This window comes from Kitasatospora sp. NPDC001261 (assembly GCF_042896795.1).
GTDB lineage: Bacteria > Actinomycetota > Actinomycetes > Streptomycetales > Streptomycetaceae > Kitasatospora.
The window spans coordinates 1-55,063 of record NZ_JBIAXP010000019.1 but is presented as its reverse complement, the minus strand read 5'-3'; the positions used below and the strand labels follow the sequence as shown (position 1 = coordinate 55,063).

The 55,063-nt window shown below is 74.3% G+C and carries 55 protein-coding genes and 1 pseudogene (1 of these 56 cut by a window edge); 28 read left to right on the top strand and 28 right to left on the bottom strand.

All coding sequences use genetic code 11. From position 1 onward, the window contains the following. Positions 1-325 carry the 3' portion of a YchJ family protein gene (locus tag ACFY4B_RS25025; protein WP_387971107.1) on the top strand. It extends 107 nt beyond the left edge of the window, so the window shows 325 of its 432 coding nt (coding positions 108-432); the start codon falls outside the window, past its left edge; the stop codon is at positions 323-325. A gap of 49 nt (positions 326-374) precedes the next feature. Here ACFY4B_RS25025 and ACFY4B_RS25020 read toward each other — a convergent pair whose 3' ends face one another. Then, positions 375-1,316: a polysaccharide deacetylase family protein gene (locus tag ACFY4B_RS25020; RefSeq protein ID WP_387971104.1), complete on the bottom strand. Its 942-nt coding sequence runs from the start codon at positions 1,314-1,316 to the stop codon at positions 375-377. 241 nt (positions 1,317-1,557) lie between these two features. On the opposite strand from ACFY4B_RS25020, the gene ACFY4B_RS25015 reads away from it, so the two are divergent. Then, a complete protein-coding gene (locus tag ACFY4B_RS25015; protein WP_117486546.1) occupies positions 1,558-2,085 on the top strand; it encodes a GNAT family N-acetyltransferase in 528 nt (175 codons plus the stop codon). Between the two features lie 63 nt (positions 2,086-2,148). Here ACFY4B_RS25015 and ACFY4B_RS25010 read toward each other — a convergent pair whose 3' ends face one another. Beyond that, positions 2,149-3,033: a carbohydrate kinase gene (locus ACFY4B_RS25010; protein ID WP_387971101.1), complete on the bottom strand. Its 885-nt coding sequence runs from the start codon at positions 3,031-3,033 to the stop codon at positions 2,149-2,151. 374 nt (positions 3,034-3,407) lie between these two features. Here ACFY4B_RS25010 and ACFY4B_RS25005 point away from each other — a divergent pair, with 374 nt between their 5' ends. The 3 genes from ACFY4B_RS25005 (at position 3,408) to ACFY4B_RS24995 (ending at position 5,994) form a co-directional block, all read left to right on the top strand. Continuing rightward, entirely contained in the window at positions 3,408-5,006 is a 1,599-nt protein-coding gene (locus ACFY4B_RS25005; RefSeq protein ID WP_387971098.1) for a M1 family metallopeptidase, read from the top strand. A gap of 171 nt (positions 5,007-5,177) precedes the next feature. After that, entirely contained in the window at positions 5,178-5,684 is a 507-nt protein-coding gene (locus ACFY4B_RS25000; RefSeq protein WP_074003825.1) for an NUDIX hydrolase, read from the top strand. A gap of 73 nt (positions 5,685-5,757) precedes the next feature. Continuing rightward, positions 5,758-5,994, top strand: coding sequence for a hypothetical protein (locus tag ACFY4B_RS24995; RefSeq protein WP_049659354.1), 237 nt, complete (start codon positions 5,758-5,760; stop codon positions 5,992-5,994). A gap of 14 nt (positions 5,995-6,008) precedes the next feature. On the opposite strand, the gene ACFY4B_RS24990 is transcribed toward ACFY4B_RS24995, so the two are convergent. From ACFY4B_RS24990 to ACFY4B_RS24980, 3 genes are all read right to left on the bottom strand, one after another. Continuing rightward, on the bottom strand, positions 6,009-7,589 hold the full coding sequence (locus ACFY4B_RS24990) for a sigma-70 family RNA polymerase sigma factor (RefSeq protein ID WP_387971095.1): 1,581 nt from the start codon (positions 7,587-7,589) through the stop codon (positions 6,009-6,011). A 243-nt stretch (positions 7,590-7,832) separates the two neighbouring features. Further along, positions 7,833-8,870: a CAP domain-containing protein gene (locus tag ACFY4B_RS24985; protein WP_387971092.1), complete on the bottom strand. Its 1,038-nt coding sequence runs from the start codon at positions 8,868-8,870 to the stop codon at positions 7,833-7,835. Positions 8,871-8,985: 115 nt separating this feature from the next. Beyond that, a complete protein-coding gene (locus ACFY4B_RS24980; protein WP_387971089.1) occupies positions 8,986-9,465 on the bottom strand; it encodes a GNAT family N-acetyltransferase in 480 nt (159 codons plus the stop codon). 316 nt (positions 9,466-9,781) lie between these two features. On the opposite strand from ACFY4B_RS24980, the gene ACFY4B_RS24975 reads away from it, so the two are divergent. From ACFY4B_RS24975 to ACFY4B_RS24955, 5 genes are all read left to right on the top strand, one after another. Beyond that, positions 9,782-11,326 carry an ATP-dependent DNA ligase gene (locus ACFY4B_RS24975; RefSeq protein ID WP_387971085.1) on the top strand — a complete coding sequence of 515 codons (1,545 nt, stop codon included), beginning with the start codon at positions 9,782-9,784 and terminating at the stop codon, positions 11,324-11,326. Between the two features lie 247 nt (positions 11,327-11,573). Then, positions 11,574-11,807 carry a ferredoxin gene (locus ACFY4B_RS24970; protein WP_387971082.1) on the top strand — a complete coding sequence of 78 codons (234 nt, stop codon included), beginning with the start codon at positions 11,574-11,576 and terminating at the stop codon, positions 11,805-11,807. Between the two features lie 110 nt (positions 11,808-11,917). Next, positions 11,918-13,132 carry a cytochrome P450 gene (locus tag ACFY4B_RS24965; RefSeq protein ID WP_387971079.1) on the top strand — a complete coding sequence of 405 codons (1,215 nt, stop codon included), beginning with the start codon at positions 11,918-11,920 and terminating at the stop codon, positions 13,130-13,132. 170 nt (positions 13,133-13,302) lie between these two features. Continuing rightward, on the top strand, positions 13,303-13,467 hold the full coding sequence (locus tag ACFY4B_RS24960; RefSeq protein ID WP_387971076.1) for a hypothetical protein: 165 nt from the start codon (positions 13,303-13,305) through the stop codon (positions 13,465-13,467). Positions 13,468-13,570: 103 nt separating this feature from the next. Continuing rightward, entirely contained in the window at positions 13,571-13,909 is a 339-nt protein-coding gene (locus ACFY4B_RS24955) for a hypothetical protein (RefSeq protein ID WP_117486557.1), read from the top strand. A 94-nt stretch (positions 13,910-14,003) separates the two neighbouring features. Here ACFY4B_RS24955 and ACFY4B_RS24950 read toward each other — a convergent pair whose 3' ends face one another. From ACFY4B_RS24950 to ACFY4B_RS24935, 4 genes are all read right to left on the bottom strand, one after another. Further along, positions 14,004-14,945, bottom strand: coding sequence for a hypothetical protein (locus ACFY4B_RS24950; RefSeq protein ID WP_387971073.1), 942 nt, complete (start codon positions 14,943-14,945; stop codon positions 14,004-14,006). A gap of 45 nt (positions 14,946-14,990) precedes the next feature. Next, on the bottom strand, positions 14,991-15,275 hold the full coding sequence (locus ACFY4B_RS24945) for a DUF427 domain-containing protein (RefSeq protein WP_049659097.1): 285 nt from the start codon (positions 15,273-15,275) through the stop codon (positions 14,991-14,993). Positions 15,276-15,343: 68 nt separating this feature from the next. Next, positions 15,344-15,580, bottom strand: coding sequence for a DUF6296 family protein (locus ACFY4B_RS24940; RefSeq protein ID WP_049659098.1), 237 nt, complete (start codon positions 15,578-15,580; stop codon positions 15,344-15,346). A gap of 15 nt (positions 15,581-15,595) precedes the next feature. After that, positions 15,596-15,841 carry a DUF2277 domain-containing protein gene (locus tag ACFY4B_RS24935; protein WP_387971070.1) on the bottom strand — a complete coding sequence of 82 codons (246 nt, stop codon included), beginning with the start codon at positions 15,839-15,841 and terminating at the stop codon, positions 15,596-15,598. 199 nt (positions 15,842-16,040) lie between these two features. Between ACFY4B_RS24935 and ACFY4B_RS24930 the strand changes: the two genes are divergently transcribed. After that, positions 16,041-17,237 (top strand): MFS transporter, encoded by a 1,197-nt coding sequence (locus tag ACFY4B_RS24930; protein ID WP_049659100.1) that lies wholly within the window; start codon positions 16,041-16,043, stop codon positions 17,235-17,237. Positions 17,238-17,248: 11 nt separating this feature from the next. Here ACFY4B_RS24930 and ACFY4B_RS24925 read toward each other — a convergent pair whose 3' ends face one another. The 3 genes from ACFY4B_RS24925 to ACFY4B_RS24915 form a co-directional block, all read right to left on the bottom strand. After that, entirely contained in the window at positions 17,249-17,767 is a 519-nt protein-coding gene (locus tag ACFY4B_RS24925; RefSeq protein ID WP_387971067.1) for a gamma carbonic anhydrase family protein, read from the bottom strand. A gap of 56 nt (positions 17,768-17,823) precedes the next feature. Next, positions 17,824-19,122, bottom strand: coding sequence for a serine hydrolase domain-containing protein (locus ACFY4B_RS24920; protein ID WP_387971064.1), 1,299 nt, complete (start codon positions 19,120-19,122; stop codon positions 17,824-17,826). A 174-nt stretch (positions 19,123-19,296) separates the two neighbouring features. Continuing rightward, positions 19,297-19,863: a DJ-1/PfpI family protein gene (locus ACFY4B_RS24915; RefSeq protein WP_049660089.1), complete on the bottom strand. Its 567-nt coding sequence runs from the start codon at positions 19,861-19,863 to the stop codon at positions 19,297-19,299. 257 nt (positions 19,864-20,120) lie between these two features. Here ACFY4B_RS24915 and ACFY4B_RS24910 point away from each other — a divergent pair, with 257 nt between their 5' ends. Next, a complete protein-coding gene (locus ACFY4B_RS24910) occupies positions 20,121-20,669 on the top strand; it encodes an alpha/beta hydrolase (protein ID WP_049660091.1) in 549 nt (182 codons plus the stop codon). 49 nt (positions 20,670-20,718) lie between these two features. Beyond that, positions 20,719-21,315 carry a hypothetical protein gene (locus ACFY4B_RS24905; protein ID WP_049660092.1) on the top strand — a complete coding sequence of 199 codons (597 nt, stop codon included), beginning with the start codon at positions 20,719-20,721 and terminating at the stop codon, positions 21,313-21,315. A gap of 59 nt (positions 21,316-21,374) precedes the next feature. Here the strand turns inward: ACFY4B_RS24905 and ACFY4B_RS24900 are convergent, their stop codons facing one another. The 5 genes from ACFY4B_RS24900 to map all read right to left on the bottom strand — a co-directional run bounded on the left by ACFY4B_RS24900 (position 21,375) and on the right by map (position 27,604). Beyond that, positions 21,375-23,684, bottom strand: coding sequence for a transglycosylase domain-containing protein (locus tag ACFY4B_RS24900; protein WP_387971061.1), 2,310 nt, complete (start codon positions 23,682-23,684; stop codon positions 21,375-21,377). 199 nt (positions 23,685-23,883) lie between these two features. Continuing rightward, entirely contained in the window at positions 23,884-25,446 is a 1,563-nt protein-coding gene (locus ACFY4B_RS24895; RefSeq protein ID WP_387971058.1) for an alpha/beta hydrolase, read from the bottom strand. 169 nt (positions 25,447-25,615) lie between these two features. Continuing rightward, positions 25,616-26,041 carry an acyl-CoA thioesterase gene (locus ACFY4B_RS24890; RefSeq protein ID WP_387971055.1) on the bottom strand — a complete coding sequence of 142 codons (426 nt, stop codon included), beginning with the start codon at positions 26,039-26,041 and terminating at the stop codon, positions 25,616-25,618. 75 nt (positions 26,042-26,116) lie between these two features. Then, positions 26,117-26,812, bottom strand: coding sequence for an HAD-IA family hydrolase (locus ACFY4B_RS24885; protein ID WP_387971052.1), 696 nt, complete (start codon positions 26,810-26,812; stop codon positions 26,117-26,119). 24 nt (positions 26,813-26,836) lie between these two features. Then, a complete protein-coding gene (gene map / locus ACFY4B_RS24880; protein ID WP_380744860.1) occupies positions 26,837-27,604 on the bottom strand; it encodes a type I methionyl aminopeptidase in 768 nt (255 codons plus the stop codon). Between the two features lie 270 nt (positions 27,605-27,874). On the opposite strand from map, the gene ACFY4B_RS24875 reads away from it, so the two are divergent. After that, a complete protein-coding gene (locus tag ACFY4B_RS24875) occupies positions 27,875-28,144 on the top strand; it encodes a helix-turn-helix domain-containing protein (RefSeq protein ID WP_049655616.1) in 270 nt (89 codons plus the stop codon). Positions 28,145-28,238: 94 nt separating this feature from the next. Here the strand turns inward: ACFY4B_RS24875 and ACFY4B_RS24870 are convergent, their stop codons facing one another. From ACFY4B_RS24870 to ACFY4B_RS24860, 3 genes are all read right to left on the bottom strand, one after another. Beyond that, complete coding sequence (locus ACFY4B_RS24870) at positions 28,239-29,633, bottom strand: ABC transporter substrate-binding protein (protein ID WP_053112245.1); 1,395 nt, start codon at positions 29,631-29,633, stop codon at positions 28,239-28,241. Positions 29,634-29,694: 61 nt separating this feature from the next. Next, the gene (locus ACFY4B_RS24865) at positions 29,695-30,597 is read right to left on the bottom strand and encodes a carbohydrate ABC transporter permease (RefSeq protein ID WP_082345967.1); all 903 of its coding nucleotides are present in this window, start codon (positions 30,595-30,597) and stop codon (positions 29,695-29,697) included. After that, positions 30,594-31,514 carry a carbohydrate ABC transporter permease gene (locus tag ACFY4B_RS24860; protein ID WP_049655615.1) on the bottom strand — a complete coding sequence of 307 codons (921 nt, stop codon included), beginning with the start codon at positions 31,512-31,514 and terminating at the stop codon, positions 30,594-30,596. The genes ACFY4B_RS24865 and ACFY4B_RS24860 overlap by 4 nt, the downstream gene beginning before the upstream one ends. Before the next feature lie 215 nt (positions 31,515-31,729). Between ACFY4B_RS24860 and ACFY4B_RS24855 the strand changes: the two genes are divergently transcribed. Beyond that, positions 31,730-32,416 carry an SMI1/KNR4 family protein gene (locus tag ACFY4B_RS24855; protein WP_387971047.1) on the top strand — a complete coding sequence of 229 codons (687 nt, stop codon included), beginning with the start codon at positions 31,730-31,732 and terminating at the stop codon, positions 32,414-32,416. 67 nt (positions 32,417-32,483) lie between these two features. Here ACFY4B_RS24855 and ACFY4B_RS24850 read toward each other — a convergent pair whose 3' ends face one another. The 3 genes from ACFY4B_RS24850 to ACFY4B_RS24840 form a co-directional block, all read right to left on the bottom strand. Continuing rightward, positions 32,484-33,245 (bottom strand): SDR family NAD(P)-dependent oxidoreductase, encoded by a 762-nt coding sequence (locus ACFY4B_RS24850; RefSeq protein ID WP_049655613.1) that lies wholly within the window; start codon positions 33,243-33,245, stop codon positions 32,484-32,486. Further along, entirely contained in the window at positions 33,242-34,660 is a 1,419-nt protein-coding gene (locus ACFY4B_RS24845; RefSeq protein ID WP_387971044.1) for an MFS transporter, read from the bottom strand. Before ACFY4B_RS24845 ends, ACFY4B_RS24850 begins: the two co-directional genes overlap by 4 nt. Before the next feature lie 77 nt (positions 34,661-34,737). Next, the gene (locus ACFY4B_RS24840) at positions 34,738-35,316 is read right to left on the bottom strand and encodes a TetR/AcrR family transcriptional regulator (protein WP_375875014.1); all 579 of its coding nucleotides are present in this window, start codon (positions 35,314-35,316) and stop codon (positions 34,738-34,740) included. A 154-nt stretch (positions 35,317-35,470) separates the two neighbouring features. Here ACFY4B_RS24840 and ACFY4B_RS24835 point away from each other — a divergent pair, with 154 nt between their 5' ends. Next, positions 35,471-35,944 (top strand): DoxX family protein, encoded by a 474-nt coding sequence (locus ACFY4B_RS24835; RefSeq protein WP_049652696.1) that lies wholly within the window; start codon positions 35,471-35,473, stop codon positions 35,942-35,944. A gap of 18 nt (positions 35,945-35,962) precedes the next feature. Here ACFY4B_RS24835 and ACFY4B_RS24830 read toward each other — a convergent pair whose 3' ends face one another. After that, on the bottom strand, positions 35,963-36,274 hold the full coding sequence (locus ACFY4B_RS24830) for an MTH1187 family thiamine-binding protein (RefSeq protein ID WP_375875015.1): 312 nt from the start codon (positions 36,272-36,274) through the stop codon (positions 35,963-35,965). 114 nt (positions 36,275-36,388) lie between these two features. Continuing rightward, the gene (locus ACFY4B_RS24825) at positions 36,389-37,870 is read right to left on the bottom strand and encodes a SulP family inorganic anion transporter (RefSeq protein WP_387971363.1); all 1,482 of its coding nucleotides are present in this window, start codon (positions 37,868-37,870) and stop codon (positions 36,389-36,391) included. Positions 37,871-38,619: 749 nt separating this feature from the next. On the opposite strand from ACFY4B_RS24825, the gene gcl reads away from it, so the two are divergent. The 4 genes from gcl to ACFY4B_RS24805 all read left to right on the top strand — a co-directional run bounded on the left by gcl (position 38,620) and on the right by ACFY4B_RS24805 (position 43,892). Continuing rightward, positions 38,620-40,401: a glyoxylate carboligase gene (gene gcl / locus ACFY4B_RS24820; RefSeq protein ID WP_387971039.1), complete on the top strand. Its 1,782-nt coding sequence runs from the start codon at positions 38,620-38,622 to the stop codon at positions 40,399-40,401. Positions 40,402-40,619: 218 nt separating this feature from the next. After that, positions 40,620-41,108, top strand: coding sequence for a glutathione peroxidase (locus ACFY4B_RS24815; protein ID WP_387971036.1), 489 nt, complete (start codon positions 40,620-40,622; stop codon positions 41,106-41,108). Positions 41,109-41,254: 146 nt separating this feature from the next. Beyond that, positions 41,255-42,460, top strand: coding sequence for a hypothetical protein (locus ACFY4B_RS24810; RefSeq protein ID WP_387971033.1), 1,206 nt, complete (start codon positions 41,255-41,257; stop codon positions 42,458-42,460). A 163-nt stretch (positions 42,461-42,623) separates the two neighbouring features. Then, positions 42,624-43,892 carry a metallophosphoesterase gene (locus tag ACFY4B_RS24805; protein ID WP_387971360.1) on the top strand — a complete coding sequence of 423 codons (1,269 nt, stop codon included), beginning with the start codon at positions 42,624-42,626 and terminating at the stop codon, positions 43,890-43,892. A gap of 28 nt (positions 43,893-43,920) precedes the next feature. On the opposite strand, the gene ACFY4B_RS24800 is transcribed toward ACFY4B_RS24805, so the two are convergent. Beyond that, positions 43,921-44,844, bottom strand: coding sequence for a LysR family transcriptional regulator (locus tag ACFY4B_RS24800; RefSeq protein WP_375875018.1), 924 nt, complete (start codon positions 44,842-44,844; stop codon positions 43,921-43,923). Positions 44,845-44,940: 96 nt separating this feature from the next. Here ACFY4B_RS24800 and ACFY4B_RS24795 point away from each other — a divergent pair, with 96 nt between their 5' ends. The 6 genes from ACFY4B_RS24795 (at position 44,941) to ACFY4B_RS24770 (ending at position 50,222) form a co-directional block, all read left to right on the top strand. Then, on the top strand, positions 44,941-45,645 hold the full coding sequence (locus tag ACFY4B_RS24795; protein ID WP_049652714.1) for a succinate dehydrogenase cytochrome b subunit: 705 nt from the start codon (positions 44,941-44,943) through the stop codon (positions 45,643-45,645). Positions 45,646-45,683: 38 nt separating this feature from the next. Beyond that, complete coding sequence (locus tag ACFY4B_RS24790) at positions 45,684-47,627, top strand: fumarate reductase/succinate dehydrogenase flavoprotein subunit (protein ID WP_380742607.1); 1,944 nt, start codon at positions 45,684-45,686, stop codon at positions 47,625-47,627. Beyond that, positions 47,624-48,361, top strand: coding sequence for a succinate dehydrogenase/fumarate reductase iron-sulfur subunit (locus tag ACFY4B_RS24785; RefSeq protein WP_049652719.1), 738 nt, complete (start codon positions 47,624-47,626; stop codon positions 48,359-48,361). Before ACFY4B_RS24790 ends, ACFY4B_RS24785 begins: the two co-directional genes overlap by 4 nt. A 338-nt stretch (positions 48,362-48,699) precedes the next feature. After that, on the top strand, positions 48,700-49,005 hold the full coding sequence (locus ACFY4B_RS24780) for a hypothetical protein (RefSeq protein ID WP_074003642.1): 306 nt from the start codon (positions 48,700-48,702) through the stop codon (positions 49,003-49,005). Between the two features lie 144 nt (positions 49,006-49,149). After that, positions 49,150-49,857, top strand: coding sequence for a DUF6232 family protein (locus ACFY4B_RS24775; RefSeq protein WP_387971028.1), 708 nt, complete (start codon positions 49,150-49,152; stop codon positions 49,855-49,857). Beyond that, positions 49,854-50,222 (top strand): hypothetical protein, encoded by a 369-nt coding sequence (locus ACFY4B_RS24770; protein WP_387971026.1) that lies wholly within the window; start codon positions 49,854-49,856, stop codon positions 50,220-50,222. Before ACFY4B_RS24775 ends, ACFY4B_RS24770 begins: the two co-directional genes overlap by 4 nt. Before the next feature lie 37 nt (positions 50,223-50,259). Here the strand turns inward: ACFY4B_RS24770 and ACFY4B_RS24765 are convergent, their stop codons facing one another. Then, entirely contained in the window at positions 50,260-51,204 is a 945-nt protein-coding gene (locus ACFY4B_RS24765; RefSeq protein WP_387971023.1) for an alpha/beta fold hydrolase, read from the bottom strand. Between the two features lie 105 nt (positions 51,205-51,309). Continuing rightward, positions 51,310-52,263, bottom strand: coding sequence for a DUF2797 domain-containing protein (locus ACFY4B_RS24760; protein ID WP_387971020.1), 954 nt, complete (start codon positions 52,261-52,263; stop codon positions 51,310-51,312). A gap of 307 nt (positions 52,264-52,570) precedes the next feature. On the opposite strand from ACFY4B_RS24760, the gene ACFY4B_RS24755 reads away from it, so the two are divergent. After that, positions 52,571-54,700 carry a restriction endonuclease gene (locus tag ACFY4B_RS24755; RefSeq protein ID WP_387971017.1) on the top strand — a complete coding sequence of 710 codons (2,130 nt, stop codon included), beginning with the start codon at positions 52,571-52,573 and terminating at the stop codon, positions 54,698-54,700. Positions 54,701-54,913: 213 nt separating this feature from the next. Further along, positions 54,914-55,063 (top strand): annotated as a pseudogene (locus ACFY4B_RS24750) (ABC transporter ATP-binding protein); the annotation flags it as partial.

The window sequence follows — 55,063 nt, the reverse complement described above, 5'->3', positions numbered from 1 at the left end:
GCACCGGGGCCAGTCGGCGGCCACCACCGCCGAGTCGCTGATGCGCTCCCGGTTCAGCGCCTTCGCCGCGCAGGACGAGGCGTACCTGCTGCGCACCTGGCACCCGGACACCCGGCCGGCCGAGGTCGACTTCGACCCGGGGCTGCGCTGGACCGGGCTGGAGGTGGTCGACACCACCGAGGGCGGCGCCTTCCACGCGCAGGGCACCGTCGCCTTCCGGGCGCACTGGACGGAGGGCGGCGAGGAGGGCGTGCTCAGCGAGAACAGCCGCTTCGTGCGGCACGAGGGCGCCTGGGTGTACCTGGACGCCCTCTCGCTCGGCTGAGCCACCCGACCCGCGGCGGCCGCGGTCGGGTGGCCGCTCCGGGCCGCCGCTACAGGTAGTCGTCCAGCCGGGCCAGCGCGAAGCCCTGCGCGGTGACGTCGTTGACGACCTTGCGCAGCAGGTCCGGCATCGAGGCCTTCCAGATGTCGGTGCCCCGGAAGTGGGTCAGGATGATGTCGCCCGGGTGCAGCTTCCGGTCGTCGTAGCGCCACTCCATGTGGTCCGGGAAGGCCTCCTCGTTCCACATCGGCACCGCCTGCACCCCGCAGGAGGCCGCCGCGCGCAGGGTGTCGTCGTTGTACTCGCCGTACGGCGGCCGGAACAGCCGGGGGCGGACGCCGATCTGCTTCTCCAGCTGGTCCTGCTGGGTGCAGATCTCCTCGCGCTGGGTGTCGTAGTCCAGCACCTTCAGGTTGCGGTGGTTGATCGTGTGGTTGTTGATCTCCACGCCCTGGGCGTGCAGGTCGCGGAAGTAGCCGTAGTTCTCGCGGGCGAGGTAGTCGGAGACGTAGGTGCTGAGCGGGATGCCCAGGTCCGCGGCCATCCGGGAGAACTCGGGGTCCTTCTCGTCACCGTCGTCGACGGTCAGGAAGACCACCTTGTCGTCGGTCGGCACCCGGAAGACGACGGGCGGGCGACCGTCAGCGAGCTTGACGCCCTGCACCGGGGTGAGCTCGGGCTTGGTCGCCGGACGCGGCGGGGCCTTCAGCGGCGGGCGCTCCAGGCCCCAGTGCTGGGCGGCCGCCTCCTGACGGGCCACGGCCTCGGCGCTGTTCGCCTCCTCCGCCAGGGGCGGGGTGCCGGCGTGGTCGGCGTCCGGGGCGGCGGGCGCCGCGTTCGCCTCGGGCGCCCCGTTCGCCTCGGGCGCCGGGGCGGCCTTCGGCCCGGCGGGAGCGGCCGGAGCGGCGCAGCCGGCGAGGACGGCGGAGAGGCAGACGGCGGCCAGCAGGCCGGTCCGTACACCGCCCCGGTGGTGCTGGCTTCCCCTCAAACCCCCATTATTACGACAAACTGATGGTCTGTTCATGGGTGCACTGCTCCCCTGCCGTGCACCACCGCCAATCCCCGCGTCACCCGTGCGGGGCAGCGACGCACCGGGTCCTTGCCGTTCCTTTGCCCGGGTGGCGGGGCGACCGGGTGACCGTCGGCCCGACGGCCGGGGCGGAGCGGGCCGGGCGGGGCCGCCGGGAAAACCGATTGCGGCGACGGCCCCCGAATTGGATCATGCGCGCATGACGAACACCGCGCCCCGCCGCTCCGACCTCTGGACCGTCACCACGGCCGACGTGACCGCCCCCGAGGCCCTGGACCTGCTGCGCGAGTACTACTACGACGTGGCCAACCGCTACTACCGCCTGCACTTCGACCGGGAGGGCACCCCCGAGGAGCTGGAGTCCGGCCTGGCCGACTCCCCCAGCGACGACCTCGCCGCCCCGGACGGCCACTTCCTGATCGGCCGCCACGACGGCGCCGCCCACTCCTGCGCCGGCCTGCGGCGACTCGACGCCGCCACCGTCGAACTCACCCGGGTCTTCGTCCGCCCCGGCCTGCGCGGCACCGGCGGCGGCGCCGTGCTGCTGGCCGCCGTCGACCGGGCCGCCCGCTCCCTGGGCGCCGAGCGGATCGTCCTCGACACCCGCCTCGACCTGGTCGAGGCCCGCGCGCTCTACCTGCGCAACGGGTACCGGGAGATCCCCGCCTACAGCAGCGGGCCGTACGCCCAGGTCTGGTACGGCAAGGACCTCGCGCCCGTCGAGTAGCGGCATCGCCGCTGAGGGAACGGACCGGGTTCACACCGCGCCGACGTGCCGGCAGGGCTCCGGTCAGTCCGTCAGGGCGGCGGCGAGTTCGGCCGCCGAGGGCGGGTTGGCGCCCGGGCGCGCGACGGTCAGCGCCGCCGCCGTCACCGCCTGGGTGAGGCAGGCCGCGAGATCGGCGGCCGCCGCGTGGGCATGCAGGAAGGCGGCCATGAAGGCGTCGCCGGCGCCGACCGTGTCCGCGACCGGCACCGGAAGGGCCGCGGCCTCGGCGCGTCCGCCCCCGGCGGTGCGGGCGAACGCGCCCTCGGCGCCGAGGGTGACCGCGACCACGGCCGGGCCGAGGGCCAGCCAGCGCTCGGCGACCGCCTCGGGCCGCTCGCCCGGGTAGAGCCAGTCCAGGTCCTCGTCGCTGACCTTGACCAGGTCGCTCAGCGCCACCCAGCGCTCGACCCGGCGGACGGCCCCGGCCCGGTCGCCCATCAGCGCCGGGCGCACGTTCGGGTCGTAGCTGATCCGCGCGTGCCCGCGCCAGCGCTCCACCAGTGCCAGCACCGAACCCGCGCCGGGCTCGGTCACCGCGGCGATCGAACCGAGGTGGATCGCGGCGGGCGGCTCGGCGAGTTCGGTGGGCGGGAGCGTCCAGTGGATGTCGAAGGTGTAGCGGGCCCGCCCCTGCCCGTCCAGCTCCACCACCGCCGAGGGCGTCCGGGCGACCTCGGCGGCCCGGACCCGCACCCCCGCCGACTCCAGGTGCCGCCGGATCAGCCGGCCGTTGGCGTCCGGCCCCAGCTCGGTGAGCAGGGTGGCCGGGCGGCCCAGCCGGGCGAGGCCGTACGCGACGTTCGCGGGGCTGCCGCCGGGGTGCACCCGGTCCGGGACGTCACTCGTTCGGACGATGTCGGCGACGCACTCGCCGATCACCAGAACGGGCGAGGCTGGGCTGGTCACGGCGGCTCCTGGCATCCGGTACGCGGGCGTCGTCTCGACCGCCAAGCCTACGGGGTGCCTCCGGGCGCACGGCGCCCGGGCAGGAAAGTACGGCCGCCGGACCTGGCCAGGTTTTCCGACGGCCGTGGCTCGTCCGTCAGGGGACGATGCACTCCTGACGTTAGACCGCGTACGGGCGCCGCGCCATCACCGTGGGCCGTCCGGGGGACACGGTGTGTCGCCGGACCGAGCTCCGCCGTCGCACCACGCCGCGCCGTCGGACCGCACCTATCGCGCCCGCGCCGGCCCGACGGTCCACTAGCATCCGTGGGCCAGGCTCTCCCCGCCCCGGGGGCTCCGCCTCCGCTCCCGCTCGTGAAGTGCGGTGATCACCCTTGTCCAGGCCCCTCGGCCTCCTCAGGCCCTTCAGGCTTCTCAGGCCCCGCGCCCGGCTCGTCCCGTCACTCGCGCTCAGCGCGGTGCTGCTGTCCGCGAGCGTGCCGACGGCCGGCGCCGCCGACGGGCTGGGCGATCCGGTCTTCCCCTCGCTCGGGAACACCGGGTACCGGGTGCTCGGGTACGACCTGGCCTTCGACTACCGGGACGGGCCCCGGACGGTGGACGGCACGGCCGTGCTCACCGTCCGGCCCGACCGCACGCTCGCCCGGCTGGACCTGGACGCGCTCGGCCTGGCCGTGCGCGCCGTCCGGGTCGACGGGCAGCCGGCGGGCTTCACCGCCCACGACGAGAAGCTGACGGTCACTCCGGCCAGGCCGTTCCGCCCGGGCGCCGTCGCCCGGCTGACCGTCGAGTACACCGCCGACCCGCGCGCCGCGCTGCCGCACACCGGCTGGGTCCCCACCCCGGACGGCTTCGCGGTGGCCGGCCAGCCGAACAGCGCGCACACCGTCTTCCCGTGCAACGACCACCCCAGCGACAAGGCCCGGTTCACCATCTCCGTGACCGCCCCGGACGCTCTCCTCGGCGTCGCCAACGGCGAGTTGACGGCCACCGAACGGCGCGGCGACGGCCGCACCACCCGCCGGTACGTGTCCCGCGAGCCGATGGCCACCGAGCTGGTCCAGGTCTCGGTCGGCGACTACATCGTGCGCGAGCGCACCGGCCCGCACGGCCTGCCGCTGCGCGACGTCGTACCGACCGCGCGCGCCGCCGAACTGGAACCCGCGCTCGCCCTCACCCCCGGCCAGCTCGCCTGGGCCGAAGCGCACCTGGGGCCCTTCCCGTTCGAGACGTACGGGCTCCTGCCGGCCAACACGGACGATCCGGCCGCGTTCGCCTTCACCGGCCTGGAGACCCAGACGCTCACCCTCTACAAGCCGAACTTCCTGCGGCAGGCGGAGCCGGCGATCGGCTCGCACATGATGCACGAGCTGGTCCATTCCTGGTTCGGCAACAGCGTCTCCCCCGCCAGGTGGTCCGACCTCTGGCTCAACGAGGGCCACGCCGACTTCTACGGACTGGTGTACCGCTACGAGCGCGGATGGCCGGACGCCTGGGGCCACACCACGCTGACCGACCGGATGCGCTACCTCTACGGGCTGGGCGACCAGTGGCGGCACGACTCCGGGCCGGTCGCCTCCCCCACCGCCGCCGACCTCTTCGACAGCCAGCGGTACACGGGCGGCGCGCTGGTGCTGTTCGCGCTCCGGGAGAAGGTCGGGGCGGCCGCCTTCGACCGGATCGAGCGGGCGTTCCTGCGCACCTACCGGTCCGGGAACGCCACCACCGAGGACTACGTGCGGACGGCCTCGGCGGTGTCCGGCCAGGACCTGCGGGGCTTCCTCGACGACTGGCTGTACGGGCTGCGGACGCCGCCGATGCCCGGTCACCCGGACTGGGTGGTGGGCCCGGTGGGCCTGGCGGGGGCGGCTCCAGGGGCTCCCGGGGCGCCGGTTCCCGGGGCGTCGCTCTGGGAGGGTGGGGCCGCGGTGGCGGGCGGGCCCGCGGTGGCGCGGGGCTCCGGAACGCTCTGACGGCGCGGCTGGGACTGCTGGTGCACGCCCGGCGCGCCGCCGTGCGTCCGGTCGCGGCTCGCACGCCCCTGACCGGCAGGGGCGGGTGGGGCCATGGTGGTTCCCACGGCCCGCCCGCCGCCCGGCAGAGTCCCGGTCGGCTCGCGGGCCGTCCAGGGTTACGCTGCCGGCATGTCCGATCAGGGAAGCTACCGCCGCGAATCCGCCCGTGTCCTGTTGATCGACGAGCTGGACCGCCTGCTCCTGCTGAAGTTCCATGTCGACCCGGACGCTCCCGAGAGCGGTCACGGATGGTGCACGCCCGGCGGTGGTGTCGAGGACGGGGAGACCCTGGCAGAGGCGGCAGCCCGCGAGCTTCGCGAGGAGACCGGCCTGTCCGTGGAGCCGGAGGCCTTGCGGTCAGCCGTCGCGGAGACCTCCGGATACGCGGATGTCGGCTGGGCCGAAGGGATCTTCCGGGACGTCTTCTTCCGGCTTCGCGTCACGGGCCACCAGGTCGACGTCAGCGGCCAGGAGGCGAACGAGCGCACGTACCACGCCGGCCATCGCTGGTGGTCCGTCACCGACCTCGCGGCCACCGGCGAGACGGTCTACCCGCTCGGCCTGGCCGGGTTGGCGGCCGAGCTGGTGGCCGGGCGTGTCCCCACTGATCCGGTCCAGCTGCCCTGGCACCACTGAGGACCGCCGGTGGGGCACGCCGCTCGGGCACGCCTGGCCGTAACCCTTCCGGCGCAGCGTCGTTGGACCGGCCATGAAGAAGCGCAGCATGCTTGCCGTCGCCTCGATCGCCGTCGGTGTCGTGGCCTCCCTCACCGCGCCGAGCGCGCACGCCAGTGCCGTGGGCGGGCAGGAGGGACTGCCCGGGCCGCTGAGCAGCGCTCCGGACCTGGTGCCCGGGCAGGTCGGTGACGCGGGCGGCGTCCTCGGGGATGCCACGGGCTACGTGACCGGGTCGGCGAACGGCCTGGTGGCGGCCACTCCGGCGTAGTCCCCGCCCATGGCTCAGGACATCGGGGCTCCGAGGTCCTGGGTCCAGTAGGGGGTGCCGGCCGCGTTGGTGGCGAAGCCGACGCCGATGTCCTTGAATCCGCAGTCGAGCATGTTGGACTGGTGGATTCCGCCGTCCATCCAGCGGGCGAAGACGGCGGCCGGGGTGGTCGGGCCCCGGTCGAGGTTCTCGCCCCACTGGGACCAGCGGTAGCCGGCGGCGGTGATCCGGGCCTCGGTCCGGACACCGTCCGGGTTGACGTGGTCGAAGAAGCCGCGGATGGCCATGTCGTCCGCGTGCTTCTGGGCCGAGCCGTGCAGCCGGGGGTCGATCCGCAGCGGGGCGCAGCCGGCCCTGGCGCGTTCGGCGTTGACCAGGTCCACCAGCTGGCGCTCCGGGTTGGGCTGCGGTGTCGCGGTGGCGGTGCGGGTCGCGGTCGGTGTGGCCGTCGCCGTGGGCGTCGGGCTCTCCGCGGGCAGCGGGGTCGGCACCGGTGTCGGGGCGGTGGCGGCGGGTGCGGCGGCGGCCGTCGGGACGTCCTGGGCCGCGGCCGGGGCGGTGGGCTCGGGTGCCGTCGGCTGCGGCGGCTCGCCGGCCTGCGGCCAGACCAGGGCGAGGGTGGTCACGGCGACCGCCGCGGCCGCGCCGCTCACCAGGACGGCCTTGCGGGCCGCGGTGCCGGCCCAGCCGCCGTGCCCTCCCGCCGCCGCGTGCGCGCCGGTACCGGTAGAGGCCCCGGCTCCCGCGCCCGAGCCCGCTCCGGTGGCGGCCGAGGAGGCGACGGCGGCTGCCGTGTGCTGGAAGTGGAGCAGCACGGGCGAGCCGAGCGGGATCGGCACCAGGGCGAGGCCGGCCAGGAGTCCTTCGGCCGGGAACAGGTCCCGGCCGAGGCCGCCGCAGTCCGCGCAGTCCCGGATGTGACGGGCGATGCGCTTGCGCCAGACCGAGTTCGGGGTGCCGTCGAAGCCCGCGGTGAGCTCGGTCAGTCCGGGGCAGCGGGGGTAGGCGCAGAGCGCGCGGACGACGATGCGGCCCGCTTCGAGCTGCTTCTTCATCCGCTGGACGCGCACGGCGGTGTGCTGCGGGCTCAGGTCGAGGGCCTCGGCGAGTTCGGCGCGGGTCAGATCGCCGGCGGCCTCCAGCCACCAGAGGGCGAGCAGCTCGCGGTCGTCGGGGTCCAGCCAGCGGGTGGCCTCGGCCACCTCGCGGCGCTGGCCGGACAGGCCGAGGCGCAGGATGGTGAGGTCGGTGAAGTCGGCCCGGGGGTCGGCGACCTCCCAGGTCTCGTCCAGGCCGCCGACGGTCGGCTGCTGCTGACCGGCGGCGTGCCGACGGCGCACCTGGTTCATGGTGATGGCGACCAGCCAGGACCGGAAGGACTCCGGGTCGCGGAGCCCGTCCAGGCCGTCCAGGGCCCGGATCATGGTCTCCTGCGCGACGTCGTCCACGTCGGCGTGGCCGCCGAGGGCGCGGCCGGCCACGTTGTAGACGAGCGGCAGCCAGGCGGCGACCAGCGCCTCCCGGGCCTGCCGGTCACCTGCCTGCGCCGCGAGCACCAGGGTGGTCCCGGTCCTGTTCTGCACCTCAGCGTTCATGGTCCGCACTCCGTGTTGCCGTGTATCCGTCCGCCGCTGCCTCCTCGGAGACCCGTGGGGAGTGATCAGATAACAACAATGTGCACGGAATCGGAAAATCGGCCCGGATCGGCGGGCCCGGTCTGAGGGTCAGACCGGGCCTGGGCAGGAGCGGAAGCCGGGACGATCAGGCGTGGACCACGGTCGGAGCGGGGCCGAACGGAGGCCGGACCAGGGTCGGTTCAGGGACGGTTCAGGGACGGTTCACGCCGGGGAGGCGAACACCTGGGTCCACCACGGGCCGTTGTTGCCGGTCCGCACGCCCACGCCGAGCTGCTTGAACGCGCAGTTCAGGATGTTGGCCCGGTGGCCGGGGCTGTTCATCCAGGAGTCCATCACGGCGGCCGGGTCCTTCTGGCCGCGGGCGATGTTCTCGCCCCAGGTGCTCCAGCTGTACCCGGCGGCCTCGATCCGGTAGTCGGCGTGCTTGCCCTCGGGGCTGGCGTGGTCGAAGTAGTTGCGGTCGGCCATGTCGTCGCTGTGCGACTGGGCCGCACTCGTCAGCCGGGGCTCGGCGCTGACCGGCCCGCAGCCGGCCTTACCGCGCTCGACGTTGACCAGGTCGACGACCTGCTGGGCGTACGACGGGGCCGCGCCTCCGCCGGCCGGCACGCCCCCTCCCCCAGGCATGCCCCCGCTCCCCGGGAAGCTGCCGCCCCCCGGCATCCCCGGGATGCCCCGCTTGGCGGTGCCCTGGCCGGCGGTGGAGGCACCGGCGGCGGTCGGGGTCGCCTTGACGGCGGAGGCCGTGGGAGTGGGGACGGCCGTCGGGGAGGCGGCGGCCGAAGCCGTCGGGGAGGCCGGAGCGGTCGGCGTGGCGGAGGCGCCCTGGGTGGCCGCCGGGTCGGCGGCGGTGGGGGTGGCCGGCAGCGGAACGTCCGGGTTCGTCCCCCCGGCGCCGGGCACCTGGATGCCGTCGTGCGTGCCCAGCTCCGCGGAGATCAGCATGTCGGCGGCCAGCGACTGGCCCGCCATGTCGCGGTCGGTCTGCTTGCCGCCGTACGCCGCGTAGCCCGCGCCGGCCAGCGCGGCGAACAGCCCCGTCCCGGCCACGGCGACGACGACCGCGGTCACCGGCACGATCCCGCCGCCCCGCCGCGCCCGGCGGCCCCGGCCGGTGTGCCGCTCGGCAGCCCGCCGCGCCGCCCGGCCACCGGAGCGGCCGCGGTCCCCGTGCCCGCTGTCGCTGCCGGCGCCGCCCCCGCTCGCCGGGAGGATGGTCGTCCTGTCGTCGCTGTTCACGTGGCCACGCTTTCTGTTCCGGGTCGACTGGTCGGGTGTCGACACATGGGAGACCTCCCGGCGGGGCGCCGATAACAGAAATTCCGAACGAATGTCCGGAGGCCAGGCCGCGGTCTCAGCCGGCCGGTGCCTCCGGAGCCATGTCGTAGGTGATGAACCTGGTCTGATTGGCGACCTTGTCATATTTTCCACGGGCCCGGTAATTGTCTTCAGAGGTGATCCAGCGGACGGTGTTCCACCCGCGTTCCGCCGCGATTTCCCGCAGCCGGCCCAACAACGCGTCCACCGCCCCGCCGCCGCGGACCTCCGGCGCCACGAACAGATCGTCCAGGAAGCACCCGACCGCCCCGTGCAGCGGCCGCGAGAACGGCCGATAGTGCGCCAGCCCGACCGGCCGGCCCTCCCCGTCCCGCACCAGCAGCCCCGCCACCTCGTGCCCCGGATCCATCAGCCAGGACCACACCAGCTCGGCCTTCTCCTCCGGAATCGGCACCCGGTAGAACTCGCAGTACCCACGGAAGAGTTCACGCCAGGCCGGGTAGTCACCGGCCTCGGGCACGCCGACGCTCCAACGGGCCGTGGAGGTGTCGTTCATCTCGGTCTCCATCACTCAGGGGGCGGTACGAGCCACCCAGCATGACGCCCCGTCGCCCCGCCGCGGATCACCGCCCCGGCCAAGAGCACGTACCCGCTACGCCACTCCGGCGCCTTGCCTCCCCGGCCAGGACCCCCGGACGCAGCACCGCCCCGATCAGCCCAACCCGCCCGGGGCGGGGGCAGGGGCGGCCTCGGACACCGGCCCGATCGGCACGCGAGCGGGTGAACACGGGGGCCGGGCCCGGCTGGGCGACGGCTGCTCGGGTGCAGGGGTGGGGGTGGGGGCGGATGCTGAGGAGGGTGGAGGTGGTGGTGTGGCGGGGTTGTCGAGCTTGGCGTCGGTGTCGCGGGAGGTGGCGGCGGAGGCGGGGCGGCGGGCGAAGACGGGGCTGTTGGCCGGGTGTCTGCGGGGGCTGGGGCCGGTGGAGGGGGCGGCGGCGGTGGCGTTGCTGTCCGGGGAGTCGCAGCGGTTGCGGACCGGGATCGGGCCGGCGGCGTTGCGGGGTTTGCCCGGGCCCGCGGCGGAGGCCTCGCTCGGGGTGCGGGAGGTGGAGCGGGAGCTGGAGCGGATCGCGGGGGTGCACGGGGCCGGGGCGCAGGCGGAGCGGCGGCGGCTGCTGCACGGGCTGTTCGCGCGGGCGACGGCGGAGGAGCAGGGGTTCCTGCGGGCGGTGCTGGTCGGGGACCTGCGGCAGGGGGCGCTGGACGCGGTGGTCGGGGACGCGGTGGCGCGGGCGGCGGGGGTGCCGTCGGCGGCGGTGCGGCGGGCGCTGATGTTCCGGGGGTCGGCGCGCGCGGTGGCGGAGGCGGCGCTGACCGGCGGGGAGGCGGCGCTGGCGGCGTTCCGGCTGGAGGTGGGGCGGGCGGTGCGGCCGATGCTGGCCGCCTCGGCTCCGGACGTGGCGACGGCGCTGGAGCGCACCGGTCCGGCCGCGCTGGAGTGGAAGCTGGACGGCGTCCGGGTGCAGGTGCACCGGGAGGGCGGGGAGGTCGCGGTGTTCACCCGCGGTCTGGAGGACATCGCCGCCCGCGTCCCCGAGGTGGTCGAGGCCGCGCTGGCGCTGCCGCTGCGTTCGGCGGTGCTGGACGGCGAGGCGATCGCGCTCGGTCCGGGCGGCCGGCCGCGCCCGTTCCAGGAGACCGCCGCGCGCACCGCCTCCCGGCGGGACCCGGACCGGCTGCGCGCCGAGGTCCCGCTCGACGCCTACTTCTTCGACCTGCTGCACCGGGACGGCGAGGACCTGGTGGACCGTCCCGGCCGGGAGCGCTGGGCGGCGCTGGCCGGGGCGGTGCCGGACGGCCTGCGGGTGGCCCGCACCGAGACCGGGGACCGCGACCGGGCGCTGGCCTTCTTCCGCGACACACTGGCGCTCGGCCACGAGGGCGTGCTGGTGAAGGACCCGTCGGCCCCGTACGCGGCGGGGCGGCGCGGCGCGGGCTGGATCAAGGTGAAGCCCCGGCACACCCTGGACCTGGTGGTGCTGGCCGCCGAGTGGGGCAGCGGGCGGCGGCGCGGCTTCCTCAGCAACCTGCACCTGGGTGCCCGGGCGGCGGGCGAGCCGGGGCTGGGCCCGTGGGTGATGCTCGGCAAGACCTTCAAGGGCCTGACCGACGAGACGCTCGCCCGGCAGACCGTCGAACTGCTGGCCCGGGAGACCGGACGGGACGCCTGGACGGTGCGGGTCCGGCCGGAACTGGTCGTCGAGATCGCCTTCGACGGGGTGCAGCGCAGCTCCCGCTATCCGGCCGGACTCGCCCTGCGGTTCGCCCGGGTGGTGCGCTACCGGCCGGACAAGGACGCCGCCGAGGCGGACACCGTCGCGACCGTGCGGGAGATCGCCGCCGCCGAGGGGCTCTGAGCCGGGAGCGGGCGGCTACGGGCAGCGCCCGGAGGCCGTGAACCACCGTACGGTACAGCCTTGTTGGGGTGATGCCGGTTCAAACCTCCTGCGCCGCTCCGGCGGTTCCGACGGGAGCCGAATCGGCCATTCTCGGCGATCCCGCCACCGCGCCCTCCGTGGACGGAGTAGCGGCGGTTAGGTTGGCAATGACAACGAGAGGCGGCCGCCGGGCAGCCGGCGGCGCACTGGCGAGAGGTGCCCGACCATGCGGGTGAGTGTCGACCGGGACCGCTGTTGCAGCTCCGGGATGTGCGTCACGAACGTTCCCGAGGTCTTCGACCAGGACGACGACGACAGTCTGGTGAGGCTCCGTCAGACCGCCTTCAGGCCCGACCAGTTCGAGGATCTCAGACTGGCCGCCCAGCTCTGCCCGGGCGGCGCCATCACCGTGGTCGAGGACGGGTCGGCGGAGGCCGGGGCCGCCTCGGTCGACGGCTGACCGTACGCCGGTCCGGGCCGGCCGCGGACCGGAACCGCACCCGGGACCGGCGAGCGTCCGGCAACCCCACCCCCCACCGGAGAACCATCGCGACGCAAGGAGACCCCGCCTTGACGAGCACACCCACCGTGCCCGCCGTCCCGCTGCCGGCCCGGCACTCCGCCGGCTGCCCGTTCGGCCCGCCGCCCGCCTACACCGAGGCCGCCGCCACCGCGAACCTGAGCCGCGCCGAGCTGCCCGGGGGCGAGTCCTGCTGGCTGGCCACCGGCTACGCCGAGGTCCGCGCCATCCTGTCCGACCGCCGGTTCAGCGCGGACCTGCGCCACCCGACCTTCCCGCTGCTGATCGCCGGCAGCCGGGAGCGGATCGGCGAGAACCCGAACTTCCTGAACCTCGACGACCCCGAGCACGCCCGGCTGCGCCGGATGGTCACCGGGGACTTCCTGGTCAAACGGGTCGAGGCGATGCGCCCGGACATCCAGCGGATCGTGGACGAGGCGCTGGACGGGATGACCGCGGGCCGCGCCGAGGCCGACCTGGTCGCCGACTTCGCGCTGCCCGTCCCCTCGCTGGTGATCTGCCTGCTGCTCGGAGTCCCGTACGAGGACCACGAGTTCTTCCAGGGCATCAGCCGGACGCTGCTCAGCAACACCAGGCCCTTCGAGGAGCTCCTGGCGGCCCGGGACGAGATGCTGGAGTACCTGGAGGCGCTGACCGCCCGCAAGCGGGCGGAGCCGCGGGACGACATCCTCAGCCGGCTCGCCGTCCGGGACGACCTCACCCCGCGCGAGGTCGCCAGCACCGGCTTCCTGCTGCTGGTCGCCGGGCACGAGACGACCGCGAACATGATCTCGCTCTCCACCGCCCTGCTGCTGGACCGGCCCGAGCAGATCGCCAGGCTGGCCGACCGGGCCGCGGTGCCCGGCGCGGTGGAGGAGCTGCTGCGCCTCCTCACCATCATCCACACCGGGGTGCTCCGGGTGGCGCTGGAGGACGTGGAGCTGGGCGGTACGACCGTCCGGGCCGGGGAGGGCGTGGTCGCGATGCTCTCCACCGCCAACCGGGACGAGGCGGTGTTCGGCGGCGCCGACCGGCTGCCGGCCGACGAACTGGACCTGGACCGGGACGCCCGGCGGCACATGGCCTTCGGCTTCGGCGTGCACCAGTGCCTCGGCCAGCCGCTGGCCCGCGCCGAGCTCCAGATCGCGCTGGCCACGCTGTTCCGGCGGCTGCCCGGGCTGCGGCTGACCGTCCCGCGCGACGAGCTGGCGTTCCGCACCGACGCGTTCATCTACGGCATGCGGTCGCTGCCCGTCGCCTGGTGACGCCCGGGGGTCTCCTGACGCCCGGGTGGGGTCCGCGGGGCGCTTCCCGGGTCACCCGGCTGGCCCTCGCGCCGGGGCGGAGGCAGGCTGGAGGGGCGAAGAGCCACCACCGGTCCCGCCGCGCCTCCGGCCCGGGCGCGCCAGGACCGGCCGAGGAGACGGAGCCCGCGATGACCGACATGAGTGAGCGGTCCAAGGTGAGTACCGAGGACGACGAGGACATCCGCGCCGCGGACCCCGAGGAGGGCATCCCCTCGATGCAGAACCTGCACGCACAGGACACCTCCCAGGCGGAGGGCGCCCCCATGCTGGACGAGCCCGGCCAGCCCGGCTGACCGTCCGCCGTACCGACTCGACCGCCCGGTGCCGCCGGGCGGTCGCCGCGACCGCAGGTGTCGCTGCTCCGGCGGCGGGCCACCCGCGGGGGAGGATAGGCGCATGACCGAACACGACCAAGGAAACCGCCAGGCCCAGCCGCCCGCGGACCCGCGCACGTCGTGGGCGACCTGGACCACCCAATCGATCATCAGCGGCCCCGGCGGGGTGACCACCACCGAGATCGGCCCGATCTCCGGCGACCTCACCGTGCACACCACCTGGGTGGACGGCGAGGCGAGGCTGACCGTCCAGTACACCGGCGCGCTGGACTGGTACACGGTCACCGGCAGCCCGGTGCCGGCGCAGGACGAGACCACCGCTCGGGCGATCCACCAGGCGATGGTGAACGGCGTCAAGGCCGGCCGGGGCGCGGGTGCCCCGGCGCCGCCGAAACCCTAGGAACACCAGGAACCCCAGGCCCCTCGACGCCCGGGGTTCCCGAGCCTCCGGCGACAGGCGCGCCCGGGACCGTCACCGGTCCCGGGCGCGCCTGTCACTCCTCCCCCGGTGGCCGCGGAGCCGTCTCCCCCTTCGGCGGCGGTGCGGCCGCGGCCCAGTAGGCGCCGTCCGCCGGGCGTCGCCCGCGCAGGTCCTCGCGCACCTCGCCGGCCAGCCGGCGGGTGTCGCGGCGGTTCATGGTGGCGCCTATGCCGGCGCCGACCAGCAGCGGCGTCACCGCCGGCAGGTGGCGCAGCGAGCTGCGGGTCAGCCGGCGGCGGACCTGCTGGCGCACCTCCGAGCCGATCGCCAGCGCGGCGAAGCCGGCCGGGCGCACCAGCAGGCCCGCGTCGATCCCGCGGCGGTTGGCCCAGGCACCGAGGTAGGCGCCGGCCCGCTGGGTGGCGGTGCCCTGCGCCGGGGTGCCGTAGACCTCGTGCAGCTCGGCGATCAGCTTGATCTCCACGGCCGCGACCGCGAGCGTCTCGGCCGCGATCTCCAGCGGCATCGCGGGCGGCACCGGCAGCATCGCCGCCGCGCCGACGCCCGCGCCGAGCGCGCCGGAGGCCCGGACGGCGCCGGTGACCAGCAGGTCGGCCAGCTGCTCCGGGAAGGCCGCGTCGGGGTGCTGCGCCCGCAGGGTGGCGAGGTCGCGCACCGGGATCCGCGGCGCGGTCCGCACCAGCTGGTCGGTCAGCGCCTTGCCGCCGAACGCGGCGCCCTTGGCCGCTCCCCTGGCCGCCCCCTTGGCGGCGACCCGGCCGCCGTGGCCGAGCAGCCGGGCGGTGTGCAGGACCACGGCCCGGCCGCGGCCGCGCTGCCTCGCCGCGTACGCGGCGACCGGGCCCCGGCCGACGGGCTGCTCGGACTCCTCGACCAGTTCGGCGAGCCGCTCGCCCAGGCCGGGCTCGGCCGGGGCGGGCCCGCTCGGGTCGGGCTCGGCCGGGGCGGATCCGGGACGCGGCCGGAAGCGGTCCGGCCTGCGGAAGACTGCCATGGGCTCCGGTACCCCTTTCGCGAGGACGGCACGGCCCGGGGCCGCCTACTCGGCGACCACCACCCCGCGCCAGAAGGCCACCCGGCCGCGCACGTGCTCGGCCTCGGGCTTCGGGTCGGTGTAGTACCAGACGGCGTCCGGGTTGGTCCGCCCGTCCACCTCCAGGCTGTAGTAGCCGGCGGTGCCCTTCCAACCGCACACCGTGGTGGTCTCCGAGGGGCGCAGGTACTCGGTGCGCACCGCCTCGGCCGGGAAGTAGTGGTTGCCCTCGACGACGACGGTGTCGTCGCTCTCGGCGATGACGACGCCCTGCCAACTCGCTGTGGTCATACCGCGATTGTGCCCGACGGACGGAATCCGCGCCGGGGTTCCGAGTGCCCGCCCAGGGTTCCGGGCGGTCAGGGCAGCGGGTGGGCGTGCACCGGCAGGTGCGGGCTCTGGTGGCCGCCGCTGGCGAGGATCCGGACCTCGCCGGCGTCGCTGATCTCCGCCCGGACGATGCCGCTCTCGTCCTCGTACACCGGGTGGCCGCCCGGACCGGTCGCGTCGGTGCGGGTGACCACCACGACGTCCTGCGGGGCCTGGGTGCCCGGGGTGCCGGGGAAGGTGAGGGCGTAACGCTCGGCGTGGCTCATCACAGCTGCTCCTGCCTACCCGGCGACCTCGGCCGGCACGGCGGCCCGGGCGTGCGGGCCGCGGACCTCCAGTTCGGCGAGCAGCCGGGCGGTGGCCTCCGCGACGGCGTCCACCGCCCGGTCGAAGGCCTCCCGGTTGTGCGCCGCGGGGGCGCGGAACCCGGACACCTTGCGGACGTACTGGAGGGCTGCGGCGTGGAAGTCCTCCTCGTCGGCGTCGGGCGTGACGGGAGGTCGCAGCGTCTTGATGTTGCGGCACATGCTCCCAGTCTCGCGCGTGGGAGCCGCGTCGGCGACCCCCTTTCGTCAGCCGGCGACGCCCTTTCGTCACACGCACCTCACGGCGCCGTCATCCGGCCGGATTAGGATTCCGGACGAACGAATTCATCCCGCCGTCCTTCCCGCCTTCATCCCGCCGCGCGCTTCCCCGGTCCGTCGGCATCACTCCGGAGTCACCCCCTTGCCTCTCGCGCTGCTCGCGCTGGCCGTCACCGCGTTCGCCATCGGAACCACCGAATTCGCCGCCATGGGGCTGCTCCCCCAGGTCGCCGACAGTCTCCACGTCTCCATCCCGCAGGCGGGCTGGCTGATCTCCGCGTACGCGCTGGGGGTGGTGGTCGGCGCGCCGCTGCTGACCGCGCTGGCCGCCGGCCGGCCGCGCAAGGCGGTGCTGGTGGCGCTGGCCGCACTGTTCGCGACCGGCAACCTGCTGTGCGCGGTGGCCCCGGACTTCTGGACGCTGGCCGCCGCCCGGCTGATCACCGGGCTGCCACACGGCGCCTTCTTCGGGGCGGGCGCGGTGGCGGCGGCCGAGCTGGTCGCGCCGGACCGGCGGGCCCGGGCGGTGGCCGTGATGTTCTCCGGACTGACCGTCGCCAACATCGTCGGCGTCCCGGCCGCGACCCTGCTCGGCCAGCACCTGGGCTGGCGGGCGACCATGCTGGTGGTCGTGCTGATCGCGGCCGCCGGAACGGTCGCCATCGCCCGGCTGGTGCCCGCGCTCCCCTCCTCCGGCCAGTCCGGCCTCCGGCACGAGCTGCGGGCCTTCCGCAGCGGCCAGCTCTGGCTGGCGCTGGCCACCGTGGTGTTCGGCTGCGGCGGCTTCTTCGCCTGCTACAGCTACATCGCGCCGCTGCTCACCGAGGTCTCCGGGTACGCGACCGGCTCGGTGACCCTGGTGCTGGCGCTGTTCGGGGTCGGCATGACGATCGGCAACGTGCTGGGCGGGTTCGCCGCCGACCGGGCGCTGCGCCCCACCGTCTGCGCGGCCTTCGTGCTGCTCTCCGCCACCCTGGCGCTGTTCGCGCTGACCGCGCACGCCCGCTGGTCGGCGGCCGTCACGGTGGTGCTGATCGGGCTGTTCGGCTTCGCGATCGTGCCGGCCGTGCAGACCCTGGTGCTCCAGAAGGCGCGCAGCGCGCCGACCCTCGCCTCGGCGACCGTCCAGGGCGCCTTCAACCTGGCCAACGCCCAGGGCGCGTACTTCGGCGGGCTGGCGCTGGACGCCGGGCTCGGCTGGACCGCGCCGACGCTGGTCGGCGCGGTCCTGGCGGCCGCGGGCGCGGTGGTCGCGGTGCTCGCCTGGGCGGCCGACCGCCGCCGGCCCGCCCCGGTGGCGACGGAACCGGCGGCCGCGGCAGCGATGACCACGGCCTAGCCGGGAAGCCGCTAGATCTCCCGGTGGGCGTCGGCGAGCAGCTGGTAGCCGGCGCCGTTGGCCTTGATGCCGGTCTTCTCGTCCTCGGTCAGCTCGCGGCGGACCTTGGCCGGGACGCCGGCGACCAGCGAGCCGGGCGGGACGACCATGCCCTGCGGCACCACCGCGCCGGCCGCGACCAGCGAGCCGGTGCCGATCCGGGCGCCGTTGAGCACGGTGGCGTTCATGCCCACCAGGGCGTCGTCCTCGACCGTGCAGCCGTGCAGCACGGCGTTGTGGCCGACCGAGATCCGCTCGCCGACCACCAGCGGGAAGCCGGGGTCGGCGTGCAGGGTGCAGTTGTCCTGGATGTTGCTGCCCGCGCCGACGCTGATCGACTCGGCGTCGCCGCGCAGCACCGCGCCGTACCAGACGCTCGCGCCGGCGGCGACGGCCACGTCCCCGACCACGACGGCGTTCGGCGCCACGAAGGCGCCCGGGTCGACGGCGGGCACCCGGCCCCCGACTGCGGCGATCAGCGGCTCTGCCATGGGTCGTCCTCCTGTGACGGTCGGCGGTTCTGTCGCCGGTCAGCGTAGGGGGTCGGTCACGGTGCCATGCGGGCGAGGTCGGGTGCCGCGGCCGCCGCCTGGGCGCCGCACAGGGCGGTCGTGGTCACCTTGCGCCAGGCGGTGTTGGCGGCGTCCGGGTCCGGGGCGTCGTAGAAGGTGGTGTCGGCGGCGAACGAGCGGCTGCCGTCCGGGGCGGCGAGCATCATCGTGCTGTAGCCGGGGATGCCGCCGGCGTGGCCCCAGAACGGGCCGCAGGGGGTGTCCAGGCGCTGGAGGCCGAGGCCGTACGTCCGGCCCTCGCCGTGGTCGGTGGTCCGCTTCATCGCGGCGAGTTCGGCCGGGCGCAGCAGGCGGCCGCCGAGCAGGGCGTCGAGGAAGGCGGTCAGGTCGGTGGTGGTGGAGATGCCGCCGCCGGCCGAGCCGGCCATGGACGGGTTGAGCACGGTGACGTCGGCCGGACCGGTGTCCGTCCTGACGTAGCCGTGGGCGTGCGGGCCGGGGATGAACGGGAGGTCGCCGGGCATCCAGGTGCCGGTGAGCCGCAGCGGGCGGATGATCCGGCGGGTGACCTCGTCGTTCCAGCTGTGGCCGGTGAGCTTCTCGATGATCATCCCGACCAGGATGTAGTTGGTGTTGGAGTACTGCCATCCCTCGCCAGGGGCGAAGTCCGGCGGGTAGGTGTTCGCGAGGTCCACCAGGTCCCGCAGCCGGTAGGACTTGTAGCGGCGGTCGGCCAGCCAGTCCCGGTCGACCTCGAAGGCCCGGTCCCGGGTGTAGTCGGCGACGCCGCTGGTGTGGTCGAGCAGCTGCCGGACGGTGATCGCGGTGCTGTTCGGGACGATGCCCGGCAGCAGGCACTCCAGGCGGTCGTCGAGGTCCAGCCGGTGCTCGCCGACGAGTTGGAGCAGGGTGGTGGCGACGAAGGTCTTGGTGGCGCTGCCGATCCGGAACGCGCCCTCCGGGTCGGCGGGTTCGCCGGTGCCGCGTTCGGCGACGCCGGTGGCGTTGCGCCAGACCAGTCGGCCGTTCTCGCGGACGGCGGCGAGGGCGGAGGTCGAGTAGCCGGGGTCGGTCATCCCGGCGAGGGCGGCGTCGGCGGCCGTCCAGTCGCCGCGCCGTTCGCCGGCGCCGTCGGTGCCCGTGCCATCGCCGGGCGTGCCGCCGGTGACCGCGAGGTGCACGGCGCCGTGGCAGCCGGGGGCCGGCGGCCGGCCGGCGGGCCCGGCGACGGCGGTCGGGGCGAGGGTGGTGAGCAGTCCCGCGCCCACGGCGGCGGCGACGGCGACGCGCAGGGCGGTCCAGCGGCGGGCGGGGGCGGTCGGGTCGGCGGTCATGCCGTCCTCCCTGGTCCGGGGTCGGCGGAGTAGGCAACTCCGGTCGGCTGGTGCTCACCTGACACCTTGCCGGATCGGCCGGGCCGGATCGTCCGCCTGGGGAGGGGGTCCCGCCCCCGAGGGATCCCGGAGCCGGACCCCGAGACGCCTCGGGGTCCGGCTCCGGGATCAGCGCTAGGCGAGCGGCGCCTTGGTGCGCAGGACCTCGATGAAGGCCCGCAGCCAGGCCGGGTGGTCGGGCCAGGCGCGGGCCGAGACGACGACGCCGTCCACCACCGCCTCGCCGTCCACGAACTCGGCGCCCGCCGCCTTGATGTCCGGGGCCAGCGCCGGGTAGGCGGAGCTGCGGCGGCCGTCCAGCAGGCCGGCGGCGGCGGTGATCAGCGGGCCGTGGCAGATCTGGGCGACGGGCTTGTCCTCGGCGAAGAAGTGCCGGGCGATCCGCTGCACGTCCGGGTCGTTGCGCAGGTACTCGGGGGCGCGGCCGCCGGGGATGACCAGGGCCGCGTAGTCGGCCGGGTCGACGTCGGCGAGGGCCACGTCGGCGGGCCAGGTGTAGCCGGGCTTCTCGGTGTACGTGTCGAAGCCCTCGACGAAGTCGTGCACCACGAACTGGAGGCGTTTCTTCGTCGGGGCCGCGATGTCGACCTGGTAGCCCTCCTCGCGCAGCCGCTGGTAGGGGTAGAACACCTCCAGTGACTCGGCGGCGTCCCCGGTGACGAGCAGGATCTTCGATGTCATCGCCGACATCCCTCCACGTGGTCGAGCCTCGGATCGGGTACGGGCGCCGGGCGGTGGCGGCCGGCCCGGGCCCGGTCCAACCTCCCGTACCGGCGACACCGTTGGCAACGGGGCGCACCGGGCGTACGACGGCGCATACGGAGCTACGCGCGCCGGTTGCGGGGAGTGCGCGCCTGGTCGGGCGCCCGGCTGCGGGGGTCGGCGGCCCGCGTCCTAGACTCCTGCTGCCCACGACCGTCCCGCTCCCGGAGGAGCCCATGCCCGACCGCACCACCTACCTCGTCCTCCCCGGCTACCAGAACTCCGGCCCCGAGCACTGGCAGACCCGTTGGGAGGCGGCCGGGCCGGAGTCCTTCCGCCGGGTCGAGCAGGCGGACTGGGACCACCCGGAGCGGACGGACTGGGTGGCCCGGGTGGACGCCGCGGTGGCCGCGGCCGCCGCCGAAGGCCCGGTGGTGCTGGTCGCCCACAGCCTGGGCTGCGTCACCGCGGCCCACTGGGTCGCCACCGCCTCCGCCGAGCGGACCGCCGCCGTCCGGGGCGCGCTGCTGGTCGCCCCGGCGGACGTCGACACCGCCGAGGTCCCGGAACTGGTGAACTTCCGCCCGGTGGCGCTGGAGCGGTTCCCGTTCCCGGCCGTCGTGGTCTCCTCGACCGACGACCCGTGGGTCTCGGCCGAGCGGGCCCGCGCGTTCGCCGCCGCCTGGGGCGCCCGGTACGTCGAGCCGGGCGCGTACGGGCACCTCAACTCCGACTCCGGACTGGGCGACTGGCCGGAGGGCCGCGAACTGCTCGCCGGGCTGTGACCGCGGCGACGGGGGGAACGGGGGCGCGGGGACGATGAACCGGGGGACGATGAACCGACGGACGTCCCGGACCAGGCGCGTCCTGGTCCGGCTGCTGGCGGGCAGCGGGCTGGCCGCCGTCCTGCTCTACACCGAGGGGCAGTGGGAGAGCCGCTCGGGCGGGCTGATGCTGGTCGCCGACCTGCTCAACCAGCCGGAACTGCTGATCGGCGGGGCGCTGGCGGCGCTGATCGCGGCCGCCTGGCTGAGTGACCCGCGCGCCGCCGTGCGGACGGCCACCCGGGCGGTCACGGTGACCGCCGGGGTGGTGTTCCTGCTCGGCGTGCTGGCCGCGCACAAGGTGTCGGCGGCCGAGACCCGCAGCCGGGAGGACGCCCCGGCCGGGGCCGAGCGGGCCCTGGTGGTGGTGCACCGCTCGTACGCCACCGGGCCGGGCCCGGACGAGCGCTGGCAGGTGCTGCTGGAGAGCGGCGAGGGCTGGTCGGCCCGGCGCTGGTCGCTGGCGGACATCGGCCGGCGCCCGGGCGACGCCCGGCTGGTGGAGGCGAGCTGGACCGGGCGCTCGCAGATCACCGTGGTGACCGACTCCTACCGGCGGGTGTTCAACCTCGACCAGGACAGCGGCGAACCGGTCGAGGCACGGTAGCCGGCCCCGCCTGGGTACGGGTACTCAGGCGGGGCCGGGCAGTTCACCGGTCGTCGGGGTCACTGGTCTGACGGGTCGGTGGTGCCGGGCGGGACGGACGGCGCGGTGCGGCCGGCCGTCGGGCCGGTGTCGCGCGGCCGGCCAGTGTTGCCCGGGCCTCCGGTGGCGGGCGCGCCGCTGCAGGTGACCGAGCCCGGCGAGCCGCTGGCGGTGGTGCAGTTGGCGTCCCGCCGGGGCGGGTCCGGGATGCGGACGGTGGCGAACGGCTTCTCCGGCATGCTCCGGACGGCGTCGCTCATCGCCTGCTGCCAGATCGGCCCGGGGCCGGTGGCGCCGAAGACCTCGGCCTGGTACTTGCCGCCGATCCGGATGTTGCGCATCGGCACCTTGGTGCCCGGGCTGCCCAGCCAGACCGAGCCCGCCAGGTTGCCCGTGTAGCCGGTGAACCAGGCCGACTTCTTCTCGTCCGTCGTCCCGGTCTTGCCGGCGATCTGGCGGCCGTCGTCCAGGCCGAGGTCGCGCGCCGTGCCGCCCTTCTCGGTCACCCCGAGCAGCACGCTGTTGATCACGTCGGCGGTGTCCTCGGACATCGCCGGGGAGCAGTGGACCGGGGGCACCGGGACGTCGGTGCCGTCCACCGTGGTGATCCTGTTGATCGCCAGCGGCGCGCAGTAGGTGCCCCGGGCGGCGAAGGTCGCGTACACGTTGGCCATGGTCAGCGGGCTGACCTCCTGGGTGCCGAGGCCGAGCGCGGGCAGTTCCTGGAGCGGCTCGCCGTTCGCCTTGCCCTCCATGCCCAGCTTGTTGGCCATCTGCTTGACCGCGCAGAGGCCGATCTCCTGCTCCATCTGCACGAAGTAGGTGTTCACGGAGAGCGCCATGGCCTGCTTGAGCTCGTACGGGCCGACCTCACCGGCGCTCTCGTTGGGGATGGTCCCCTCCTTCTTGCCCTTGCTGAGGTTCTTCCAGGTGCCGTCGCAGGTCTTCATCGTCGGCCAGTCCATCCGGTTCGGCGAGTCGTACCGCTGGGTGGGCGACAGGCCGGCCTCCAGGGCCGCGGCGGCCACGATCGGCTTGAAGTTGGAGCCGGGCTGGAAGCCGATGCCGCCGCCCATCGCCGCGTCCACGTTGTAGTTGACGACGGTCTCGTTCTTCTCCTTGGCCAGGCCGTACGGGCGGGTCTGCGCCATCGACAGGATCTTGCCGCTGCCGGGCTCGACCATCGTCATCGCGGCCGAGACCGGGTCGGTGACGTACACCTTGGTGGAGACGGCGTTCTGGGCGGCGGCCTGCTTGTCCGGGTCCATCGTGGTGTAGATGTTCAGGCCGCCGGTGTCCCACAGCTTCTTGCGTTCGGCCGAGCTCTTGCCGAACACCGGGTCCTGCTTGACCACGTGCCGCACGTAGTCGCAGAAGAAGCCCATGCCGGCCTTGGCGGTGATGCAACCGTTCTGCGGGTCCCGGTAGTTGAGGCCGAGCGGGGCGGCCTTCGCCTCCCTGGCCTGGTCCGCGGTGATGTGCTTGTTCTCCACCATCTTGTCGATGACGGTGTCGCGGCGCTTCTGCGCGGCCACCGGGTGCAGCTTCGGGTCGTACTGGGACGGGTTCTGCACCAGCCCGGCGAGCATCGCCGCCTCGGGCAGGCTGAGGTCTTTGGCGTCCTTGCTGAAGTAGCGCTGGGAGGCGGCCTGGATGCCGTACGCCTGGTGGCCGTAGAAGGTGATGTTGAGGTAGTTGGTGAGGATCTGCTCCTTGCTCAGGTCCTCCTCCAGCTTGATGGCGTACCGGAGTTCCTGGATCTTGCGGCCGAGGGTCTTGCGCTGCGCCTCGCGCACCGCGTCCGCGTCGTCCCCGGCCTTCTCCACGTTGACGTTCTTCACGTACTGCTGGGTCAGGGTGGAGGCGCCCTGGACGGCGGCGCCGCTCTCCGCGTTCTTGGTGATCGCGCGCAGGATGCCCTTGAGGTCGACGGCGCCGTGCTCGTAGAACCGGGCGTCCTCGATGTCCACCTGCGCCGTGCGGATCAGCGGGGACATCTGGTCGGCGGGTATGACGGTGCGGTCGCGCTCGTAGACCTTGGCGATCAGGCCGCCGTTGGCGTCGAAGATCTGCGTCGCCTGGCTCAGCGGCGGGGTCCTGAAGTCGTCGGGGATGCTCTCGAAGCCCTCGGCGCCGTTCTTCGCGCCGAGCCCGACCGCCCCGGCCGCCGGGAGGATCAGGCCCGCCAGCAGCACCCCACCCAGCACGCTGGAGCCGAGGAAGGTGGCCGCGTGGCCCAGGAAGCCGATCGGGGTCTCGCGGCGCCTCGGTCGCGGCACCCAGGTGTCGCCCGGGTCCGAAGCGGCGGGTATGCGGCTCTTCGGTGACATAGATCGAACATTACGGCCGTGAACAGGCCGTGGGGAGCGGGTGTTGGCGAAGGATTGTCACAAAATCGCGACGGATTCGACTCATTCCCGAGGGTCGAACGGGCGTGCACGACGGGGCAAGGACCGTTCGTCCACGGCCCGTTGCCCCGCGCGCCGCCCGGCCGACCTCGCTCGGCCGGTTCCGCTCAGCCGAACCCGCTCAGCCGGCCGGGCAGAAGACGTCCCGGGCCGGGCGGTGGCCGGTGACCAGGTAGTCCGTCACCACCTCGTCGCCGCAGGCGTTCCCGTTGGCCCGGTACACGTCGTGGCCGCCCGAGTCCACCGTCACCATCCGCGCCCGGTCCCCGAACGCCGCACGCAGCTTGAGCGCGCCGGTGTACGGCGTCGCGGGGTCGCGCAGGTTCTGCGCGAGCAGCACGTTGGACGGGCCCCGGTCGGTGACCCGCACCGGCGGCTCGGCGGGCGCGAACGGCCAGAAGGCGCAGGGCATCACGTTCACCGGCAGGCCGGCGGTGAGCGGGCGGGCGGCGCGGTCGGTGGTCACGGCCTTGGCGTAGCCGGCCGGGTCGGCGGGCCACCGGACGTCGTTGCAGAGGGTCCCGACCGAGACGGCGATGGTGTTCTGCACCGCCGCCTCCGGCGGCACCACCGGGGCGGGCAGCGGACGGCGGCCGAGACCGGCCAGCATCAGCCCCGCGACGTCCGGGAAGCGGGCGTCCGCGTTCATGCTGTCCAGCAGGGTCTGGCGCAGCACGTTGCCGTTCAGCTCCGCCGGGTTGGCGCCCGGCCAGGGCAGTGGGGCCCGGTCGAGGCGGGCGGCGAGGTCGAGGAAGAGCGGGCGGACCTCCTCGGGGGTGTCCGCGACCCGGTCCGGGTTGTCCGGCGCGGACGCCCACCTCGCGAAGTCCGGGAAGCGGTCCTCGACGCCCCGGCCGTAGGCGTCCAGCCAGCCGCGCCCGACCCGCGACGGGTCCGGGTCGTCGTTGCTGTCCAGCACGACCCGGTCGGTCCGCTCCGGGAACATGGTGGCGTAGACGGCGCCCGCGTAGGTGCCGTACGAGACGCCCCAGAGCGAGAGGCGGCGCTCGCCGAGGGCGCGGCGGATGCCGTCGAGGTCGCGGGCCTCGTTGGCGGTGGAGATGCTGCGCAGCACCGGGCCGCCGTTGCGGGCGCAGGCGTCGGCGACGCGGCGGGCGGTGGCCAGGTTCCCGTCGATCGAGCCGTCGGCGGCGGGCCAGGGACGCAGTTTGACCATCGACAGGTCGGCGGGGTCGAGACCGCAGCTGACCGGGGTGGAGCGGCCGACGCCGCGCGGGTCGAAGCCGACCACGTCGTAGCGGTCCCGGACGGACTGGGGCAGGCGCCCGGCCATGCCGTGGACGAGGTCGAGGCTGGAACCTCCCGGTCCGCCGGGGACCGCCAGCAGGACGCCTCGGCGCCGGCCGGGGTCGGCGGCGCTGATCCGGGAGACGGCGAGGGTGACGCGGGCGCCGTCCGGATCGGCGTAGTCCAGCGGGACGGTGACCTCGGCGCACCGTTGGGGGCTGTCGGCCGGGGCGCCCGGACACGCGGCCCAGGCGAGGCCGTCCCGCCCGGGCTTCGCGCTCTCGGCCGCACCGGCGGGCAGGGCGCTCAGCGCGGTCACGGCCAAGGCGGCGGCCGCGGTGAACACGGCGGTGACGGTGCGGGCGGGTGTGGTGCGGGCGGGTGTGGTGCGGGTGGGTGTGGTGCGGGTGGGTGTGGTGCGGGTGGGCTTCGTCATGCCCAAGAGTCTGCTGGGGCACGGGACTTGGAACCATGCGGGCAGCGGGCCGGTCGGGGGTGGGGAAATCCCCCGGGCACCGGGGAGGGGGCGGAGACCGCTTCCGGCCGCGGTCTCCGGCCGCGCGGGGTGGGGGTGGTGGGAGCGGTACGGCGGGGTCCGGTCCGGCTCAGAGGCCGAGCAGGCCCGGTTCGGCGGCCAGGGCGCGCAGCGGCTCGCGCGGGTCGGCGACCAGCCTGCGCTCCGCCAGGTCGAGGATGCCGCCGACACCGGTGATCTCGGCGGCCAGCACGCCGTCCTCGCGGACCAGCCGCTGCACCACCTGGAAGGTCTTGCCATCCCGCCAGGTGAACGAGCAGCTGACCGCCACCGAGTCGCCCGCGCGCAGCTCCCGCAGGTACTTGACCGTGGTCTCCAGGACCACCGGGCCGACCCCCTTGGCGACCAGGTCCGCCTGGCGGATCCCGGCCGCCCGGAGGTACTCCCAGCGGGCGTGCTCGGCGTACTGGAGGTAGACCGCCTGGTTCAGGTGCCCCTGGGAGTCCGTCTCGTACCCGCGGACGGTGATGTGCGTGGTGAAGTCCTGATCACTCATGCCCCGCACGGTACTCCGGGCCCCCGGGGCACCACCTCGTGTCCTCCGTCACCCGTCCCACCCGGATCACCCGGATCACCCGGACAGGACGGCCAGCAGCGGCGTGAGGGCGTCCGGCCGCCGGTCGACCGGCAGGTGCTCGACCGGGTGGAAGCCGCAGCCGAGCGCGGTCGCGCCGCCGTCGCAGGTCCGGTCGTCGCCGACCATCAGGACGTCGGCCGGGGCGAGGCCGAGCCGCTCGCAGGCGGTCTCGAAGATCACCGGGTCGGGCTTCTGGGCGCCGACCTCGTACGACAGCACGTAGACGTCGACCAGCTCCTCCAGGCCGTACGCGCGGAACACCGGCCGCAGGTCCCAGGCGATGTTGCTCACCACGGCGACCGGCACGCCCCGGCGGCGCAGCTCGCGCAGCACGGGGGCGGCGTCCGGGTACGGGCGCCAACTCGCGGGCGCCAGGTGGGACTCGTAGAGGGCGTCCACGTCGAGGGCCGCGGGCGGCTCGGCGGCGCGGGCCAGCGCGGTGTACGCGGTGCGATGCAGCTCGGGGGTCAAGTCGCGGGTGTCCCAGGCCTGCTGGACCTCCGGCGGGATGCGGCGCGGCGGCACACCGCCGGGCAGGGCGCCGAACTCCTCCAGCCGGGCTATCAGTTCGGCCTCCTCCCCGGCGGGCAGGGCGAGGCCGGTGGCGGCGAGGTGAGCCGCCAGCCACTCGGCGGTGGAGACGACCCTGAAGAGGGTGCCGGAGAAGTCGAACATCACAGCTTTGGTCATGGCCCGAGCCTAAGTCCTTCCGGATCAGGGCAGGGTGAGGATCCGCGGGCCGTCCTCGGTGATGGCGACGGTGTGCTCGACGTGGGCGGCCCGGGCGCCGTCGACGGTGCGCAGGGTCCAGCCGTCCGGGTCGGTGCGGTGGTCGTCGCGGCCGCCGGCCAGCAGCATCGGCTCGATCGCCAGCACCAGACCGGGGCGCAGCGGGTAACCCCGGCCCGGGCGGCCCTCGTTGGGCACGTGCGGGTCCTCGTGCATCCGGCGGCCGATGCCGTGGCCGCCGTAGCCGTCCAGCAGGCCGTACCGGCCGGCGCGGGCGACGGCGCCGATGGCGTGGGCGATGTCGCCGGTGCGGTTGCCGACCACGGCGGCGGCGATGCCGGCCTCCAGGGCGCGCCGGGTGGTCTCGATCAGGGCGGTGTCCTCGGGCCGGGCGGTGCCGACGGTGAAGCTGACCGCCGCGTCCCCGGCCCAGCCGTCCAGGAGGGCGCCGCAGTCGATGCTCACCAGGTCGCCGTCGCGCAGCCGGTAGCCGTCCGGGATGCCGTGCACCACGGCGTCGTTCACCGAGGCGCAGATGACGGCCGGGAACGGGACGGGCGCGAAGGCCGGACGGTAGCCGAGGAACGGCGAGGTGGCCCCGGCCGCCTTGAGCACGCCCCGCGCCACCTCGTCCAGCTCCAGCAGGCTCACCCCGACCGCCGCCTGCTCCCGGACGGCCGCCAGCGCGTCCGCCACCACCCGCCCGGCCTCGCGCATCGCGGCCAGCCCGGCGTCCGACTTGAGTTCGACCATGGTGCTTCTCTCCCCTGGATCCAATTCTTATACCGGTATTTGTATCACGGTCGTGGGGGTGGGACGCCCCAGGGCGGGAGGGCCTGGGCCTGTCTTCAAGCTCCCGTCGTCCGCCCGGAGGGCGGGCGGGGCGGCGTTGGGGTGCGTGCATCGCAAGGCGGAGGAGGGAGCCACTGCGGAGCATTGGCGACCGACGACAATGCGGCGAGGTGCGTGCCCCGGCGGCGCCCCGCAGACGGGAGCTTGAAGACAGGCCCTAGACTCGTCGGCATGGTGAGGACTCCGCTGACCCCGTGGGAGCGCGAGCGCGGCGAGCACTTCGGGGCGCTGCTGCGCGAGGCGCGCGGCGAGCGCAGCATGGTCGAGGTGGCGGCGGTGGCCGGCGTCTCGGCGGAGACGCTGCGGAAGATCGAGACCGGCCGGGCGCCGACGCCGTCCTTCTTCACCATCGCGGCGCTGGCCTTCGCGCTCGACCTGTCCCTGGACGAACTGGCGGCCGCGTGCGCCCCCTCGGAGGACGGCGAGGCGCTCTCTGCCTAGCCCGCGCATGCCCGCCCGCGGCGGACCCGCCCGAACGGCGGCGGCCCGCCCCGCGCGTGGTGCGCGGGGCGGGCCGTCGTCGTAGTCCCGGAGGTCAGCCGACCGAGCTGTTGTAGCTCTCGATCGCCGGCTGGAGCTCCTTGGCCGCGTCGGCCAGGGCCTGCTGGGCGGGCTTGGTGCCGGCGATGGTCTGCTCGATCGCGGTCTCCACGCCCTTGCGTGCCTGCGGCATCACGCCGAGCAGGCAGCCGGCCGTGGCCGGGGTCGGCTTGGTGGCCTTCAGCTGGTCGATCGCGGTCTGGAACTGCGGGTACTTGGCCACCCACTCCTTGTCCTTGGGGTCGTCCAGGGCCTTGGTGTTGACCGGGAAGTAGCCGGTGCCGGTGTGCCAGACGGCCTGCTGCTCGGGGGCGGAGACGAACTTCTCGAACTCCCAGGCCGCGCGCTTCTCGGCGTCGGAGTGGCCGGGGCCGCTGATCCACAGCGAGGCGCCGCCGATCACCGGGCCGCCCTGGTCGGCGGCGGTGACCTTCGGGAAGGCCGCGGTGCCGACGCCGAACTTCGCGGCCTCGGTGTAGCCGCGCAGCACGCCGGTGGACTCCAGGTGCATCGCGACCGTACCGGCCTTGAACGCGGCCTGGGCGTCGTCGGTGGTGCGGCCGGTGTTGGCCGCGTAGCCGCCCTTGACCAGGTCGGCCCACCACTGGACGATCTGGGCGCCCTGGGCGGAGTCGAAGACGACCTTGCCCGCCTTGTTGCCGCGGCCGTTGTCGTTGTCGCAGTACATGGTGCCGGACTCGGCGAGCAGCTGCTCGACGAACCAGCCGTAGATGGCGGCGCCGAAGCCGTACCGGACGGTCTTGCCGTCGCCGTCCTTCTTGGTCAGCTTCTTGGCCAGCTCGCCCAGCTCGGCCAGGTCCTTGGGGGCCTGGGCCGGGTCGAGGCCGGCCTCCTTGAAGGCGTCGGTGTTCAGGTAGAGCAGCGGCATCGAGGAGTTGAACGGCATCGCCTGGAGCTTGCCGCCGACCGAGTAGTAGTTGCGGATGTTGGCGTCCAGGTCGTCCAGCGAGTAGCCGTCCTTGTCGGCGAAGGCCTGGGCCGGGACGGTCTGCTTGGAGTCGATCATGAACCGGGTGCCGATGTCGTAGACCTGCGCCAGGGCGGGGGTGCCCTTCTGCTGCACCGCGGCCTTGTACTTGGTGACCAGCTCGTCGTACTTGCCCTGGAACTGCGCCTTGACCTCGATCTTGCCCTGGTGGGCGGCGTTGAACTGGCCGACCAGCCCGTTCAGCACCTCGGCGTTCTTGCCGGTCATCGAGTGCCAGAACTCGACGCTGGTGACACCGGAGGCCTGGTCGAGCGCCTGGGCGCCGGGCGCGCCGGCGTCGGCGGAGCCGCCGGAGCCGGAACCGGAGCCGCTGGAGCTGCAGGCGGTCAGGGACAGGCCGGCCACCAGCAGGGCAGCGAGCGCGCGCGCACTCTTCTTCACGAGGGTTCTCTCTTTCGAGCGTTCGAGGAGGGGGGACACAGGAGGAGCGGGAGGGGCACGGTCAGCGGACCGCGCCCGCGGTGAGGCCGCGGACGATGAAGCGCTGGCCGAAGACCACCAGGGCGAGGGTGGGCAGCAGGGAGAGCACGACGCCGGCCAGGATCAGCCCGGGGTCGGCCATCTCGGCGTCGCGCAGCGAGGTGAGGCCGATCTGGAGGGTCTGCATGTTCGCCGTGCGGGTGATGATCAGCGGCCAGAAGTACTGGTTCCACGCCGACAGGAAGACGTAGATCGACAGCGCCGCGAGGGCCGGCTTGTTGAGCGGGACGACGATCCGCCACAGGAAGCGCCAGTGGCCGGCCCCGTCGATCCGGGCGGCGTCGCGCAGTTCGCCGGGCAGCTGGCGGAAGGCCTGGCGCAGCATGAAGGTACCGAAGCCGGAGGCCAGGAAGGGCAGCACCAGGCCGAAGTAGGTGTTGCCGAGCCCCCAGCCGGACAGCGTCAGGTAGTTGGGGATGATGATGGCCTCCCACGGGACCATCAGGGTGGCCAGGAACACCCCGAACACCACGGCGCGGGCCTTCATCGGCAGGAAGACGAAGGCGTACGCGGCGAGGACCGAGGTGAACAGCTGGGCGAGGGTGATGACGGTCGCCACGATCGCCGAGTTGGCGTACTGGCGGGCCAGCGGGATGGCGTCCACGGCGCCGGAGAAGTTCCGTCCGGTGACCGAGTGCGGCACCAGGGCCGGCGGGTAGGAGGAGAGCTCGGACGGGCCCATGAAGGCGCCGGCGACGGCGTAGTAGACCGGGAAGGCCACGGTGACGACGGCGACGGCGAGCAGCAGGTAGACGGCGGCGCGGCCGAGAAGGTCGCGCGCGGAGCGCCCGGCGAGGACGCGGGCGCGGGCGGGCGGCCGGGGCGCCCCGGCCTTCGGCTCGGCCTCGGTGGTGAGGGTGGTCATGCGTAGTGCACCTTCCGCTCCAGGACGCCGAACTGGACGGCCGTGCAGGCGAGGACGACCACGAGCAGCACCACGGCCTGGGCGCTCGCGGTGCCGAAGTCGCTGGAGCCGTAGGCGAAGGCCTTCTCGTAGACGGAGTAGACGAGGGTCCGGGTGGAGCCGTCCGGCCCGCCCTTGGTGAGGATGTGGATCTGGCCGAAGCTCTGGAGCGCGTGGACGGTGGAGACCACGGTCAGGAAGAACAGGTTCGGACCGAGCATCGGGACGGTGATCGAACGGGCCAGCCGCAGGCCGGAGGCGCCGTCGATGCGGGCCGCCTCCAGGATCTCCCCCGGGATCGAGCCGATGCCCGCGGAGAGCACCAGCACGTTGTAGCCGAGGTTCATCCAGACCGTGGTGACGGCCACCGAGAGCAGGGCGTACCGGGAGTCGGTCAGCCAGCCGATCGGGCCGAGGCCCACGTGCGAGAGCAGCCCGTTGAGCACCCCGCTGGCGGGGTTGAAGAACACCGCGAACACCACCGAGGCGCTGGCCACCGAGAACGCGAAGGGCAGCGCGAAGGCCGAGCGCAGCAGTCGCACGCCCCGGATCCGGTTCTCCAGGAGCAGCACCAGCACCAGCGCGCCGAGCACCCCGGGCACCACGGTGAGCAGGGTGAACAGTGCCGTGGTCGTGAGGGTGCGGACGAAGTCGGCCGAGGCGAAGAGGTCGGTGTAGTGCTTGAACCCGACGTAGCGGGAGGGCGCGCCGAAGAGGTCGTTGGCGTGCCCGCTGAGGTAGAGGGTCCGTCCCAGCGGGTAGCCGATGAAGAGGACGAAGACCACCAGGGAGGGCAGCAGGAAGGCCCAGGCCAGCCCGTGTTCTCCCCAGCGGCTTCGACGGGCCGGGAGGGGCCCGGTGTGCGGTGCGGTCGGCATGTGTCGCGCGTCCGCCTTTCGTGATGTCGGTTCCGGCCGAAACCGTGTCTTGCCCGAACGACGGCGCGGAAACCCCGCGGTGATCAACGGGTGTCGCGGGGATTACGCGTTCGCGTCAGATCCGGCCGGTCGTGCCCGGACGGGCGGCGAACCGGCGGCAGAGGGCCAGTTGGGCGGTCCACCGCGCTGTCGGAGGGGTGGCGTACGGTGCGCGGGTGGACGAAACGGAATTCGACATCCCGGCCGCAATGGCCGAAAGTGTGCGCTCCCGCGCGGGCGCCTGGGCACTCGTCAGGGGCTTCGCCGCGTACTGGGGCGAGCCGCTGGGGCCCGGCGACGGCTTCACGGACGCGGAGCTGGACGCGGCCGAGCGGCGGCTGGGCCTGCGGTTGCCGGTGGCGCTGCGCGAGGCGTACCGGCTGTTCGGCCGCCGGGCGGACCTGACCAGCAGCCAGGACGTGCTGCTGACGCCGGACGAGCTGCACGTGCTGGACGGCGCCCTGGTGTTCCGGGCCGAGAACCAGGGCTGCGCGCACTGGGGCGTGCCGCTGGACGGCCTCGACCGGGAGGATCCGCCGACGGTGTTCCGGCTCGACCTGGCGGACAAGTCGCAGGAGCGGTGGGAGCCCTGGGACGAGCGCTTCTCGGCGACGGCCGCGGCGATGGCGCTGATGGAGAAGCTGCTGGAGGACCACGAGCTGACCGACTTCCTCGACTGGGACGAGGAACTGCCGGACGGTCTGGGCGAGTTGCCGGCGCTCGGCCGCCACTTCCGCTGGTACCAGGGCCCGGAGGTGCTGGTCGGGGTGGCCGAGGAGGCCTGGGTGGTGGTCCGGGCACGCACCCCGCAGGCGCTGGACGCGTTCTACGGGGTGGTGCCCGGGGAGTCGCCGGACGAGTAGCCCGGCGGGGATGACGCGATCGGGCGGTCAGGCCGTCAGGCGGTCACGCGATCGGGCGGTCAGGCGGTCAGGCCGAGGAGCCGCCGTCCAGGACGAGGTCGCTGCCGACGGTGTAGCCCGCCTCGTCCGAGGCCAGGTACAGCACCGCGGCGGCCACCTCCTCCGTCGCCCCGGCCCGGCCGACCGGGACCTCGGCCTTCATCCGCCCGGCCTTGGTCGCGGCGTCCTCGCCCGGCCGGGAGGACATCGGGGTGTCCACCGCGCCGGGGCTGACGGTGTTGATCCGCACGCCCTCGGCGATGTGGTCGAGGGCGGCGGCCCTGGTCAGCACGGTGACCGCGGCCTTGCTGGCGGCATAGGCCCCGACGCCCGCGAGCCGCTTGTGGGCGCCCAGGTTGGACGAGACGTTGACGATCGCGCCGCCGCCGTGGGCCCGCATGTGGGCGATCTGCGGCTGCATGGCGAGCAGGGTGCCGGTGACGTTGATGCCGAACACCCGCTGCCACTCGGCCTCGTCGATGTCGGCGACCGGACCGGCGGCGCCGAACACCCCGGCGTTGTTGACGGCGACGTCCAGGCCGCCGAACAGCTCGACGGTCTCACCGACCAGCCGGGCGGCGTCCTGGGCGTTCGTCACGTCGCCGGTGAGCGCCGCGGCCTTGCCGCCGGCCCGCTCGATCAGCTCGACGGTCTCGGCGAGCGGTCCGGCGGTGCGGCCGGCGACCGCGACCCGGGCGCCCTCGCGGGCGAAGGCGAGCGCGATGGCCCGGCCGATGCCGCTGCCCGCGCCGGTGACCAGGACGGACTTGTCGGCGAAACGCGTGCTCATGAGGTGAACTCCTTGATCCGGGTGGCGTGTTCGGGTGCAGTGGTGCTGGTGGTAGGGGTGGCGCGGGGCAGGGCGGCGACCGCGACGGCGGTCAGCGCCAGCCCCGCGGCGGCCGCCGCGAAGGCCGCGGCGTAGCCGCCGACGACGCTCGGGCGGGTGGCGGCGAGCGCCATCAGGGCGGCCAGTCCGGCCGTGGGGCCGAGTTCCATGGCCGTGTTGAACACTCCGGCGGCCAGCCCGGTGCGCTCGGGCGGCACCCCGCCGGTGGCGAGCACGGCCGCCCCGGCGAAGGCCGCGGCGGCGCCGGCGGGCAGCAGGAGCAGTCCGGGCAGCAGGCCGGTGGCGTAGCCGCTGCCGGGGGCGAGCCCGGCCAGCAGACCGAGTCCGGCGGCCGCCACGGCGAGGCCGCCGGCGGTGACCGCCACCGGTCCGTACCGGACGGTCAGCGGGCCGGCCAGCCGACCGGAGAGCAGCAGGACCACCGCGTACGGCAGGAAGGCGGCGGAGGTGGCCGCGGCGCTCCAGCCGCGCAGCTGCTGGAGGTAGAGCGAGAGCAGGACGAAGGTGAGCGCGGTGCCGGCGGCGGTGGCCATGACGGCGGCGAGCGCGGTGGCGCGGCGCCGGTCGGCGAGGAAGCCGGGTGGCAGCAGCGGGTCGGCGGTGCGGCGCTCGACGACGGCGAAGGCGAGCAGCAGGGCGAGTCCGGCGGCCAGCGGGCCGTACGTCCCGGGGCTGCGCCAGCCCTGCTCGGTGGAGGCCACCAGGGCGTAACTCGCCGCGCAGACACCGGCGGTGGCGAGGGCGGCGCCGGGCAGGTCGAGGGCCGGTCGGCGGACGGCGGGGGCATGACCAGGGGCTGCGGGCAGGGATCCGGAGCGGGCGAGCCCGGCCAGGGCGACCACGACGGGCACCGCGAACAGCCAGCGCCAGGAGACCGCGGTGGCGACCGCGCCCGAGACCACGCTGCCGACGGTGGCGCCGAGCACCGACAGGCCGCCCCAGGTGGCCATCGCCCGGCGGTAGGCGGCCGGTTCGGGGTGCAGCACCCGGACCACGGCGACAGCCGCCGGGGCGGTGAGGGCCGCGCCCGCGCCCTGCGCGAAGCGGCTCGCCAGCAGGACGGGGTAGCCGGGCGCGAGAGCGCAGGCGATCGAGGCGGCGGCGAGCAGCGCCAGGCCGGCGCGGAGCACCGGGCGCCCGCCGTGACGGTCGGTCAGCCGTCCGCCGAGCAGCAGCAGGGAGCTGAAGGAGAGGCCGTAGGCGGCGCTGAGCAGCAGCACCCCGGACGGGCCGAGCCCCAACTCCCGTGCCACCAGCGGCAGCGGCACGGTCAGGATCATGATCGTGAAGATCAGCACCGCCTGGACGACGCCGAGCAGCGCGAAGCCGTACCGGCCGGTAGCGATGACAGGCATGTAAAACCCTCCCCCCTATGTAGACCGTTCGGTCCAGTATGAGCCCAGCAGAAGACCCGGCCCGAGCCGGCCGGGTGTCAGTCCAGCAGTGCCAGCGCCTGTTCGGCGGCGTCCCGCGCCAGGGGCGCGCCGTCGGCGGTCTTGCCCACCACCCGGATGCCCTGGAGCAGCACCACCAGCATCCTGGCGAGCGCCCGCGGGTCCCGCCCGGCGGGCAGCTCGCCCTGCGCGGCGGCCCGCGCCAGGGCGGCGGCGAGCAGCGTCTCCAGGCGGTCGAAGCTCGCCTCCACCCGGCGGGACGCGGCCGGGTCGTGCGGAGCCAGCTCCACCGCCGTGTTGGTGACGAAGCAGCCGAGCCGCCGCTCCCCCTCCTCCGCCGTCGCGTACTGGCGGACCAGCGCACGGACCGCCGGCAGCGCCGGGCCCGGCTGGGACAGGTCGTCCAGCCGCGCCGCGTCGCTCTGCTCGCAGTAGCGCTCCAGCGCCCGCAGGTACAGCTCGCGCTTGCTGCCGAAGGTCGCGTAGAGACTGGCCCGGGCGATGCCGAGCCGCTCGACCAGGTCGGCCATCGAGGTGGCCTCGTAGCCGCGCTGCCAGAACAGCTCCAGGGCCGCCTGCAGCGCCGCGTCCGGGTCGAATTCCTTCGTTCGCGCCACGCCGGGAACAGTAGCCCTTTCTGGATCGGTCGGTCAAGAAAGAGCGATCAGTGGTCCAGACCTGATCTCTGACGGAGCATTGCCAAGTGGACTAGACCATGGCTACCCTTACCGCTCCCACATCCACCTCCTTCCCCCACAGGAGGCGCTTCGCATGTCCACACCCCGTCCCGCCCACTCCCGGCAGACCGCCGACGCCGTCAGACCCGTCGTGCTGACGGCGTTCCGGATCGTCGTCGGCCTGCTCTTCGCCTGCCACGGCGCCGCCTCGCTGTTCGGCGTGCTCGGCGGCGCCAAGGGCGGCGGCACCGTCCCGCTCGGCCAGTGGCCCGGCTGGTGGGCCGCGCTGATCCAGCTGGTCGGCGGCGTCCTGGTGCTGCTCGGCGCCGGCACCAGGGTGGCCGCCCTGCTCTGCTCCGGCTCGATGGCCTACGCCTACTTCACCGTCCACCAGGAGCACGCGCTGCTGCCGCTGCAGAACGGGGGCGAGCCCTCGGTGCTGTTCTGCTGGGCCTTCCTGGCCATCGCGGCGCTCGGCTCCGGCCCGTACGCCGTGGACCGCCTGCTCACCCGCCGGCCCCTGGCGGCGTCGGCCGAACCGGCGGTCCGGCCGACGTCGGCGGTCTGACGCACCGCCCGGGGCCGGTCAACGGTCCGACGGACCGCCCGCCGCCAGGTGTCGCTCGACCGAGGCGACCTTGGCGGTGAGGCCGTCGGTGACCCCGGCCCGGTCGTCGATCTTGATGACCGTGCTCACCCGGTTGCCGTACGCCTTCACCGCCTCGATCGCCGCCCTGATCACCGGCATCACCTCGTCCCACTCCCCCTCGATGCTGGTGAACATCGCGTCCGTGCGGTTCGGGAGACCGCTCTCCCGGACCACCCGGACGGCGGCGGCCACCGCCTCCCCCACGTCCTCGCCGATCCCCAGCGGGGTCACCGAAAAGGCTGCGATCACGGCTCTGCGCTCCTTGTGGTCGACGGCACCGGTCGCGGCCCGGGCCTGCACCCGGACCGCGACCAGGCTAGACGTCCCGCGACCGGGCTGGACGTCCCCCGACCGGACCGGACCTCAAGCCACCGAAGGCAGCGGCGGTTCGACGGCCAGCGGGGCGGTGGAGCGGGCCCGGTGCTGGTCGGCCCAGGAGACCAGCGCCACCGTGCAGGCGTGGTCCAGGTGGCGCAGCCCCGACCAGTCCAGTTCCACCGGCCGGTCCCCCGGCAGCCGTTCCAGGGTGTCCAGCAGCCGGGGCAGCCGCAGGAAGGTGGCGTTGCCGCTCAGCCGCACCCGGTGCAGCGGCTGCCCGGCCGGCTGCTCCTGCTCCTCGACCGCGATGTGCAGGTGCGAGGTCTGCCAGGCCGACTTGGCCACCGCCAGGCCGACGCCGATCAGCACCCCCTCGAACAGGTCGGTGGCGATGATCGCGACGGTCGTGACCACCAGCACCACCGCCTCGCCCAGGTGCCCGCGGCAGAGCGCGACGATCCGGCGCACCGGCACCAGCTTGGCGCCGGCGTGCACCAGGACGGCGGCCAGCGCGGTGAGCGGGACGAGCCCGAGCGCGCCCGGCAGCAGCGCGGTGAACACCAGCAGCCAGCCGCCGTGCAGGACCCGCGAGGCCTTGGTGCGCGCGCCGGCCTGGACGTTGGTCGCGCTGCGCACGATCACCGCGGTCATCGGCAGCGCGCCGAGCAGCCCGCAGACGGTGTTGCCGATGCCCTGGGCGGTGAGCTCGCGGTCGTAGTCGGTGCGCGGGCCGTGGTGCATCCGGTCGACGGCGGCGGCGCTGAACAGCGTCTCGGCGGAGGCGATCAGGGTGAAGGCGACGACCGTGCCGATCCCGGCGGGGCCGGCCAGGGCGGTCAGGGCGTCGCGGCCGGGCAGGCGCACCACGTCGAGCAGCCCGGCCACGTGGACGCGGGCCACCGGCAGGTCGGCGGCCGCGGTGACGGCGGCGGCCAGGCCGACGGCGGCCAGCGGGGCGGGGACGGCACGGGCGGCCCGTTCCGGCAGGTACTTCCAGGCGACCAGGACCAGCAAGGTGCCGAGGCCGAGGGCGACGGCGCTCGGGTTGGCCGCGGCGGTCAGCACGTCGCCCAGCAGGCCGGGCAGTCCGGCGATCTTCTCCGGCCCGGTGGCGGGGGCGCGGCGGTCGGCGAGCGCGTAGAGCTGGCCGAACACCAGGGTCAGTCCGATGCCGGCCAGCATGCCGTGCACCACCGAGGCGGACATCGCCCGGAACCAGCGGCCGAGCCGCAGGGCGCCCATCGCCAGCTGGAGCAGGCCGGTGCCGAGCACCAGCAGGCCGAGCGCGCCGACGCCGAAGCGCTGGACGGCGTCGGCGACCAGGACGGTCAGTCCGGCGGCGGGCCCGCTGACCTGGAGGCTGCTGCCGGGCAGCAGACCGGCCACCAGGCCGCCGACGATGCCGGTGACCAGCCCGAGTTCGGCCGGGACGCCGGAGGCGACGGCCACGCCGACGCAGAGCGGGAGGGCGACCAGGAACACCACCAGCGAGGCCGGCAGGTCGTGGCGCCAGGGGACGGCGCGCAGGACGGCGGCCGGGGTGCGGGGCCGGCCCGGCGGGCCGTGCTTGCGGAGGCGGCCCGGCGGGCTGTCGCTCCGGTGGGGCGGCGGGTTCACCCGGTCACCGCCAGGGACCGGGCAGGGGTGCAGCAGCGCATGGGGACGTTCCTTCCGCGCGTCCGCCGCAGCGGGCGCGCCGTTGCAAGGGCGGGGAGCAGGAGGAGGAGCGGGGAACGGGAGGGCAGGGGAAACAGCGGCGACAGCGGTACGGCCGCGGGTCCGGGCGGACCAGAGCGCGGCGGCGGGTGTCGGGTCGGTGCGGCCGGGGGGTGCGTCCCTCGCTCGGGTGCGGCGGACCGGGCGCGCTGGTCCTGGACGGGGCCACCGGCGGAGTTCCCCCGCTCCGCGGTGCTCCCGAACCCCCCTGCCGCCGGCCTCAGTTGGACGTCACGGGCCCGGCGTGGCACCGACGGTACCCAGCCCGGCGGGGCGGGCCCACAGCAGGCACCGTCCCTTCACCGCCACTGCACACCGGCCGCTCTTCCCGGCGCGGAGCGTCCGCTTCCCCGGGTACACCAGCGCGATCGCCGTCCTGGCGTGCGAATCCCCGCCGCCCGACGGTCCGCCCACCGCCTTCCACATTCTGTTGAAGTCCCCTTGACGCCCCGATGAGCCCCGCCCTACCGTGTTTCCACATACAGAAACCGTTCTTCCGTATGGTGGAATTCAGGAGATGAGCCCTCCGAGCCACTGCGGGCCGACGCAGGAGAGATCCGATGCCTCGTATGACAGCCGCCCGCGCGGCCGTGGAGATCCTCAAGCTCGAAGGCGTTGAGGTCGCGTTCGGCGTGCCGGGCGCGGCCATCAACCCGTTCTACGCCGCGCTCAAGGCCGCCGGCGGGATCGGGCACACGCTGGCCCGGCACGTCGAGGGCGCCTCCCACATGGCCGAGGGCTACACCCGCGCCAGGGCCGGCAACATCGGGGTCTGCGTCGGCACCTCGGGGCCGGCCGGCACCGACATGATCACCGGCCTGTACTCGGCGATCGCCGACTCCGTCCCGATCCTCTGCATCACCGGCCAGGCGCCCGTCGCCCGGCTGCACAAGGAGGACTTCCAGGCCGTCGACATCGCCTCGATCGCGGGGCCCGTCACCAAGGCCGCCACCACCGTGCTGGAGGCCGCGCAGGTCCCCGGCGTGTTCCAGCAGGCCTTCCACCTGATGCGCTCCGGGCGCCCCGGCCCGGTCCTGATCGACCTGCCGATCGACGTCCAGCTGACCGAGATCGACTTCGACCCGGAGGCCTACCAGCCGCTGCCGGTCTACAAGCCGGCCGCCAACCGCGTCCAGATCGAGAAGGCGGTCGCGCTGCTCCAGCGGTCCGAGCGCCCGCTGATCGTCGCGGGCGGCGGCGTCCTCAACGCCGACGCCGCCGAGCTGCTGCGGGAGTTCGCCGAACTCACCGGCGTCCCGGTGGTCCCCACCCTGATGGGCTGGGGCGTCATCCCGGACGACCACGCGCTCAACGCCGGCCTGGTCGGCCTCCAGACCTCGCACCGCTACGGCAACGAGACCTTCCTCGCCTCCGACTTCGTCCTCGGCATCGGCAACCGCTGGGCCAACCGCCACACCGGCGGCCTGGACGTCTACACCGCGGGCCGCACCTTCGTCCACGTCGACGTCGAGCCCACCCAGCTCGGCCGGATCTTCGCCCCGGACCTCGGCATCGCCTCCGACGCCGGGGCCGCGCTGGAGCTGTTCGTCGAGGTGGCGCGCGAACTGCGGGACGCCGGCGCGCTCAAGGACCGCACCGCCTGGGCCGCCGCCGCCCAGGAGCGCAGGGCCCGGCTCCAGCGCCGCACCCACTTCGACGACGTGCCGCTCAAGCCGCAGCGCGTGTACGAGGAGATGAACCGGGCGTTCGGCCCGGAGACCCGCTACGTCACCACCATCGGCCTCTCCCAGATCGCCGGCGCGCAGCTGCTGCACGTCTACCGGCCGCGGCACTGGATCAACTGCGGCCAGGCGGGCCCGCTCGGCTGGACCATCCCGGCCGCGCTGGGCGTCGCCACCGCCGACCCGGGAGGGCAGGTGGTCGCGCTCTCCGGCGACTACGACTTCCAGTTCATGATCGAGGAGCTGGCGGTCGGCGCCCAGCACCGCATCCCGTACGTCCACGTGCTGGTGAACAACTCCTACCTGGGCCTGATCCGCCAGGCGCAGCGCGCCTTCGACATCGACTACCAGGTCAACCTGGAGTTCGAGAACGTCAACGCGCCGGAGCTGGGCGTCTACGGCGTGGACCACGTCAAGGTCGTCGAGGGCCTGGGCTGCAAGGCGATCCGGGTCACCGAGCCGGAGGGCCTGCTGCCCGCCTTCGAGGAGGCCAAGAAGCTGGCCGCCGAGTTCCGCGTCCCGGTCGTGGTCGAGGCGATCCTGGAGCGGGTCACCAACATCTCGATGGCCGCCGCCGACATCGACAAGGTCAACGAGTTCGAGGAGTTGGCCACCCTCCCCGAGCACGCGCCGACGGCGATCCGGCCGCTGGTGCCGTAACGCGGCGCACGCACCGGCCGCGCACGCCGGTCGCACGCACCGGCCGTCCGCGCCGGTCGTCCGCGCCGGGTGGGTGGGGGCGGACGAGCCGCTCCGCACGCCCCCACCCGCCCCCGCGCCCGGAACATCGGCACGCCGACCGCAGTTGACCAGGTGACGGCCGCTACCGTGGCCCACGAAGAGGCCCGGCCCGACGACTTCCCGAAAGGACCACCCCCGTGAGCCTGTACGACATCCCGCTGCGCACCCTCGACGGCGCGGCCACCTCGCTGGCCGACCACAAGGGCAAGGCGCTGCTGATCGTCAACGTCGCGTCCAAGTGCGGTCTGACCCCGCAGTACGAGGGCCTGGAGCGGCTCCAGCAGCGGTACGCCGGGCGCGGGTTCACCGTGCTTGGCTTCCCCTGCAACCAGTTCGCCGGACAGGAGCCCGGCAGCGCCGAGGAGATCCGCACCTTCTGCTCCACCACCTACGGCGTGACCTTCCCGCTGTTCGAGAAGATCGACGTCAACGGCGAGGACCGCCACCCGCTGTACGCCAAGCTCACCGAGGTCGCCGACGCCGAGGGCCAGGCCGGGGACATCGCCTGGAACTTCGAGAAGTTCCTGCTCTCCCTGGACGGCACCGTCGTCGCGCGCCTGCGCCCGCCCGTCGAGCCGGAGTCGCCGGAGCTGGTCGCCGCGCTCGAGGCCGTCCTGCCGGCCTGACCACACGCACCGCGGAGGCCCGGGGCCGCGGCCCCGGGCCTCCGTCGTGCGCGCACGCAAGGCCTTCCTCGGGTGTTGCGGACATGCCCAAGCGCCCCTACCGTGTGTGCCCCCGTTGATCCATCGCCCACGGAGGGCCCACCCTGATGATCCGTCACGTCAGAACAGCGGCAAGGGCGCTGCTCGCGGCCGGCCTGCTCGTCACCGGCACACCGGCCGGTGCCTCGCCGGCGGCGGCCGCCGCGGCGCCGACGGCCCTGACCGCGTCCGACTACACCCTCATCTCGGACTACCACCAGTACGACACCCTCGACTCGGCGCTCGCCACGACGCTCGGGACCTCCGCCGTGCACACGGTGATGGAGCACGCGAACCACGACCGGCAGGCGCTCCCCGCGTCCTTCTCCGTGGCCGGCCTGACCACCGGCTTCCGGTTCGACGACGGCGACAACTCCGACTGCCAGAGCTTCCCCCAGGGCATCACCACGAGCCGGGACGCCGTGGGGACCGCGAACAGCGGCAACTACGACGGCCACCAGCTCGTGCTGGTGAGCTGGTACACCAAGGACGGCTGCGGCGGCGCCCAGCAGCGCAGCCGGATCACCCTGGTCGACTGGGACGCCACCTACCCCGACACCTACCGCAAGATCCTCCTGGTGGAGCCGACCGGCACCGCGGCCGCGCCGGACTTCAAGGACGTCCCGATCCACGCCGGCGGCGTCTCCTGGTACGGCGACCACCTCTACGTCGCCGACACCGGCCGCGGCATGCGCGTCTTCGACCTGCGCAAGATCCTCAACACCGACACCGGCGGCACCGCCGACCAGATCGGCCGCCAGCCCGGAGGCGCCTACTACGCCCACAACTACGCCTACGTGCTGCCCCAGATCGGCACGGTCACCGCGCAGACCGCCTCCGGAGCCAAGCTGGTGTGGTCGTCGGTCTCCCTCGACCGGGTCAGCAGGTCGATCGTGATGACGGAGTACACCTGCCAGGCGGACTGCGTCGACTACCCGAACCGCCCGCCGAGGGCCGTCCGCTTCCCGTTCGCCGCCGGGGCGACGACCTTCGCCGCGACGACGACCGCAAGCCAGGCCCTCCAACTGCCCTGGTACAACCTCAACGGCGTGGCCTCCCACAACGGCCGGTGGTGGTTCAACTCCTCGGGGCAGAAGAAGCTCTACTACTGGACCCCGACCGCGGGCCCCTCGACCTTCGCCTGGGTGGGCGGCGGCGAGAGCCTCTCGTACTGGGAGGACGCCACCGGCCCCGACCTGCTGTGGTCGCTGCAGGAGACCACGGGCGGGCGCAACGTCTTCGCGGTCACCCAGTCCACCTACGGCGGCGGCTGAGCCCCTGGCTCGGGGCCGGCGGGGACGACTCGCCGGGGCCCCGTGGCGCACGGCCCGGTCGGCGGCGGCACCCGGGCGGGACCGTCGGCGACGGTCTGCCGGATGATGGGGGCAGGGGCACGGCAGCGGATGTGAGGGCGACACGGTGACAGCAGGCGAATCCATGGGGCTGGAGTCGGGACACCGGTCGGCGGACCGCGAGGGCCCGGAGACCGTCGCGGCCGCCGCCCGGCCCGAGGCGGGCACGGAGCCCCCGGGCGGGGGCGCGGGGCGCCGGCGTTCCCTGGTCCGGCGGCTGGCGGTCCTGGTGCTCGTCCTCGTCCTCCTCTGCCTCCCGCCCTGGTGGACCCTGTTCGCCTCCGGCGCCGACTGGCCGTTCCCGGTCCTCCTGGCCGGCACGGTCGTCCTCGCGGCCTGGATGGTCTCCTTCCCCTTCCTGATGGTCGCGGGCCACGGGCGGCGGCGCAGCGACCGGGCCGCCCGCGTCGCGGACACCAGCCTCGGGGTGGTCTGGGTGCTGTTCACCTGGTCGGTGCTGGGCGGCTCGGTGGACCTGCTGCTGGCCGGGCTCGACGTCGGCGGCCCCGACCGGGCCAGGGCCGTGGCCGTGGCCGTCGCCGTGGTCTCGGCCGGGCTGCTGGGCTGGGGGCACCACGAGGCGATGCGCGTGCCCCGGGTGAAGCGGGTGGACGTGCACCTCCCGCGGCTCGGCGCCGGCCTGGACGGGACCAGGGTCGTGGTGCTGGCCGACACCCACTACGGGCCGATCGACCGGGCGGACTGGTCGGCGCGGGTCGCCGAGGCGGTCAACGCGCTCGACGCGGACGTCCTGGTCCACGCCGGCGACATCGCCGACGGCACCCCGGCCCAGCGCCGGGAGCAGTCCGCGCCGCTCGGGACGGTCCGGTCCCGGCTGGCCAAGGTCTACGTCACGGGGAACCACGAGTACGGCAGCGAGGCCCAGGGCTGGCTGGACCGGATGGCGGACCTGGGCTGGGAGCCGCTGCACAACCGCCACCTCGTGGTGGAGCGCGGCGGGGACGCCCTCGTGCTCGCCGGGGTGGACGACGTGACCGCGGAGTCCTCCGGCCTGGCCGGACACCGCGCGAACCTGGTCGGCGCGCTGGCGGGGGCGGACCCGGCCCTGCCGGTCCTGCTCGTCGCCCACCAGCCCAAGTACGTCCCGCAGGCCGCTGCCGCCGGCATCGACCTGCAGGTCTCCGGGCACACCCACGGCGGCCAGATCTGGCCGTTCAACTTCCTCGTCCGGATCGACCAGCCGGTGGTGCACGGCCTGAGCCGGCACGGGGAGCGGACCCAGCTCTACACCAGCCGCGGCACCGGCTTCTGGGGCCCGCCGTTCCGGGTCTTCGCCCCGAGCGAGATCACCCTGCTCACGCTGCGCGCGGGCGGTCCGTCGCCCACCGCGTGACCGACCGCTGAAAGGCTCGAACCGGGGCTCACGGCAGCAACAGCCGCGTTCCCGGCGGTAGTTCGCCGTCCCGGGCGGCGTCGCGCAGGTGCGCCAGCAGGGTGTCCCGCAGCGCCTCCGCCGCGCGGGTGAGCGGCACCTCGTGGCCGTGGGCGACGGCGATGGTGCGGCCCAGTCCGGGCCCGGCGAAGGCCGTCACCGCGAGGCCGGAGCGGGCGGCCACCATGCCGGGGACGACGGCGGGCCCGATCCCGGCCCGGACGAAGCCCAGCACCGCGTCCATCTCGCCGCCCTCCACCGCGAACTCCGGCTCGAACCCGGCCGCCCGGCAGGCCGCCAGGGTCGCCTCGCGGACGTCGTAGCCCTCCCGGAACATCACCAGCGGCCGGCCCTTCAGCTCCGTCACCCGGACCTTGCGCCGGGCCGGCCGCCCGGCCGCGACCAGCACCAGCTCCTCGTGCAGCAGTTCGGTGACCGCCAGCGCGGGCTCCTGCTCGCCGCTCGGCCGGGTGATGGTCAGCGCGAGGTCCAGCTCCCCCGCCGCCAGCCAGCCGACCAGGTCGCGCGAGCCGCCCTCGCGGACCACCAGCGCCACCCCTGGGTAGCGGTCCCGGAAGACCCGCAGCACGTCCGGCACCAGACTGGTGCACAGGCTCGGCGGTGCGCCCAGCCGGACCCGGCCGCGGCGCAGCTGCACCGTCTCCTGCACGGCCAGCCGGGCGCTCTCGGTGTCCGCGAGGATGCGCCGGGCCAGCGGCAGCAGGGCGTCCCCGGCGTCCGTGAGCGCGATGTTGCCCCGGGTGCGGTGGAACAGTTCCGCGCCCAACTCCCGTTCCAGGGCCCGGATCTGTTGCGAGAGTGACGGCTGCGCGACGTGTGCCGCCTCGGCGGCCCGGGTGAAGTGCCGGGTCTCGGCGACGGCCAGGAAGTAGCGGAGTTGCTGGAGCTGCACAGGGCCAGGATAGGCCGCATCGATAGCCCATGCCTATCGTCATGAGCCGCATCATGTCTTGGACGTACCCTCGCCGCCGTCCCTACCGTTGCTGCCATGACAACCGCGACTCGGACGGCCCGGCATCCGTCCACCCTGGCGACCCTGTGGCGGTCGACCGTCGGCAAGAAGGCGGTCATGGCCGTCACCGGACTGGCCATGCTGCTGTACCTGGTCGCGCACATGCTGGGCAACCTCAAGGTGTTCTTCGGCCCGGACGACATCAACGGCTACGCGGCCTGGCTGCGCACCATCGGACAGCCCTTCCTGGGCCACGAGTGGTTCCTGTGGATCGCCCGGGCGGGCCTGCTGGCCGCCGTGGTGCTGCACGGCGTCTCCGCGTACCAGCTCAGCCGCCGCGACCTCGCGGCCCGCCCGAGCCGGTACGTGCACAAGCGCCGCCGCGCCAGCTACGCGACGCGGACCATGCGCTGGGGCGGGGTGATCCTGGCGCTGTTCATCGTCTGGCACATCCTCGACCTCACCACGCTGACCGTGAACCCGGGCACCGATCACGGCCAGACGTACCAGAACATCGTGGCCTCCTTCGGCCGCTGGTACGTCGACGTGTTCTACGTCGTCGCGATGCTGGCCGTCGGCCTGCACATCCGGCACGGGTTCTGGAGCGCCGCGCAGACCCTCGGCGCCAACAACGCCCGCCGCGACCGGGCGCTCAAGCTGGTCGCGAACGGCCTGGCGCTGGTGCTGACCGCCGGCTTCCTGTCCGTCCCCGTGGCCGTGATGACCGGAGTCGTGAAGTGAGCAGTGGTGGCCCGAGGCGTGAAGTGAGCAGTGGTGACATGAGCTACCTGGAGTACACCCTCGGCGAGCCGGTCGCCGACGCCAAGGCCCCCGCCGGGCCGATCGAACAGCGCTGGGACCAGCGGCGGTTCGACGCCAAGCTGGTCAACCCGGCCAACCGGCGCAAGCACACCGTGATCGTGGTCGGCACCGGCCTGGCCGGCGGCGCGGCCGGCGCCACCCTGGCCGAACAGGGCTACCACGTGGTCCAGTTCTGCTTCCAGGACTCCCCCCGGCGCGCCCACTCGATCGCCGCCCAGGGCGGCATCAACGCGGCCAAGAACTACCGCAACGACGGCGACTCGGTCCGCCGGCTGTTCTACGACACCGTCAAGGGCGGCGACTTCCGGGCCCGCGAGTCCAACGTGCACCGGCTGGCCCAGGTGTCGGTGGAGATCATCGACCAGTGCGTGGCCCAGGGCGTGCCCTTCGCCCGCGAGTACGGCGGCCTGCTGGACACCCGGTCGTTCGGCGGCGTCCAGGTCTCCCGGACCTTCTACGCCCGCGGCCAGACCGGCCAGCAGCTGCTGCTCGGCGCCTACCAGGCGCTCTCCCGGCAGGTCGCCGCCGGGAACGTGGAGCTGCACCCGCGCACCGAGATGCTCGACCTGCTGGTGGTCGACGGCCGGGCCCGCGGCATCGTCGCCCGCGACCTCGTCACCGGCGAGATCCGCTCCTACACCGCGGACGCCGTGGTGCTCGCCAGCGGCGGCTACGGCAACGTCTTCTACCTCTCCACCAACGCCAAGAACTCCAACGCCACCGCGATCTGGCGGGCGCACCGGCGCGGCGCGTACTTCGCCAACCCGTGCTTCACCCAGATCCACCCGACCTGCATCCCGCGCTCGGGCGACCACCAGTCCAAGCTCACCCTGATGAGCGAGTCGCTGCGCAACGACGGCCGGATCTGGGTGCCCAAGGCGAAGGGCGACAACCGGCCGCCCGGGCAGATCCCGGAGGAGGAGCGGGACTACTACCTGGAGCGGATCTACCCCTCCTTCGGCAACCTGGTGCCGCGCGACATCGCCTCCCGGGCCGCCAAGAACGTCTGCGACGAGGGCCGCGGCATCGGCCCCGGCGGCCAGGGCGTCTACCTGGACTTCGCCGACGCGATCCGCCGGCTGGGCCGGGACGCCGTCGAGGCCAAGTACGGCAACCTCTTCGAGATGTACGAGCGGATCACCGCCGAGGACCCGTACCGGGTGCCGATGCGGATCTACCCGGCGATCCACTACACGATGGGCGGGCTCTGGGTCGACTACGACCTGCAGACCACCGTCCCGGGCCTGTTCGCGATCGGGGAGGCCAACTTCTCCGACCACGGCGCCAACCGACTCGGCGCCAGCGCCCTGATGCAGGGCCTGGCCGACGGCTACTTCGTGCTGCCGCCCACCATCAACGACTACCTGGCCCGCCACCCGCTGCCGGCCGTGCCCGCCGACCACCCGGTGCTCGCCGAGGTGGAGGCCGAGGTCGAGGACCGGCTCAACCTGATCCTCGCGGTGGACGGCGACCGCACCCCGGACTCCTTCCACCGCGAACTCGGCGAACTGCTCTGGGACGAGTGCGGGATGGCCCGCGACGAGGCCGGGCTGCGCCGGGCGCTGGAGCGGATCCCGCTGCTGCGCGAGGAGTTCTGGCGCCGGATCAAGGTGCCGGGCACCGGGCAGGAGCTCAACCAGTCGCTGGAGAAGGCCAACCGGCTGGTCGACTACTTCGAACTGGCCGAGCTGATGTGCCTGGACGCGCTGCACCGCGCCGAGTCCTGCGGCGGCCACTTCCGCACCGAGAGCCAGACCCCCGACGGCGAGGCCGCCCGCCGCGACGAGGACTACTCCTACGCCGCCGCCTGGGAGTTCACCGGCACCGGCGCGGCACCCGTCCTCCACCGCGAGGAACTCGACTTCGAGTACGTCCACCCCACCCAGCGGAGCTACGCATGAACCTCACCCTGCGCATCTGGCGCCAGGCGGGCCCGGACGCACCCGGCTCGATGACCACCTACCGGGTCGGCGGGATCAGCCCGGACATGTCCTTCCTGGAGATGCTGGACACCCTCAACGAGGAGCTGATCACCCGCGGCGACCAGCCCGTCGCCTTCGACCACGACTGCCGCGAGGGCATCTGCGGCGCCTGCGGCATGGTCATCAACGGCCAGGCGCACGGCCCCGAGCGCACCACCACCTGCCAGCTGCACATGCGGCACTTCCAGGACGGCGACACCATCGACGTCGAGCCCTGGCGGGCGGCGGCGTTCCCGGTGGTCAAGGACCTGGTGGTGGACCGCTCGGCCTTCGACCGGATCATCGGCTCCGGCGGCTACATCACCGCCCCCACCGGCAGCGCCCCCGAGGCGCACGCCACGCCCGTCCCCAAGGAGACCGCCGACACCGCCTTCGAGCACGCCGAGTGCATCGGCTGCGGCGCCTGCGTGGCGGCCTGCCCGAACGGCTCGGCGATGCTCTTCACCTCCGCCAAGGTGGTGCACCTCAACGTGCTGCCGCAGGGCGCGCCGGAACGGGCCGCCCGGGTACGGGACATGGTCTCGGCCATGGACGCCGAGGGCTTCGGCGGCTGCACCAACACCGGTGAGTGCGCCACCGCCTGTCCCAAGGGCATCCCGCTGCCCAGCATCGCGGCGATGAACCGGGAGTTCCTGCGGGCCGCCCGCGGCTGACGACTCCCCCACGACGGTCGGCCCCTCGCTCTGGTGCTCAGGCGAGGGGCCGACGCCGTTCTGGAACAGGGCGTGCGGCGACGGTTCGCGCTACCCGTACGGGTGGTGGATCGCCCGGGGCCGTGCTTCCTGACGGGGAATCGCGCTACGGTGGTGTCCGCTACGGAAGGACGGCATATGCCCGAGGTTCAGTCCTGTTCCGGTTGCGGCGGGTCCGGGGGGACCCAGAAGACCGAGGCCACGGTCGAACTGGACGAGGAAGGAAGCATGGTGCCCAGTGTCCACACCTTCTGGTCGCCCTGCGGCCGGTGCCACGGATCCGGAACGGTGATCGTCGGATGAGGTTCGTCTTCGAATGCGTCGAGTGCGGTGGGCACTACCTGCCGCCCGAGGAGATGGTGTACCCGGACGGGCCGGCCTCGCCGGTCTGGTGCACCGCCTGCCAGAGCGCCAAGCGCGCGGCCGGCGTCCGGGAGGACCCGCTGCTCGCCCGGGTCGCGCTGGCCGCCGCCCGGGCCGCACTGGCCCGGCGGGCCGCGGAGGCGGCCGAGCAGCCCGCCCGCCCCGACGTCCGCCCGTCCCGCCCGCCGCGGTCCCGCCGGGCCCGCTCCGGCCCCGGCGTGCTGCGCGGCAAGCTGGGCTGACGGCCCGCGGGACGACGGGTCGGCGGGGCCAGGGCCGGGGCATACGAACCGACGGTTCGTCAGTTATCCGCCACGACAATGAACTTGTGCGGACCCGGAGCCTGCTGGCACATTGTCCTCCCTCGCACGACAGCCTTGGGGGACATGGCCATGCAGCCGACCGATCCTTCCGATTCGACCCGGGCCGGACAGACCGGCTCCTTCCCGTTCGTTCCGCCGCCTCCGCCCGGCGGGCCGCCGACACCGGCCCCGTTCGGGCCGCCGCCGCCCACCACCCCGCCGCCGGCCTTCACGAGCGGTCCCGCCGGCACCCCGACCACCACCCGCGTCGCGGTCACCAACCGCATCCTCTGGATCGGGCAGGCCGCGTACCCGCTCGCCAACGTGGCCCGGGTCGGCACCTCCCTGATCGTGCCCGGCCGGCGCCGCGCGCTCCTGCGGCTGCTCGCCTTCGGCCTGGTCGTCTTCCTGCCGGTGCTCGTGATCTCGCAGGCCACCAGCGGATCGTCGGGCTCGTTCAGCTCGTCCTCGGACTCCGGGTCCGGCACGCTGTTCCTCGTCGCGATGATCCTCGTGGCGCTCTACTTCCTGATCTTCACCTGGCCGGTGCTGCGCCGGCCCGACCTGTACGTGCTGGCCGTGGACACCGCCGGCCCGCCGACCGCGGTGCTGGCCTGGCTCACCGCGGAGCCGGCGTTCGAGCTGCAGGCCACCATCACCCGCGCGATCGAGAACCCGCAGGCCGAGTTCCAGCAGATCGTCCAGACCATCAGCGTGGACCTGCGGCAGTACCAGTTCGGCGACAGCGTCAACATCTACGGCGGCCAGGGGAACACGGGAGTCAGCAAGTGAACGACAACGAGCGTCCGGACGTCCAGTACGGCGACCGCGTCACCATCCACGGCGGCAGCGGCAACGTCGGCATCCAGCACAACAACGGGCCGGCCGGGGACCAGGCGCTGCCGCCGGAGGTCGCCGCGCTGTTCGCGCGGCTCGCCGCCGTGGTCACCGACCTGGCCCGGGACGGGCGGCTCCACGAGGCGGACCGGCAGAGCCTCGCCGAGGCCCTGCCGGTGCTGACCAGCCCCGCCGCCGAGGAGCCGAGGAGCCGGCGCAACACCCTGCTGCTGCTGGCCGGCCTGGCCCAGAGCGTCGGCGAGGCCGCCGCGCCCGCGCTGGGCCTGGCGAACCAGCTCCTGGCCCTGCTCAGCGGCTGACCGACCGGCCGGCGCCCACCCACTCGCGGGCGCCGGCCTACGCCGTACCCCTTGCTCCCGTCTCCGCCGCCGTCTCGGTGAGGAAGCGTTCCACCAGCTCGGCGACGGTCTCCGGGGCGTCCTCGGGGCTGTAGTGGCCGACGCCGGGCAGTTCGACGGCCCGGCCGCGCGGGAACGCCTCGGCGAACAGGGGCAGGAAGTGCCGGGCGGCGAGGGTGCGGTCGGCCGCGCCCCAGAGGGCGAGCGCGGGCAGGGCGGCGAGCGCCGCGCGGGCCTCGGCGCCCGGGGTCTCGAAGGTGTGCGCCCCGGTGGCGAAGCCCTTCGCCCAGCCGATCGCCCCGGCGGCCTCCGCGGGGGACGGGAAGGCCGCGCCGTAGGCGGCCAGCCAGGTGTCGGTGATCAGGGCGTTGTTCTCGAAGCCGTTGAGCTTCAGGGTGCTGAGGACGGTGTGGCGGAGTTCGCCGAGGACGGCGTCCAGGCTGCCGTCGGCGTGCGCCCGGGCGATCCAGCCGAACCACGGGGACTCGGCCGCGTTGGCGGCGAGCGCCGCGGCGAGGCCGGGCTGGCCGAACGGCGTGGGCCCGTTGACGCTCACCACCCGGGCGATCAGCTCCGGGCGGCGGGCGGCCAGGCCCATGCCGACCGGCCCGCCGAAGTCGTGCAGGACCAGGGTGATTTCGCGCAGGCCGAGGTCCAGGACGAGCGCCTCCAGGTTGTCGACGTGGTCCTGCAGCCAGTAGGTCCGGTCGGCCGGGGTGGCGCTCTTGCCGAAGCCCATGTGGTCGGGGACGACCACCCGGTGGGTCGGGGCCAGGCGGCGGACCAGGTCGCGGAAGAGGTAGCCCCAGGTGGGTTCGCCGTGCAGGCAGAGCACCACGGGGCCGGTGCCCTCGTCCACGTAGTGCTGGCGGAAGCCGGCGGCGGTGCTGAAGTGCGGCCGGTACGGGAAGGTGCCGTCGAAGGTCTCGTGGGCGGCGATCATGGTCGGGCTCGCTCCAAGGTGGTAGCAACTTAAAACCGCAAGGCCGAGGCTAGGCCTTGCGGTTTTATTACGCAACCACGCTGGTCGGAGCGGTCATTGGCGGTCTCAGAACAGCGCCTCCTGGGTGTCCGGCTCCGGCGGGCGCAGACGCTCCTGGAGGACCAGGCCCTCGGACCCGCGGCCGGTGACCGGGCTGAGCGTCCAGCCGGTGAGCAGCCGGCTGTCCAGCAGCAGCGGGCCGGAGCCGTCCGCCTGGTCCAGGAAGAGGTGCCGGCCCACCGGCGCGCGGAGCCGGCCCGCGAGCACCGCGCCGTCGGCCAGCCCGGCGATCTCCCGGTACGCCTCCGGGGCGCCGCCGGCCAGCCCGTAGCGCTCGACGTGGTCGACCACCGGCCGGTCGGCGAGCAGCTCCACGGCGTGGCCGTCCAGCAGCCGGTGCGCCCGGGCGCGGGCGTCGCCGAGCACCGTACGGCGGTACGGGACGTCGCCGTGCGACCACCACTGCTCGGTCTTGATCCGGGACTTGTACCGCTCGCGGGCCAGGCCCGAGGCGGCGACGGTGAGTTCGGCGCGCCGGACCGCCGGCAGAGCGCCGCGGGCGGTGAACGCGTAGGCCAGCGCGCCCTGTTCGAGCAGCCGGCTGTCGCCGCGCTGCTCGGCGGTCAGGCCGACCTTGAGCAGGCCCTCGCCGAACCAGGCGAGGTAGAGCAGGTAGGTGCGGCCGTCGTCGAGGATCTGGTCCCGGGCGAGGGCGAGGCCGCGGTCCACGCTCTGGCAGGCCGGGCACTGCGTCGCGCCGCCGCCCGGGTCGGTCACCGCGTGGTGCGGGCAGGGCGTGCGCTCCGTCGCCCCGGCCAGCCAGGCCCCCACGCAGCGGCGCGGGCCGCCCAGCAGCCAGCCGACCTCCACCCCCGGCGCCACGGCGCGCTCGTGCACCTGCGCGCCGCGCGCGGCCCCGAGCGCGGCGCGGCCGTCCCGCCAGCTCAGGCCGGTGGAGACCCAGCCGGCGGGGCGGGCCCGGTGCTCGGGGGTCTGCGGGGGCTGCGGGGGGATCGTCACGTTTCTCCTGGCCGTCGGTAGCCGACGAGACTACCCGGTGCCACCGACAGGCCGGGCGGCCCGGCGGGGCCACACCCCTGCCACCCCGCCCGCCGGCCCCCTCGACAGGGCGTCAGGTCCGTGGCGGCCGGCCCCTCCTCCCCGCCCGAAAGCCCCGCAGGTCACCGGCGCTTGGCCGGGCGGGGTGTTCACGTTCTATTGTGGCGGGCGCGGTCGGCGGCGCGGTCGGGAGGCGGCGCCGCGGCGGCCGCATCGGGCGCGAGGCGAATGGGGTGGGCGGACGGTGTCGGGGCGGCGGAGCAGCGGGGTGCTGGCGATCTGGGCGGAGGCGCAGCGACAGCAGCAGCGCCGGGAGGAGGCCCGGTGGCGCGCCGAGGCGGCGGAGCAGCGCCGCCGGGAGCGGGAGCAGCGGGAGGTGCAGAAGGCGGCGGCCCGCGGCGAGCGCGAGGCGCAGCGCGCCTACCAGCAGTCGCGGGAGGCGGAGGTGGCCCGGCGGACGGCCGAACTGGACGCCCGGGTCGAGGAGTTGCGGGGGCTGCTGGCCGCCGGGCTGGCCGCGCCGGCCTTCGGCCCGCAGGCCCTGCTGGCGCCGCGGGCGGTGCCGCCCTTCGATCCGGGGCCGCTGGGCGAGCCGGTGCCGATGCCGGACCAGTCCTCGGCCCGGTACTTCGTGCCGCCGCCGGACCCGGTGCAGGCCCGCAACCCGGGGGTGCGGCAGCAGTACGAGCAGTACCTGGCCCAGGCCCGGGCCCGGTTCGAGCAGGACTGGTACGCCGCGCAGGCCCGGGAGGTGGACCGGCAGCACCGGCTGGCCGCGTACCACCAGGAGTACCTGGCCGGGGTCGAGCAGTCCCGCCGGCAGCAGGAGGAGCTGGCCGCCCGGACCGAGGAGCTGCTGCGCCGGCTGCGGGCGGGCGAGCCGGAGGCGGTGCAGGAGTACTTCACGGCCGGTCTGTACGCCTCGGCGGCCTGGCCGGAGGGCTTCCCGCACCGGCTGGCGGCGGCGTTCGACGCCGGGAGCCGGCAGCTGGTGGTGGACTGGGAGCTGCCCGGGCCGGACGTGGTGCCGGCCGCCGGCCGGGTGCGGTACGTGAAGTCGGACGACCGCGAGGCCGAGGTGGCCCGCCCGGCGACGGAGCGCAAGGCGCTGTACCGGGAGGTGCTGGCGCAGTCGGCGCTGCGGGTGGCGGTGGAGCTGTTCCGGGCGGACCGGGACGGGCTGCTGGACTCGGTGGTGCTGAACGGCTTCGTGCTCGGCATCGACCCGGCGACCGGCCGGGAGGCCGAGCGCTTCCTCTCCACCCTGACCGCCACCCGGGCGGGCTTCGCCGCGCTGGCGCTGGACCGGGTGGACCCGGTGGAGTGCTTCCAGGGCCTGGGCGGCCGGCTGTCGGCGCGCCCGGAGCGGCTGGACGAGGTGCGGCCGGACCGGCGGCCGGAGAGCGTCGGCGGGAGCCTGGCCGGGCACGGCGGCGAGGACGAGCCGGACCTGTTCGAGATGGACCCGCTGGACTTCGAGGAGCTGATCGCGGAGCTGTTCCGGCTGCGCGGCTTCCGGGTGATGACCACGGCCCGCAGCGGCGACGTCGGGGTGGACGTGGTGGCCGAGGACCTGGACCCGGTGACCGGCGGCACGATCGTGATCCAGGCGAAGCGCTACAAGAAGACCGTCCCGCCGACGGCGGTGCGCGACCTGGAGTCGACCGTCCGCCACCACGGTGCGATCAAGGGCATCCTGGTCACCACCGCGGGCTTCGGCCGCGGCTCGTACAGCTACATCGAGGGCAAGCCGCTGGCCCTGGTGAGCGGCCCGGAGCTGGTCGCCCTGCTCGCCGAGCAGGGCCTGCGCGGCCGGCTCGGCGGCGACGGCTCCTCCTCCGCCGCCGCCTCGGCCGCCGCGAACGACCGGTCCGAGGAGGCGCGCGAGACCGCCCTCACGGTGAGCTGGCAGAGCCGGACGGCCGGCGGGGACGCGGTGGAGCTGGACGTCACCGCCTTCCTGTGCGCCGGCGGCCGGGTGCTGAGCGACGAGCACTTCGTGTTCTTCAACAGCCCGCAGGACCCGGACGGCGCCGTGCGGCTGCACCCGACCCGCTCGGTGCCGGGCGAGCCGACCCGGGCGGCCCGGCTGGCCCTGGACCTGCACCGGCTGCCAGCCGCCGTCGAGGAGGTGGTGGTCGCCGTCTCCACCGAGGAGGAGGACCACCCGGCGCTGCCGCTCGGCTACGTGCACGGGCTGGCGCTCGCCGCCGCGTACGGGCCGGGCGCCGGCGGACCGGACGCCTGGGCGGGCCCGACCGGCGGGGTGCCGGACAGCGCGATGCTGCTCGGGGCGTTCCGCCGGGCCTCCGGCGGCTGGGAGTTCAGCCCGTCCGGGCGGGCGGTGACGAACGGCCTGGCCGGGCTGGCGGCGGCCTTCGGCGTGGCGGTCGAGTAGTCGGCCGGGCCCCGGCCCCTTCCGGAACCGTCCGGAGCCTGCCGGGGCCCTTGGTCCTCAGGGTCCGGCGTCATACCTGAGGAGGAGAAGGCCCCCCGCCGTCCCGCCGGGTCGGCGGGGGCCGACCCTCCGCGTGGCATACGAATCGCATTCGAACAGCTTGGGATGATGTTACGGAGTTAAACATTCCGTTAATCAGCCCGAGGAGTCCACGTGACGTTCCCCGCAACCGCCGTCCACACCGGCCGCGCGGCCGCCCGAGCCACCAGCCTGAACAAGGTCTACGGGGAGGGGGAGACCCGCGTCGTCGCCCTCGACAACGTCAGCGTCGTGTTCCCCCAGGGCGAGTTCACCGCCATCATG

Coding starts and splice junctions, on each gene's coding strand:
- ACFY4B_RS25015 (WP_117486546.1), top strand. CDS start 1,558: ATGACGAACACCGCGCCCCGCCGCTCCGACCTCTGGACCGTCACCACG.
- ACFY4B_RS25000 (WP_074003825.1), top strand. CDS start 5,178: ATGTCCGATCAGGGAAGCTACCGCCGCGAATCCGCCCGTGTCCTGTTG.
- ACFY4B_RS24995 (WP_049659354.1), top strand. CDS start 5,758: ATGAAGAAGCGCAGCATGCTTGCCGTCGCCTCGATCGCCGTCGGTGTC.
- ACFY4B_RS24990 (WP_387971095.1), bottom strand. CDS start 7,589: ATGAACGCTGAGGTGCAGAACAGGACCGGGACCACCCTGGTGCTCGCG.
- ACFY4B_RS24980 (WP_387971089.1), bottom strand. CDS start 9,465: ATGAACGACACCTCCACGGCCCGTTGGAGCGTCGGCGTGCCCGAGGCC.
- ACFY4B_RS24970 (WP_387971082.1), top strand. CDS start 11,574: ATGCGGGTGAGTGTCGACCGGGACCGCTGTTGCAGCTCCGGGATGTGC.
- ACFY4B_RS24960 (WP_387971076.1), top strand. CDS start 13,303: ATGACCGACATGAGTGAGCGGTCCAAGGTGAGTACCGAGGACGACGAG.
- ACFY4B_RS24955 (WP_117486557.1), top strand. CDS start 13,571: ATGACCGAACACGACCAAGGAAACCGCCAGGCCCAGCCGCCCGCGGAC.
- ACFY4B_RS24950 (WP_387971073.1), bottom strand. CDS start 14,945: ATGGCAGTCTTCCGCAGGCCGGACCGCTTCCGGCCGCGTCCCGGATCC.
- ACFY4B_RS24945 (WP_049659097.1), bottom strand. CDS start 15,275: ATGACCACAGCGAGTTGGCAGGGCGTCGTCATCGCCGAGAGCGACGAC.
- ACFY4B_RS24940 (WP_049659098.1), bottom strand. CDS start 15,580: ATGAGCCACGCCGAGCGTTACGCCCTCACCTTCCCCGGCACCCCGGGC.
- ACFY4B_RS24935 (WP_387971070.1), bottom strand. CDS start 15,841: ATGTGCCGCAACATCAAGACGCTGCGACCTCCCGTCACGCCCGACGCC.
- ACFY4B_RS24925 (WP_387971067.1), bottom strand. CDS start 17,767: ATGGCAGAGCCGCTGATCGCCGCAGTCGGGGGCCGGGTGCCCGCCGTC.
- ACFY4B_RS24920 (WP_387971064.1), bottom strand. CDS start 19,122: ATGACCGCCGACCCGACCGCCCCCGCCCGCCGCTGGACCGCCCTGCGC.
- ACFY4B_RS24915 (WP_049660089.1), bottom strand. CDS start 19,863: ATGACATCGAAGATCCTGCTCGTCACCGGGGACGCCGCCGAGTCACTG.
- ACFY4B_RS24910 (WP_049660091.1), top strand. CDS start 20,121: ATGCCCGACCGCACCACCTACCTCGTCCTCCCCGGCTACCAGAACTCC.
- ACFY4B_RS24905 (WP_049660092.1), top strand. CDS start 20,719: ATGAACCGACGGACGTCCCGGACCAGGCGCGTCCTGGTCCGGCTGCTG.
- ACFY4B_RS24900 (WP_387971061.1), bottom strand. CDS start 23,684: ATGTCACCGAAGAGCCGCATACCCGCCGCTTCGGACCCGGGCGACACC.
- ACFY4B_RS24895 (WP_387971058.1), bottom strand. CDS start 25,446: ATGACGAAGCCCACCCGCACCACACCCACCCGCACCACACCCACCCGC.
- ACFY4B_RS24890 (WP_387971055.1), bottom strand. CDS start 26,041: ATGAGTGATCAGGACTTCACCACGCACATCACCGTCCGCGGGTACGAG.
- ACFY4B_RS24885 (WP_387971052.1), bottom strand. CDS start 26,812: ATGACCAAAGCTGTGATGTTCGACTTCTCCGGCACCCTCTTCAGGGTC.
- map (WP_380744860.1), bottom strand. CDS start 27,604: ATGGTCGAACTCAAGTCGGACGCCGGGCTGGCCGCGATGCGCGAGGCC.
- ACFY4B_RS24875 (WP_049655616.1), top strand. CDS start 27,875: ATGGTGAGGACTCCGCTGACCCCGTGGGAGCGCGAGCGCGGCGAGCAC.
- ACFY4B_RS24865 (WP_082345967.1), bottom strand. CDS start 30,597: ATGACCACCCTCACCACCGAGGCCGAGCCGAAGGCCGGGGCGCCCCGG.
- ACFY4B_RS24860 (WP_049655615.1), bottom strand. CDS start 31,514: ATGCCGACCGCACCGCACACCGGGCCCCTCCCGGCCCGTCGAAGCCGC.
- ACFY4B_RS24850 (WP_049655613.1), bottom strand. CDS start 33,245: ATGAGCACGCGTTTCGCCGACAAGTCCGTCCTGGTCACCGGCGCGGGC.
- ACFY4B_RS24845 (WP_387971044.1), bottom strand. CDS start 34,660: ATGCCTGTCATCGCTACCGGCCGGTACGGCTTCGCGCTGCTCGGCGTC.
- ACFY4B_RS24835 (WP_049652696.1), top strand. CDS start 35,471: ATGTCCACACCCCGTCCCGCCCACTCCCGGCAGACCGCCGACGCCGTC.
- gcl (WP_387971039.1), top strand. CDS start 38,620: ATGCCTCGTATGACAGCCGCCCGCGCGGCCGTGGAGATCCTCAAGCTC.
- ACFY4B_RS24810 (WP_387971033.1), top strand. CDS start 41,255: ATGATCCGTCACGTCAGAACAGCGGCAAGGGCGCTGCTCGCGGCCGGC.
- ACFY4B_RS24805 (WP_387971360.1), top strand. CDS start 42,624: ATGGGGCTGGAGTCGGGACACCGGTCGGCGGACCGCGAGGGCCCGGAG.
- ACFY4B_RS24795 (WP_049652714.1), top strand. CDS start 44,941: ATGACAACCGCGACTCGGACGGCCCGGCATCCGTCCACCCTGGCGACC.
- ACFY4B_RS24790 (WP_380742607.1), top strand. CDS start 45,684: ATGAGCTACCTGGAGTACACCCTCGGCGAGCCGGTCGCCGACGCCAAG.
- ACFY4B_RS24785 (WP_049652719.1), top strand. CDS start 47,624: ATGAACCTCACCCTGCGCATCTGGCGCCAGGCGGGCCCGGACGCACCC.
- ACFY4B_RS24780 (WP_074003642.1), top strand. CDS start 48,700: ATGAGGTTCGTCTTCGAATGCGTCGAGTGCGGTGGGCACTACCTGCCG.
- ACFY4B_RS24775 (WP_387971028.1), top strand. CDS start 49,150: ATGGCCATGCAGCCGACCGATCCTTCCGATTCGACCCGGGCCGGACAG.
- ACFY4B_RS24765 (WP_387971023.1), bottom strand. CDS start 51,204: ATGATCGCCGCCCACGAGACCTTCGACGGCACCTTCCCGTACCGGCCG.